Below are 57,671 nucleotides of genomic sequence, written 5' to 3'. Positions count from 1 at the left end.
ATGTGTATAAATTGTGTAGGGTATTGTTATATAAGGATTTTGGTTTGGCTTTATATAGGTCAATAATGAGCTTTATATGTGTTTTTTGTGAGATAAAAAAATGAGATAGGCAAAATTAAGGTCTTTTTGCATTCTAATTAGTGATTGAGGTGAAGAATAGATAGCTTGATCATAGGAGGATTATGTTGGACAGCAAAACTGAATAGTTCCCCAAAAAAGCCCATAACGTGAAAGTCACTGGGCTTTGAGTCATAACCAGAAAGCTTCAGTATTAAGCTTTTTTATCGAATGCTTTGACTAATACAGATGTATCTTGGCGACCTCGGCCTTCCTGTATTAAATCTTGGTAATCCTGATCAACCGCTTCTGTTAGAGGTAACGTGATACCCATTTTTTCGGCTTGAGTTAAGCAGAGGCTCAAATCCTTATGCATCCATTCTATCGCGAAGCCAAAATCAAACTCGTCTTTCGCCATGGTTTCACCACGGTTTTCCAGTTGCCAAGAACCTGCCGCGCCATACTTTAATGTGTCGACCAAGGTTGCAATGTCTAAATTAGCTTTCTGTGCAAAACGAATACCTTCTGATAAACCGGATAAAACACCGCCGATCAGAATTTGGTTCACCATTTTTGTTAGTTGGCCATTACCGACTGGCCCCATCAGAGTGGTGGCTTTTGCATAGCAGTCCAATACAGGTTGCGCTTTGTCTAAGTCGCTTTGCTCTCCGCCGATCATGACGGTTAATACGCCATTTTCAGCGCCTGCTTGGCCGCCAGAAACCGGCGCATCCATAAATAAGAAGCCTCGCTCGTGTGCTGCTTGCGCTAGCTCTTTGGCGACTTCTGCAGAAGCGGTTGTGTGATCGATAAACATGGTGCCTTTTTGGGCATTTTGAAACGCACCGTCATCGCCTAAATATACCGCGCGCAAATCATCGTCATTACCAACACAAGTTAAAACAATGTCTGCTGCTTGAGCTGCTAATGCAGGTGTTGGTGCAGACGTTCCTGAATACTGTTCACACCAAGTTTGGGCTTTTTGGCTTGAGCGATTATATACAGTGACATCATGGCCTGCTTTGCTGACATGGCCTGCCATTGGGTAGCCCATTGTTCCTAATCCGATGAAGCTGACTTTCATTGCATTCTCCTCGTTGTTTTGCTCAATATGTTGCTTTTTGATCACTCAATAATACGTACTTGTTAATGAATTACGAGGCACAAAAAGCACAGAAATTGAGCATACAGAAGGAAAAACGCAGAATATTCTTAGAAATTAGTCGGTTACCTTATAAGGAATTGCGGCACCCACATCCTGTGGATAACTTTGTGTAAGAAAATTCTTACGCAAGATTATTTCGAAAAAATAGAGATGTTTTTAAATAATCGTGCATATTTCATACAATTTCAGCTTTTTTACTTTTGCGCTGCAATTTCTTCTTTACAAAGTCAAGAGTGAAACAGACTTTTATTTTATAAAAATGACTTCTTAGATTTTCATGATTAATATTAATTCTTAATCGACGGTTACCTCTTTTATTAAGAGATCCCAATAAACCTCTTATAAAACAATATCCTAAGAACTAATATGTGGCTTTATTAAATCAAACAAAGCACGAGCCAGTTGCTCGTTCGCAGATGAATCCAAGTGTACGCCATCGACTTCGCTTGGTTGCAAAATACCAGCAGAATTCAGGAAAAGACAATTGTTGTGAATGGCCATATCTTGGTAGTGTTGGTGAAAATGTTGAGACTTTTCAATGGCTCCGTCGAAATTGGCGGCCAAAGTCCCCATTGGGGATAAAATATTTGGTGGTGCGACGACGACAAGTGTTGGATTTGGAAATCCGTGAGAATTTGGCATTCTTGACCTTTCTATCAACTTTTCGATGCCTTTTGCGGCTTCGTAGGCTCCAACATTGAAATGACGCTTCAAATCGTTCGTGCCTAACATCAAGATTAAAATATCAACAGGTCCAAAGGTTTCTAACGCTGCTTGCAGGTAAGCCAAGCCATTTCTGCCCTCTAAAAAAGGGTCATTCCATAAGGTAGTTCGGCCAGGTAACCCAAAATTAATGACGTCATGGTGGTGGCCTAATAGATCATTCAACATGGATGGCCAGCGCAGGTGTTTGGGATAGCGTCCACCGTTTGGAATACTGCCCCATGTGAGAGAGTCGCCGTAACATAAAATAGTCGCCATAACTTACTCCTTGTAATTTCGTCTAAGTCACTTAATAGTGTAGTCAATAAAACAACAACAAATTCAAAGAAAGAGGCCATGATGAGTAATGCACCTTTTTACACCGAAGATGAAATTCATACTGCGTTTGGCCGATTAAAGTCACTGGCTCAACAAGCGCCTTTTCCTACAAAAGAAGAACGTCTGGAATGCTTAACGAGCCTACAAACCGCTTTATTACGTCATGAGAAAGCCTTGTTAAGAGCCTTGAATAAAGACTTTGGTTGTCGCGCTCATGAAGAGTCTCGCTTGATTGAGTTGATTCCATTATTGGGTGAAATCAAGCACGCTAAAAGCCACCTTGCTAAATGGATGCGGTCATCAAAACGTCGAGTGCATATCAGCAGCTTTCCTGCCGCTGCTAAAGTGATGTATCAGCCCAAAGGCGTTGTTGGTGTTGTCTCACCTTGGAATTATCCCGTTTTGCTCTGTTTAGGGCCTTTGGTTGGTGCTATTGCAGCTGGCAACCGAGTGATGATGAAAGTGTCGGAGTTTTGTCCGGAAACGAACAAAGTATTGCGAGATATATTGCACGAATCTTTAGGGGAAGATTGGGTTGAGCTGGTGGAAGGTGAAGCGGATGTTGCAGTTGCAGATGCATTCAGTCAAGTCGCGTTTGATCATCTACTGTTTACAGGTTCAACCTCTGTTGGTCGTATCGTGATGCACAATGCGGCTAAAAATCTAACGCCAGTGACTTTGGAGTTAGGAGGGAAATCACCATTACTTGTTGCGCCTTCTGCTGACTTAAAGGATACAGCGAAAAAGCTGATTTTTGGGAAAGCATTAAACGCAGGACAAACCTGTGTCGCACCAGATTACGTGCTGTGTCATCAGGATCAGAAGCAGGTTCTTATTGATTTCATGAGAAAGGAGCTGGTTCGTTATTATCCAAAAGGCATTCAGAGTTCAGATTACACAAGCTTAGCAAATGAACGTCAGTTGAATCGACTGAAAGGGTATTTAGACGAAGCGTTGGCCGCAGGCGTGCAATGTGACAATTTAATGGCTGAGACAAGCGCTGCAGAAGAGCAAGCAGGTCAAACCAATAAACTGGCGTTTCATGTTTTGCATCAGCCAGACGATACCTTAGCGGTTATGCAGGATGAAATTTTTGGGCCTTTGTTGCCTATCCTGACTTATTCAAATATAGATGAAGCCTTTGATTATATTCATCAACGTCCTCGACCATTGGCCATGTATATTTTTACTCAAAACAAAGCCGATGAAGCGCGTTGTGAGTTACAAATTGCCAGCGGCAGTTTGGTTGTTAATCAAACTATTATTCAAGTGGCGCAGCCAGATTTACCTTTTGGTGGTGTCGGCGCATCCGGTGTCGGGGCTTATCATGCAGAAGAAGGCTTCCGGACATTTTCACACGGGAAATCTGTGCTACGTCAGCGAGGGCCAAACACTGTAGGTTTATTCCGCCCTCCATATAAACGCTTAATACATCGAATGATTGAAAAATACTGGCCGTTTTTGTAAATACCGATTAAATCAGTATGACTAGTATAGAATTTCAACGCTCTGATAATTGAGGCTGCTTAATAGCGACTGGGTAGGTTCTCTGTCTGTAATAACACAATCATAGTCGCTTATTTTCCCCCATAAGCAACGTGATTCTGTTTCGAATTTTGTACTATCAATAACCAATATTCGATAGTGACAGTGATCCACTAAAGCTTCTCTTGCCATGACTTCTTCATCGGTAAAGTCGAATAGGTGGCCTTGCTTATTGATAGCGGCAACAGAGAAAATACCTATGTCAGCTCGATATCGTTGGAAAAACCGCATCGCATCTCCACCAATAACATCTTGATCTCGCATTCTTACTTTTCCGCCTGAAATAGTCAGTTCACAATCTGGGTGTTCACATAAATTTCGAGCCGCATGTAGGTTGGTTGTCATTACTTGTAGGCCTTGAAAGGTGTTTAGTTGACTGGCGACTTCTGCCACGCTTGAACCACTTCCAAGGAAAATAGACTGATAATCTGCAATTTTGCTAATACATAAATCTGCGATACGTTTCTTTCCTTCCGCATTGCGAATTCGCCTTTGGTCAAAGCTAATATTTTCTCTATGGGGAAAAGGGATGACTTCCCCATGACTGCGTAATAACAAGCCTTTTTCAGCCAACAGTCGGATATCTGAACGAATTGTTTGTACTGATACCGCAAATTCGTCAGCAACGGCTTGTAATGTTTGTCGCCCTTGCTCGTTAATCCATTGAACAATTTCGTGATGACGCTGATTCATTACTAAACCCTTTCTGATCATGTTTTTTAAATAGATTTTCGAAACGAAAGTAACGAGTCGTTAAACGAAAATATTTTGTCACTATAGTGTCAAATTATGTCGGTATTGTTGCAGCTCACTTATCAAAAAGAGAGTTTCCCAATGACCATGAAGAAGACTTTATTGATATGCGCAGCAGCCCTTGCTTTCCCATTATCCGTGCAAGCTCAAGATATATTGACTCTGTACACGAGCCAACCAAATAAAGACGCACAAATGACGGTAGATGCTTTTGAAGCAGCTAACCCTGATATTAAAGTTGAGTGGGTTCGTGACGGCACGACTAAATTGATGACCAAACTACGAGCAGAATTGTCTTCTGGTGTTGTGAAGCCTGATGTTCTGCTAATTGCGGACAGCGTTACTATGGAATCTATGGTGTCAGATGGTTATCTGGAATCATACTTAAGCCCCAATCGCACAAAATATGAAGATAGCTTGTACAGTGACAAAGGCTATTATTATGGAACTAAACTGATTACGACTGGCATTGTTCATCATAAAAATGCACCGCAATCGCCAACGGATTGGTCTGACTTCATAAAACCGGCCTATAAAAATCAAGTAGCAATGCCAAGCCCTCTATATTCTGGTGCCGCTCTCATTCATCTTGCGACGTTAACAGATGAAAAAACGCTAGGTTGGAATTACTACGAGCAATTACATACAAACCAAGTGAAAGCTCAAGGTGGTAACGGCGGTGTACTAAAAGCGGTAGCTTCAGGTACTAAGCCTTATGGCGTCATTGTTGATTTCTTAGCCATTCGAGAAGCGGCTAAAGGCTCACCAATCGAGTTTGTTTTCCCTAAAACCGGTGTAAGTATGGTGACTGAGCCCGTTGCCATTATGAAGGGCGCGAAAAATAAAGCTGCCGCAAAACGTTTTGTTGATTTCCTCTTGTCGCAAGAAGGTCAGCAGTTGGTGTTGGAGCAAGGTTACTTGCCTGCTCGTGGTGATATTGGTGTTCCAGCCGGTTTTCCTAAACGTGAGGCAATTCGTTTAATGCCTTTTGATGCTGCGAAAACACTAGAGAACAATGAAGCAAACAAGGCACGCTTTAGTAAGATCTTTGAAGGTTAAGCGATATGACCTCTTCTTTGATTAAAGCGCGTTTTATAGATGGACCTTCTATGGATAGTCAGCTTCGCTGGTTATCCATAGGATTGTTCGTCTTAATTGCAGCCTTAAGTGTTGTGCCGAGTTTACGTTTGCTTGTAGAGGCGCTAAGTCAGGTTACCTTGTCTGCGTCGCCACCTTTGGCAGAAGTTTTACGTAGTGGACGAACTTGGATTGCGCTAAAAAATAGTTTTTACACTTCAGGTTTAGGTACCTTAATTGCTGTTGTTTTAGGCTGTGGTTTCGGTTTTGTTACCACGTTAACGAATATTCGAGGCCGTGCAGTTTGGGTATTCTGCTTTATGTTACCTATGATGATTCCGCCTCAAGTAACGGCATTGAGTTGGTTACAGTTGTTTGGGCCAGCAAGCCCTATTTTAAATACATTTGGTATTGCGCCTGCATTAGGTAGCCCTCAGCCAATGTACTCTGCAGAAGGCATTGCCTTGTTGTTAGGGATTCAAAGTGCACCATTAGTTTATCTTGCTCTTCGAACTCAGCTTATTGCTTTACCACAAGATTTATTGGAAGCAGCACAATTATCAAAAGCCTCTCCGTTTCGTGTTTGGATTGATATCATCGTACCCCTTTGTCGTAGTGCGATTGTTGCTGGTGCAGCGTTGGCGTTTGTGTCTTCGTTGGGGAATTTTGGTATTCCCGCAATGCTCGGAATCCCTGCTGGTTACATTGTTTTGCCAACCTTGATTTATCAGCAAATGGCAGGTTTTGGTAACGACATGCTGAGCCAAGTGGCTGGTCTGTCAATGATCATTGCCTTATTAGTGTTGGCGGGTATGTGGTTACAACAGTGGTTACAACAGCGCAGTCGTTATGCTCTGCTAGGACACACCGCTAAGTCTATTTCTTTCCGCCTACAGCGCTGGCGTTTACCCCTTGAGTTATTGCTTGCTGTGATTCTGTGCTTCATTCTAGTTGCGCCATTATTCGCTTTGATCGTGAGCTCTTTGGTGCCTGCCTTAGGTATGCCGCTAACGCTAGATACACTGACATTTTCAGCTTTTCACGAAATGATCAGTCGTCAAGGAGTAACCAAACGAGCTTTTGAAAACAGTGTTTTTCTTGCCTTCGTGAGCGCTTTTGTCTTGATGGTCGTTTCTCTGCCATTAGGTTATCTCTTAATGCGTTTGCCAATGCGTACAAGAGCAGTGATTGCTAGCTTGATCGAAGTGCCTTATGCCATTCCTGGGATTGTTTTAGCGATCGCCTTTATTTTGTTATTTGCCAAACCTCTGCCATTTATCGAAGTCAGCCTGTACGGCACTTTAGGCATTATTTTCTTAGCCTACCTTTCTTGTTTTTTGAGCGTGTGTTTGAAACCAGTGTTAAGTGCGATGTCGCAACTTGATCCTGCTTTAGAAGAAGCGGCTCAATTAGCGGGCGCACGACCACTTAAGCGACTGGTCGATATTATTTTACCGCTCACAGCACCTGCTTTTTTTGCAGGAGGGTTATTGGTTTTCCTTATCTCGATAAATGAGTTGACGGTTTCAGCTTTATTGTGGAGTGCAGGAAATGAAACGCTAGGGGTACTGATTTTCAATTTAGATGAAAGTGGTGACAGTGTACTTGCTTCTGCCATTGCTGTGCTGGTTGTCATGCTGGTGGCTGGGTTAATGAGTTTACTGAGCCTATGTGCCCCTCGACTGCCAAAAGGAGTTATCCCATGGCACGATTAATATTAGAAAATCTTCATAAGTCATTTAACGGCGAAGCTGTTGTCAAAAATCTAAACCTTACCATTGAACCGGGTGAGTTTGTTGCATTACTTGGTCCAAGTGGTTGCGGTAAGTCCACTATTCTAAGAATGTTGGCTGGGTTTGAACCTGTTTCTGATGGACAAATTACTCATGGAGAAATTTGTCTTTCGAGTAACAAGCATCATGTGGCAACGGAAGACAGAAACTTTGGCATGGTCTTTCAATCCTATGCTCTTTGGCCACATATGAGCGTGAAAGACAATGTGGGCTATCCGCTTAAGGTTCAAAAAATCAAATTGGATGAGCGTGATAGACGTATTCAAGAGGCGTTAGAAATTGTCCAGCTTGCAGAATATGCCGATCGATTACCTGCGCAGCTTAGTGGTGGACAACGACAACGTGTAGCACTAGCCCGTAGTTTGGTTACAGAACCTGATGTGGTGTTGTTTGATGAGCCACTTGCTAATCTAGACCGGCATTTACGTGCAAAAATGGAAGAAACTTTTCGTGCTTTCCATAAACGTACTGGCGCGACTATCGTGTATGTGACCCATGACCAGTCCGAGGCCATGTCACTTGCCGATCGCATTGCCGTATTGAACAAGGGTGAATTAGTGCAATGGGGTACGCCTCAGGCGCTTTATGCCACGCCGAAAAATACTTGGTTAGCAAATTTTATCGGCCGCGGCTCTGTATTGAAGGTGAGTGAAATTGCCCCACAACAATATGTTAATAGCACTGACCTACATGATCTGATTAAAAGATATTCTTCTGAACAGGTTTTTAGTTCAGTGCTTGTTCGTCCTCAAGATATTCGCTTTGTACCTGCGGATGCTTTCTCCATTGTTGTGACAGTAGATAACTGCATCTTTCGTGGAGAGAGATATGATATTGAGTTAACACTGGAAGATGGACAGAAACTGCTTACTTACAGTGATGTGCCTATGACAATCAATAGTCCACATCATATTCGTCTTGAGCAAGCTTGGTCGCTTGAGAGTGAATCATGAAGGTTAGCATTGATATTCTCAGCGGAGCAGGTCGCAAAACAGCGGCTGCAATTTTAGTCACTTACCAAGCTTCCCATGAGTCACGCGAAATACGTCTTTTATTAGATGCGGGTGGCTCATTAGAAGTGGGTGAAGACAAAGGCTGGAATCAGCCGAAAAACCTAGACGCAATTTTAATATCTCATGATCATCAAGATCACATGGGAGGCTTGCTTGATGTTGATGGCAACGTACCCGTTTATGCCACTCAAGAGGTACGAAAATTATTACCAACACATCTTAACCTTCAAACGTTACCCGTTGGTGGCATGACCTTAATTGAAGGTATTGAAGTGACCACAGGATCTGCAGGGCATTCTTTTGGTGGTGTGTGGTTACATTTAAATATTGGGGAAGGTGTTTACTACAGTGGAGATTTTTGCTTGGAGTCAACCTTATACCCTTTCACAATGCCACCCAAAGCAAGAATTGCTCTACTTGATGCGTCTTATGGCTTATATGACAACAGCTTAGAGGAAGGTAAGCAGTCACTACTGAGTTTTTTAAAGGAAGAAAAGTCCTTGGTCATGCCAGTTCCTCAAACTGGGCGGGCGTTAGAGATAGCTTGTTGGTTAACGTCTTTAGACTTTCATGATTGGACTTTGGGTGAAGATTGTTTGTCAGCAGAAACGGCCCTGGCGTCACCAATAGAAGGAATATGTGCTGACGCTAGACCCGTATTAGAGTGTATTAAAGGCAGACAGTTTGACTTCAATACGAAAGTTATTTTATGTGGTGACCCTGATGGTGTTAGTGGTTTAGCTGCAGATTTATTACTTCAACCAGAAACCTACTTGCCTATTTATACAGGCCATCTTCCTGAGCATGCTCGACAAGCTATTAGTGAAGATAAGGCGCACTTTGTACGTTGGAATGTACATCCACGTAAACAAGACTTAAAACGCCTTATTAATCATCTAGGCTGTGATACGTGCGTTCCTCTTTTTCATGGCATGAAAGACCTACAAGAGTGGCAAACAGCGCTTGGTCCAAGTGTCACGTCACAAACTTATATTGAGAAAACGTATGACATTAATTCGTAAACCATTCGTGTTTGCCCGCCATGCCCAAAGCACATTCAATGCAGCTCATCTTATTGGTGGTTTTACAGACAGTCCATTGAGTGAGCAGGGCATTGAACAGGCAAAAAATGCAGAGTCGGTTTTAAGTGACGTTTTAAATAACGACTTACATAGGGATAAATGGAGTGTTGTAGCGACGAGCACTTTGCAACGAACTCAGAGAACCGCTTTCTATGCGGTGCCTAATCAGGCGATAACCCCTTATGAACAGCTTAAAGAACGGAATTGGGGGGATTTAGAAGGTTGCCCGATAGAGCAACAGTTACCTTATGAAGTGACACCACCGAATGGTGAATCTTGGGATGATTTTGAGGCTCGAATCATCAGTGCACTAAACGATATTTTAGAACAATATCCGCAACCGCTCATTATTGCTCATTCAGGCGTTTACCGAGTGTTGAATAATGTGATTAACGGTACCCCTTATTGCCCAAGAATTGGCAATGTCTCACCTATATCTTTCATACCCAACCAAGATGATGGTGGTTGGAAAATAACTCCTCTTAAAGGAAATTCAATATGACCAAACACGCCGTTATTGTTGACTTAGATGGCACACTTGCAGAATTCGACCACACTCAAGTTGCCCATTGGGTACTGGGTGCAGAGAAGCATTGGGACCCATTTTTTGAACACATGAAAAATGCCCCAGTGATCGAAAACATACTGCGTTTAGTGACTATTTTAAAGCAACAAGGGCAATCTATTTTGATTTGTAGCGGTCGTCCAGAGTCCCATAGACAGCACTCTATCGATTGGATGCAACAGTATAATGTGCCTTTTGATGGCGTTTACTTACGTCCTGAAAATGCAGATGAAATGCCAGATGAAGAAGTAAAAAAAGAGCTCCTACAGAAGATTCACGACGATGGCTTTTTGCCTTGGCTTGTTTTGGATGATAGAGATGCCGTTGTTGCTGGGTGGCGCAATTTAGGTCTAACATGTTTGCAGTGCGCACCGGGGGACTTTTAGGTCGATATCGTCATTTCTTTTGTCTAAGTCAACATGGGGTCACTTTATATCCGAAGAAGCTCCATGTTTCACTATGCTTAGGCGCAAATAGCAAAAGTAGCCTGCTTATATCTAAGCAGGCACAGCTTGCCCGTAATGAGGCATTTCTTCCTGTTTGTAAGTGTTGTTGGCTGGCTTGGGTTCGTTATCTTCTCGGGTGAAGCGCTCCCAGTCGCCTGCTTCCATGTAAGGTGCGCTGCTTAATGGTTGGTTGTAAATGTATATCCAGCCTTGCCCATAAGGAGAAAAGACGCGCTTGCGAAGATAGAGTGAGGTTTGTAATGCATCTGGGTCAAATTCTTCAAGACGATCAAGTTCTACTAAAACATCATCTGGTACGTCGTACCATTCCACTCGAATGCGGCCGCTTTCATCGTGAGTCGGAATAACGCCAGGGTATTCGCCTAAATTGTACATACGAAAACCTGTTAACCAACCTAGCCCGATACGTTTGCATCCAGCAATTAATTTATGGTTCGTTAAACCCTCACGAAGAGTTCCGTAAACAGCGACAATGTTAGTAGGCATGGCGTAATTCCATATTTAGACATTTAGTGAAGTGCACAAGATGGCCTTGCTTGAGATTCATTTCAAGTACATTTTGGGCAATTCATCAGTAAATTACAGAGCCCTGACACATCCTTTATAGATTCAATAGATTACTTGCGTCTAGGTGCATCTAAGCTAATTAACTGAGAAATGAAACACGAAATAATTAGGAGGAAGAAGTTTTGTCGTTGAGATAAGCAAAGCCTTCTCGTAACTGAAACATGAGAAGGCTTTGTTGAGATAAATCGCTTTATTTGCTTTCTAGAGAAAATGCGTCAAAGCGTCCTTTTCCACCATTATAAGCACCAAAGATGGTGACAGAGGAGCTTGAACCTGAATTAAAGGTAACCGTTGCCTGTTGCCAACCGGAAGAGTCTACGTTCGCTGTTTTGGTATTGGCACCAGCTGTGACGCCAATCGTTCCCTTGCCTTTAACCCAGGCTGTTAAGACGTAGTCTGTGTCTTCTTGGACGGAAACAACTTGTGCAGCTTTTGCGCCTGCACCTTCTAGTTTTGCAGATTTTGAGCCTTCGTACGCTTCACCTGAAATAGCGGAAGGGTCTGTGTCTTCCCAGCTACTCCACTTTTGTTCAAAGCTAGCGTTTTCAATAGGCACTGACGCCGCCTGTGCTGCAGAAATGGCAATCGTGCACACAGCAGTTGTCATCAAAGTTTTTAATAATGTCATTTTTATCCCCTTATTTATCTTTATTTTAGGGTGTTATAAACAGCCGAATTACCTTGAGTAATAGGCCAACTCACTTAATGAAAAGCGAGTATTAATATAGTTTTGTATTATTTTAATATCAATAGTGAGAAATCGATTTGAGGACGGGTCAGGAACAACAAAAAAGCCACTTCAGATTGAAGTGGCTTTTTATTTTGATAAATAGTGTTGTTAGAAATCTAAGTGCTTGATTTAAAACGCGCTACCATATCTTGCAATTCATTCGACAATTCATTTAATGCAGTAGCCGTTTGTGACACTTTTTTAGATAAATCGTCTGATTTAATTGTGCCATCATGAATGACGACCACATTGCTGTTAATTTCCTCAGCCACAATATGTTGCTCTTCTGCAGAGGCGCTGATTTGGATCATCATATCTTTGATATCGAGAACAGATTTCAGAATGTTTTCAAAGACTTCCGCTGTTTGAGCAGCAAGGCCAACAGAATCTTTTACGACATTTACGCTGTTGTTCATTTTGCTTGCAGCGTGACTTGTTTGCTGCTGCAAGTTATTGAGCATTTTGTCGATTTCATCTGTAGATTCAGAGGTGCGTCCAGCAAGTGTTCGTACTTCATCTGCAACAACCGCAAAGCCTCGACCTTGTTCGCCTGCTCGCGCAGCTTCAATAGCAGCGTTGAGTGCCAATAAGTTTGTTTGCTCTGCAATCGCTTTAATCGTATCGAGAATACCGAGAATACTCTCAGATTCTTTCGCTAGGTCCAGAATCGTTTCGTTTGAGCTATTTACTTCACTTTCTAAATTTTTCAGAGATGACATGGTTCTCTGAATAAGCTGATTACCTTCCTGAACTTGGCTTTCACTGTTTTCAGCGGCTTGTGCTGCTGTTGTGCAGTTGGATGCCACTTCATTTGAGGTCGCCACCATTTCATTGAAGGCTGTGGAAACATGGTCAACAGAATTAACTTGATGAGAAACTACACCGCTTAGTTCTGATGAAAGATCTTCTGAACGATGTGCGACACCACTTATTTGATTACAAGAGGATTTTGTGTGGCCGATGATTTTATCAATGGAAGAGACAAATTCATTGAATGCGATGGCCATTTGTCCCGCTTCGTCTTTTGATTTTACCTCAAGGCGCTGCGTTAAGTCGCCCTCACCTTGACTAATATCAGTCAAGCTGTCCGCCATTTCTTTGATTGGACGAATGACAAGGCTTGATAGAATAGAGCCAATGACCATAAAGATCACAATCATGACAATGGCAATAACAACTGTCGTGACAATCAGGTTGTTAGCATTGGCAAATACCACGCTTGTTGGTACCAAGCCAATAAACTTCCAACCGAGTTCTGGAGATATATAAACCTTAGCGAACCAAGTTTCTCCATCAATGGTTATCTCTTGAACATCGGATCCTTCATTAAGCGTTCCATAAGGACGGGATGCTTCGTCTATTTTTTTAAAGTTATTCTCAGGTGTTGAAGGGTCGGCAAGGATGTTTCCAGTATCTTCGACCATGACAACATAGCCTTCACCGCCAAACTTCACCTTGGCTAACATTTCTGTCAATTTACGTAGAGTGACATCAACACCAACCACGCCGTAATAACCATCTTTACCTTCAAAGCGTTGAATGTAATCCACCAAAGGTGCACCAGTACCACTATCAACATAGGCAGGAATACGAACCGGTTCAGTGCTGTTGATTGAGCCGGTATACCAGCCGCGAACGGTTGGGTCGTAATTTTCATTATTGTTGCCTATTGGCCATTGTAGATAGCTGGAGTCACTAGCACCCAACCAAATATAAGTTAAGTCAGGGTGCGTCTTACCAAAATCATCCATTAAGGCGAATGCTCTTTGCTCCGCTGGAGAGTTTTGATCGGGAGTCATCATAGCTTTAGGTTTATTCTTATAGATTTCAATATCGCCAGCCGTTAATTCCGTTAAGGCATTTGCACGAGCAAAGAAAGCTGCATTCTCAGCTAAGTTATTAAGAAACATTGAAAAAATGGTGTCGACGTGCGTTATTTCTGTTTGACTCTGCTGGTCGAAGTTTACGATCGCATTTGAGCGGATATTGTTGATAACAACAATGGATATGATTAATACGGGGAGTATGACTCCTGCCGCTACTAGTGCAATGATCTTGGATTTAATCGTCATAGTTCCTCTCTTAAAGCTATGTCAATAAGCAACAGTGTCAGTAGTGGTTTAGCACCAACTACTTTTACGTCCGTGAATAGCCAATGAATACAGGCCAATGAAATCGATCATAATTGAGTTTAATTTGAATTGGTAACATAAATTTACATCTAATTGACGATAACTCCATTTTATGGATTTTTGATTATAACGCAGCATTATGATTCTTTTGTCAGGTAGCGGCTTTGCCTATATTATGCGTCCATTTTTACGAGCCAGAATCAGGATATATTAGATGGACTACAGCTTATTTACTGTGACTTTGTTGATTGGTACAGGATTTGTTGCCGGTATTATTAATACGCTAGCTGGCGGAGGCTCTAATTTGACCTTGCCTGCTTTAATGGTGATGGGAATGCCTGCGGACATTGCCAATGCCACCAACCGCGTTGGTGTTTTTCTACAAAATGTCTCTGCCACATTTGGTTTTCGAAAAGCTCAAAAGCTAGACACTGTCGATATTTTACCTGTGATGATTCCTTCGTTGCTCGGTGGTGTGGTTGGCGCTTTTGCTGCCAGCTATGCGCCAGAGGCATGGCTGAAACCTTTGTTACTCAGTGCGATGATAAGCATGACACTCATTATGATTGTTCGTCCTGCCATGATTGCACCGCCAGAAGGTACAATTCCATTTAAAGTAAGAGAAAAGCCGAGTGCGTGGGTCGCTTTGTTTATCGCCGGTATTTACGGCGGTTTTGTGCAAGCGGGTGTTGGCTTTATTCTGATTGCCGCTTTGGCTGGAACTTTGCGTTATGACTTGGTGCGAACTAATGCACTGAAAATGGTTTGTACGCTGGGTTTCACTGCTTTGGCATTGGGTGTGTTTATTTGGAATGATCAAATTCTGTGGGTTCCAGGTTTGATCCTCGCTTCTGGCACCATGTTAGGTTCATTTCTTGCAGTAAAAATGGCTATTAAGGCTAACCCGAATCATCTGAAATGGTTTCTTTTCATTATGACGGTTTGTGGTAGTGCCGCCGCTTTGTTGAGTGATTAAGCTTATAAAGGAGTCATCGTATGCAAGAAAAAGAATATTTTGGACGTTGTCATTGTGGTAGCGTGCAATTCAAAATCATTACAGATGCTCCTGAACTCACTACTTGCGACTGTTCTATCTGTATCAGAAAAAATGCCTTAATGGTAAAGGTGCACGAAACCAAATTTGAGCTCATTAAGGGCGAAGATTGCCTCACTGAATATAAATTTCACACCCATACTGCGCGACACTTCTTTTGCAAAACTTGTGGTATTTACCCTTTCCATAGAAAACGCGTCTCACCCGATTTCTTTGGCATTAACGTCTATTGCCTAGAAGGCTTTGAAATCGAAGGCATACCTGTTCGCGCAACGATTGGCGCGGGAATGGAGTGATGGCTTTAGGAAGGCCTTAATTACTTTGATTAAGGCTTTTGAGCTTCTTATACGGTGTTTTTCATTGGCTGATTGTAGTTAAGAATGAAAATCTTTTAATGTATGTGCAAATTTCTTGCACAAAATCGGTGCGTATGAAGTATGATAAAGGCTGTGTTGTGATTTAAAAGTGATCACGCAAAGGAAAAAGCGTAGAAAAACAGGTAGTTATTACTGATTTTTGCTAAATCACATCTAAAAAAAGAGCCGTTTTAGAAGGTCATTTTTATTGAATTAGCCAATTTAATAGAAAAGACAGAGGCTACTTAATATAAAAGTGTCATGTGGCATGATTCTTTCATGGGGGTATTAATAAGTGCTCTGTAAATATTTATTCATGAGATGCACACTGGGACTTTTCAAAATTTCATACAAGGAAAAAAATATGCAAAAAATAAAAGCAGTTTTTATGGGCCTGTTTATGGCTCTAAGTACAAGTGCTTTTGCTGAAGAGGCAGGCTCCTTTAAGCAAACAATTAGTAGCTTTAGTGAGAGTGTCGATGGCTTTTTTAACGATTATACCGGTTGGTTTGTTGGGTTAATCTTTAAAAGCGTTCCAGTTGGTGAAGCAAGCTTCCCAATCATCGTTGGCTGGTTACTATTAGCTGCTCTTATCTTCACTGTTTACTTTGGCTTTGTTCAGTTTAAACGTGCAGGTATGGCGATTGATATCGTTAAAGGCAAATACACTGATCCAAACTCGAAAGAAGATGGTGAAGTATCTCACTTCCAAGCACTAACAACGGCTCTTTCTGGCACAGTTGGTCTTGGTAACATTGCTGGTGTTGGTGCTGCCCTTGCGATTGGTGGTCCTGGCGCGACTTTCTGGATGATTCTTTGTGGTCTTCTAGGTATGGCGTCTAAGTTCTGCGAATGTACTCTAGGTGTTAAATACCGTACGGTTTTGCCATCAGGCGCTATCTCTGGTGGTCCAATGTATTACTTGAGCCAAGGTCTTGCTGAGAAAGGTCTAGGCGGTTTAGGTAAAATTTTGGCTGTTGGTTTCGCTCTAATGTGTATCCTAGGTTCTCTAGGTGGCGGTAACATGTTCCAAGCCAACCAAGCTCACGCTATGTTGACTTACGCATTTGAAGTACCAAGCGAATACGGCATCATCACAGGTGTTGTTCTAGCAGCTCTAGTATTCTCTGTAATCGTTGGTGGTATGCCTTCTATTGCTTCTGTTACTGAGAAGATCGTTCCTTGGATGGCTGCTTTATACATTGGTATGGCAATCATTGTTATCGTAGCGAACATTGGTCAAGTTGGTGCTGCTTTTGCTGCTATCTTCGAAGGTGCCTTCACGGGTGCTGGTGTTGCTGGTGGTTTTGTTGGTGCATTGATTCAAGGTTTGAAACGCGCAACATTCTCTAACGAAGCTGGTGTTGGTTCTGCTGCGATTGCTCACTCTGCAGTAAAAACAAAAGAACCTGTTACTGAAGGTCTAGTATCTTTGCTAGAACCATTCGTTGATACGGTTGTTATTTGTACTATGACGGCATTGGTTATCACAATTGCTGGCCTAAACGTTGGCCCATTTGATGGTAGTGGTTTAACGGGTGTTACTCTAACAGCGGCTTCATTCACTGAAACAGCTGGTGTATTCAAATACTTGTTGGCATTAGCCGTTGTTATGTTCGCATTCTCTACTATGATCTCTTGGTCATACTACGGATTGAAAGCTTGGACTTACCTATTCGGTGAAAGCAAAAAAGTTGAGCTAGCGTTTAAATTGATGTTCTGCTTCTTCGTAATCGTTGGTGCAACTATTCAGTTTGGTGCGGTAATCGACTTCTCTGATGCGGCTATCTTTGCAATGTCTATCTTCAACATCATCGGTTTGTATTTCCTAATGCCGATCGTTAAGAAAGAATTGGCATCATTTGTTGCTCGTGTGAAATCTGGTGAAATTAAGAGTTACGACAAGTAATTTTTAACTAACGATTTCTGCGTAATTACATGATATAAAACAAACCCACTTCGGTGGGTTTTTTTATGTGAGATGCATTTGAGCATTCCTTAATGATTGAGGTAGCGGAATGATAGAGAACAACACAAACGGAAGTGACTCCTACGTTGTGGATTTGACACGTACTTTGCTTAAAGATGGCCCCAAGTTTCTTTCGCATACACTGGTTATAACGAAAAATAACGCCTATTTAAGACCGACAGTTGGCGCCATGATGTTTTGTGTTGTCTATATTGTTGTCGGCGGCTTTTTAGCGAGTCTGGCTGCGTATTTGTTAGTTGTTTCTGCTCACTATGATCTTTCAATATTTGTTGGTGGGTTTGGTATTGCCATTGGTGCTTTTGGCATTATGTTAATCCAACCGTTTTTGCGTCGCGCTCGTTTTGATAAAAAATTAGGTGTGTTTGAAAACCACAAAGATCGAAATGTAAAACTACAGCACATTGTATCTTTGCAAATAAATAACAAAATAATTAAGCGTAAAAATGCCTTGAGTTATGCCTGCTTTGAATTGAATTTACTGACTGAAGACGGTCGGAGAATCAATATTCTTAATCATAATAATGAAGACCAGCTTGAAAACGACGGAGTACTATTAAGTATGTTTTTAGGTGTTGAGCTGAAAGATTACCGTCGAGAAATCGTACTGTAGTAGGCATTTCTCTTGGGCACTATGATTGTCATAGTGTTAGGGCCTTTTAAACGCTTTTCTGGCTTGGTCTATTTTTGCTCGCATAAAACAATGTTCAGCGTGGTCGTTTATTAATCCCATAGACTGCATAAAAGCGTAAAGCGTTGTTGGGCCAACGAAAGTCCAGCCAAGCTTCTTGAGCGCTTTAGATAAGGCAATAGATTCTTTGCAGGTGGTTTGAGTCTCTGGTTGCGGTAACGAGCCTTCATCAGGCTCATAACGCCAGAAAAAAGCAGCAAGCGATCCTTCTGTTCTCACCATTTCTTGTGCGCACTTCGCGTTGTTAATAACCGCGAGGATTTTACGTTTGTTGCGTATTATGTCTTTGTTAGCTAAGAGCTCTGCTACTTTTTGCTCATCAAAGGTGGCCACTTTGTGGAAATCAAAGTGCTGAAACGCCTCACGGAAGCTTTCGCGTTTATTCAAAATAGTGCGCCAGCTTAAACCTGACTGAAAGGTTTCTAAGCATAGCTTCTCAAACAAACGTCGATCATCTGCAATAGGAAAGCCCCATTCTTCATCGTGATAACGAGGAAAATTCGGTGCGGAGTTTGTCCATGCGCAACGAGTTTTCTGGTCAATCAATGCGTTGTTTTCCTGCTTCATATCTTTTACGCCGTTGGCTTACGAGATTCATTGTGTGCGCTCTGTGTACTTTGTATGATATTTTATTAAGAATAATTCACAACATGACACCCTAAAAAGGCGGTACTAATATACTTTGTGTCAGGTGTGCATTTAGGCGCTTTTGGTCTAAGTGATAAATAATAAAAAGGAAGGCGGCTTGAATATCTATAAACACAGTACTTTGTTTGTCATTTTTTTCTTTTCCATGACGAACGCTATGGCTAAAACCTCTATCAATGAAATTCACTCCTGCTTGGCGTTGGTGGACTTCGTTAATAGCAAGCTCGAAAGTTCAGAGTCTGTGTACTCGCCAGAAGACAAGGAAATCATACATAAAGGCCTGTTTGGTTATGCCCGCTACCTTGAGAATGATGTGATTGATCCGAAACTGCTTAAGTTGTATGGCGGGAACCTTGCTCAAGCTAAATTGATGAAAAAGCTGTTTAACCGTCAACAGTCGCGATTTATAGAATATCTAGATGACCGCCACTCAGAGAAAAAGTTTGCCACAGACTACTTGATAGCCATCAAAGAGTGCTCTATCAAAACTCGCTCACAGGGTGATGTTGCCTTGTATTTGAGGCAAGCGCTCACCGCTATGGAAAAGTAGCTTCTCTAACCTTCTTGCCTAAAACCCGCTTGGCTGATCAATCAAACCTGCAGTAGATAATACATGCTGCTCATTTAGATAATTGAGAAGCTCATTATTCACATCGTGCTGAATGCTACTGATTCCTTGGTTCCCAAAAATACGATTGATCTCAATTACATAAGGAACAGAGCCGACCATCGCAACATCGAATCCAGCATGGTTAATGTCCAATGATTCCGCTAAAAAGGTCACTAAGTCTTGAGCTTCTTTTGGAATCAAAGCCACTTCCACTTGGCCGCCTTGGCTAATGTTATTGTGGAAACCATTGTCCGACTGTAAGCGCCAGTAACCATTGACGATTTTATTCCCGACCCAAATGATGCGCATATCGCGGTCAATGGGTAAGTACTCCTGCACATAAAGCACATCTGTCTGAGCGATGTAATCACGCCATTGCCCTAATGTTTCAATCAAGAAGACACCATTTCCCATGCTGCTGCGGGGAATTTTCGCCACGAAAGGCGATGGCATTTCGTCCCAGATTTTGTCTGCTTCATAAGGTGTGTTTGCTGCAATCACAGTATAAGGGTGATGTGCTGGCGCCACTGTACGAAATGTACGAGTCATTTCGATCTTGTCATGACCAATCATGTAAGAGGCTAAGCTAGGAAATATGCGCTTTTTAAGGCCAAATATTAAGGCGTTTAATTGCCAATACTGAGGAAAAAGCAGCCAATCCGCCTGTTTGATTTCATCTAAATGTTCATACATAGATTCAGGTTTTATGTATCGAACATTCGGTAAATGAAGTGTTCGTAATGCATCAAAAGAGATGATTTTCATTTAAGTCGTATCAGTGGCCAAAGAGGCGCCGATTGTGTGCTTAAGCGAGGAAAAAGGGAATAAAAATCTCACCTAAAATCGTAAAAAATCGACTTATCTGTATAAGCCGATTTTAGAGCGTTTCTTGGCTTTTTTGTAATGCGTTTCTTGCGCGAGTATTACGCATTCGACGAATAGAGTCGAACACCAGCATAGCCAAAGCTGCCCAAATCAAAATAAAGGTAATCAGCTTATCGATACTTAAGGGTTCGTTATATAAAAATACCGCCAAAATAAACATGCCGGTTGGACCAATATATTGAAAAAAGCCGAGCGTAACCATGCTGACGCGATTCGCCGCCGCCGCAAAACACATGAGTGGAATCATGGTGACAGGGCCCGCCGCGAAAAGTAATGAATTGGTTGTTGTGCTGTTGTCGAAAATATTCCCAGAGGAAGAATCCGTCAACATCAAATAAGTGAGCGCGAAAGGCAAAAGGATTCCTGTTTCAATCGCCATACCAGTAAAACTATCCACTGCGACTTTTTTACGTACTAAGCCATAAAAGCCAAAGCTGATGGCGAGAGATAAAGCAACCCAAGGCAAAGAGCCAAATTTGATTACCTCAAACGCCACTGCTCCAAAACATAAAAGAACCGCGGCCTTACGAACTCTATCTAGTTTGTCTTTGAAAAAGATCACACCCAATAAAATACTAATGAGCGGATTAATGTAATAACCCAAGCTGGCGCTAAGCATTTGGTCGTTTTGTACGGCCCAAATAAATGTTCCCCAGTTGATTGCAATCAGCACAGTAGAAATTGCCATAGCCATTAAGGTTTTTGGCGATTGAATCACGGCTTTAAGTGCTTTGCCGTAACCTAGTATTAGAATTAAGACTAAGACAATGAGACAAGACCAGATAATACGATGTGAAAGGATCTCTGTTGCAGGAAGAAACGACATTTCCTTAAAGTAAATGGGAGTAATCGCCCACAGAATAAAGGCGCTTAACGCGTAAAAAACGCCACTTCTTGAAGATGTTTGCACGTAAATTCCTTTTCATTCAGAGAATCTTAATGAGAGGACGGAAGTGTATAGCAATTTTTAGCTAAGATGCAGCATAAAATGGCTTTCTCGTGGCTGAGTATATTGCCTAAAAACGAGGATGGGTTTAGAGTTAGTCCATTACTTTTTACATTAATCGAACTTCGGGGCGGGGCGAAATTCCCCACCGGCGGTAATTTAATAAAATGCTTCTTTGGTATTGCATTAAAAAGCCCGCGAGCGCTTAGATTGAATAGCAATTGAAAATCTAAGGTCAGCAGATCTGGTGAGACTCCAGAGCCGACGGTTACAGTCCGGATGATAGAAGATCGACCAAGCAACAAAGGATCATTTCTCTTAGCGAGCAATGGTCATTTTTGTTGGCGCTTTCTACGCGTTTTTTCTTACATGCTTTGGTTATGTAAGTGTCTTGGTATATTCCTCATCACCCCTGTGCATCTTACTTATTGGAGAAACCAAGATGGCAGGAACATTCTTTATCATGATCGCGTGCTTTACGTGGGCGCTTGATACTTTAATTCGTTATCCACTTTTGGGTGCGGGTTATTCCACTCTGCAAATTGTTCTTATTGAACACCTTACTTTGGTGCTATTTGTTAGTCCTATGCTTTGGCGTGCACGCCATGTTTATCGCCACATGTCGATGAATAGCTTTCTGTGTTTGTTTTTCATTGGTGGCGTTGGCTCCGCTGTGGGAACCTTGGCATTCACCGAAGCGTTTCAATATTTGAATCCAACCGTGGTGATTTTGCTGCAGAAGCTACAACCCGTGATTGCGATCTTGTTGGCTTATTGGTTCTTGAAAGAGCGCATTGAAGGTCAATTTTTACGTTGGGCTGTGGTGATTCTTTTTGGTAGTTTTGTGATGATGTGGCCAGATTTACGCACCTTAGGAGAGGCTCAATGGCATTACTCTAGTGATAACATGAGCATTTTTAAAGGCTATGGATATACCTTAATTGCTGTTTTTGCATGGGGCGCGGCAACGGTATGTGGGAAGTACTTATCGCATCAAAACATACCTGCTAATGCGATTATGTCTGGCCGCTTTGTCGCAGGCCTGTTGGTATTATTGCCTTTAGCGCTGGCGCAGACGAGCAGCTTAACGGCAATGAAATCTGTCGATCTGAGCCTAGTGGTTGCCATGGCTTTGCTAAGCGGCTTCATTGGCATGTGGTTCTATTATCAAGGACTGAAAACAGTGCCTGCGCAATTGGCAACGTTAGCTGAGTTGTCTTTCCCTGTTTTCGCTGCGGCGATTAACTGGTACTTTTTAGATTTGGATTTAACCTTCTACCAAATTATCGGTGGATTTCTGCTTATCTTTGGCAACATTGGATTGCGCTTTAAAGAGCTTCGAAAGTCCGATCTTACGATTGTGACTCATCAGTCCTAATCAACTCAGTTGAATAGCTTAATGTGATTTACGTTAAGCTATTCTTTATATTTTCTCCTTTCCTATCCCCTAAAGCGGCGACTTTGATTTAGAATAGCGCGCCTATTTCTGCCCAAAAGATCAAGATTAGAAAGATTGCTTCTTTTGTTTTTCAATATGGACGCTTTCGATAAGGAAAATAAATGCCATCTGAGTCCCTTAAAACACACATTCCTGAAATAAAAACACAGTTTATCCCCGTCATATTTCTTTGGATTGCGGGTGTTTCTGCCGCCATGCAATTTGCCAAGTTCTCTATTTCCTATGACGCTTTGCTACAGCATTATCAAACAGGAGCAACATTAACAGGCGCTGCTTTGTCTGTTGTGGGTGTGGCTGGTTTAGTCTTTGGCGTATTTGGCGGTCTGATTGCGAGCCGAGTGGGTTATCTGAAAGTATTAATGGGCGCATTGTTTTTAGGCGGTATTTTGTCTTTTATCCAAGCGACATTACCGCCTTTTGAATTGATCTTTATTACACGAATTTTAGAAGGTTTTTCTCAACTGGGCGTGGTGGTTTCTGCACCGACGTTAATTGCCAAGTTAAGTTCGGACAAGCATCGATCTTTAACCATGGGATTATGGGGAACCTTTTTTGGAGTGGCTTTCGCAGTAAGTGGTGGCGTGGGTAAATGGACGCTGGATAATTATGGCATGCGTGAGTTGTTTTTTAGCCACGGTGTGTTGATCTCTTTGATGGGCGTTGTGTTATTTGTATTGCTACGTAAGAACCCGGTATTGGATATTGCGCCTGTGAGTGCCAATCAAGGCAGTTTTTTACGTCAAATGCTGAATGTTTACCGTAACCCAAGAGCGCTTTTGCCCAGTACAGTGTTTCTTTTTTATACCTGTACGCTAGTGTCCTTACTGACGTACATTCCTCGTTTAGTGAGTGACTCAACTATCCAAGCTTTGATGCTGGTGGTTTTACCATTAGTCAGTACCAGTGGAACCTTTATTGCTGGTGCGCTGGCGCAGTATGTTATGAAACCTCAACGTGTTGCCATGATGGCTTACTCCACCGTGGCGATGTGCGGTCTTATTTTGTTGTTTGTATATCAAGAGCCGCTTTGGTTTGCTTTTGTTGTTGGTGTGCTGATTTTGTTCTTAGGTATGATTCCTGGTGCATCGTTAGCCTTGATTCCTGTATTGGCAAGAAATCCGGCAGAACAAGCTCAGGGTTATGGGCTTATTGCTCAATTTGGTAATCTTGGTGCGACAATCGGGCCGCCAGTTTTTGCGACGCTTGTGACTCTGTTTGGCGTGAACGGATTAGTTTCTATGGTTTTAGTGATTTGCGCCTTAGGCTTATCTGCTTGCTTTTTAGTATTCCGCTTAATTGCTTCTTCTAAAATATCTAATAGATAAAGTTGGTCTTATTAGCCACATAAAATGGACGAATTGTGGCTTTTGAGAGTTTATCTCAGAAATAATTTTTGAATTTGTAACATTATTCTCCTTTTGACGTCTAATATTTATAACATCAGCTGCATAACGTGTTGATTTGCACTGGAATGATTGTATTGGAGTCTTACATGAAGAAAATTGGGTTACTGGTCATCATCGCGGTACTTGCTGCCGTATTTTTTTATTTTGATTTGCATAAGCTACTCACTCTCGAGGGTTTGAAGTCAGGTTTAGATACATTTGAAGCATGGCGTGCTGAAAGCCCTCTGTTGATTGGCGGTGCGTTTTTGGTCTTGTACGTGATTGTGACTGCCTTGTCTTTGCCAGGCGCTGCGATTATGACATTAGCCGCTGGCGCTTTGTTCGGTTTAGGTTGGGGTTTATTAATCGTTTCCTTTGCCAGCAGTATCGGTGCGACGTTAGCCTTTCTTGTTTCCCGCTATTTGCTTCAAGACACAGTGCAAAAGCGCTTCGGTGACCGTTTAAAAGCCTTTAATGAAGGCATTGAAAAAGAAGGTGCCTTCTATTTATTCACGCTTCGTCTTGTTCCTATTTTCCCTTTCTTCTTGATTAACCTGTTGATGGGTTTAACAACCATTCGTGCTTTCACCTTCTACTGGGCGAGCCAGTTAGGCATGTTGGCAGGTACGTTTGTATTCGTGAACGCAGGTACGCAGCTTGGTCAGCTAGAGAGCTTGTCGGGCATCTTGTCTCCTCCACTACTACTTTCTTTCGTTCTATTAGGTGTGTTCCCTTTGATTGCTAAAAAATTGATCAACATTATTAAAGCGCGTCGTGTTTATGCAGGTTATACAAAACCAAAAACATTTGATCGTAACCTGATTGTTATTGGTGGCGGTGCTGGTGGCTTAGTAAGTGCTTACATTGCAGCTGCGGTTAAAGCCAAAGTGACCTTGATTGAAGCCAATAAAATGGGTGGTGATTGTCTTAACTATGGTTGTGTACCAAGTAAAGCCATCATTAAAAGTGCCAAAATCGCCCAGCAAATGCGACATGCCGAAAACTACGGTTTGAACAGCAGTGAGCCCACTTTCTCCTTCAAAAAAGTCATGGCACGCGTTCATGATGTCATCAGCCAGATAGAGCCTCATGACAGTGTTGAGCGTTACACGGCCCTTGGTGTGGATGTTGTACAAGGTTACGGGAAACTGATCGACCCTTGGACAGTTGAAATTCAACTGAATGACGGCGGCACAAAACGTATGACTGCGCGCAGTATTGTGTTGGCAACAGGCGCTCGTCCATTCGTACCACCATTACCAGGTTTAGACGATGTGGGTTATTACACGAGCGATACGCTTTGGGAAGAGTTCGCTAAATTTGATGAGCCACCAAAACGTCTTGTTGTGTTGGGCGGTGGCCCGATCGGATCTGAGTTGGCGCAAAGTTTCGCTCGCCTTGGCTCAAATGTGACACAGGTGGAACGTGGCGAACGCATCATGATTCGTGAAGACGAAGAAGTGTCTGAATTGGTTCAGAAAAGCATGAGAGCGGATGGCGTGAATATCTTAACCTCTCATAATGCGGTTCGTTGTGAGAAAGAAGGTGATGTAAAGCGCTTAATTGTCGAAAAAGACGGCGTAGAAAGCGTGATCGAATTTGATGCCTTGTTGTGTGCTGTTGGTCGTCAAGCCCGCCTTGAAGGCTATGGGTTAGAGAACCTAGGCATCGAAACAGATCGCAATATCGTGACGAACGATTACTTAGAAACACTTTACCCAAATATTTATGCAGCAGGCGATGTGGCTGGCCCTTATCAGTTTACTCATGTTGCGGCACACCAAGCTTGGTACACAGCAGTAAATGCTTTGTTTGGCACCTTTAAGAAGTTCCGTGCCGATTACCGTGTGATTCCTTGGGCGACATTCGTTGACCCAGAAGTGGCGCGCGTTGGTTTAAGTGAGCAAGAAGCCAAAGAGCAAGGCATTGCGTATGAAATGGTGCGTTATGAATTTGACGAACTGGATCGTGCCATTGCAGAAAGTGCGACAAAAGGATTTGTGAAAGTCTTAACGGTTCCGGGTAAAGATAAGATCTTAGGCGTTACCATTGTGGGTGAACATTCAGGTGACTTACTGGCTGAATTTGTCTTGGCCATGAAACACGGTTTAGGTTTGAACAAGATTCTAGGCACGATTCACACTTACCCAACGTGGGCGGAATCGAACAAATATGCCGCTGGTGAATGGAAACGTGCTCACACACCAGAGCGTCTTCTGAACTGGATTGAAAAATACCATACATGGCGTCGAGGTTAAGCAAATGAAAAACTGGTTGATTGTTTTATGTGCTCTATTAGGTTTACAAAGTGTTAGCGCCAATGCTGCTAACGCTTTTGACCACTCCGCATGGAATGCGTTATTACAACAAAATGTTCATTTGCTTGAAGGCGGTAAGGCCAGCCAAGTAGATTACCAAGGCTTTGCTGATAATGAAGCTGCTTTAAATGCATATTTAAAAGCGTTAGAAGGTGTTAGTCAGTCTGAATTTGATGCTTGGCCAAAAGAAGATCAGCTGGCATTTTTGATTAACGCATACAATGCCTGGACAGTCAGTTTCATTCTGACGAAATGGCCTGACTTGAAGTCGATTAAGGATTTGGGAAGCTTTTTTAGTTCTCCTTGGAGCAAAGAGTTTGTGCCCTTGTTAGGAGAAACACGTTCTCTTGATAACATCGAGCATACGCTGATTCGTGGCTCAGATCGTTATAACGATCCTCGTATCCACTTTGCGGTTAACTGCGCAAGTATTGGTTGCCCTGCTTTGGCTAATATTGCCTTCCAAGGTGATAACTTAGACAGCTTGCTAGAAACACAAACTGAATTATTTTTAGCCGATAGCAGTCGTAACCGTTTGAATGGTAAGAAATTAGAGCTTTCTTCTATCTTCAAATGGTACCGAGAAGACTTTGAAAAAGGTTGGAAAGGCTACAACTCATTGGAAGCTTTTATTCACAACTATGCGTCTGCCATGTCACTACCTGAGAGTGTAAAAGCCGATCTTAGTAATGAAAAAGTAGACATCAAATTCCTGAGCTATGATTGGGCTCTGAACAAGAAACCATAAGACCTATTCATTAGGAGCTTATTTCACAAGGTTATCTGATGTATCAGAAAAGCGCTTCATTCTTTCCCAAAAGAGAGAGGATTGAGCGCTTTGAGTCTGATGGCGAAGGCGAATCATGAAGATAGGAACTTGGTTCTGAGACGTGAAGTTTTCGACCTCGATTGGAATTAACTGACCATTTTCAAGTTCTGAGCCAATGATGTGTTTCGGCATTCTCGCCCAACCAAGACCATGCAGCAGCATGGTTTTTTTTGTCTGAAAATCGTTCACGTACCAGCGTTTACCTGTTGGTAGCACGTATCTGTGGCCATTTTCTGCGGAGTTAGCTGCAGTATTGGAAACTAGAATCTGCGGTAAAGCATAAAGTTGTTGTTGCTTTATCTTCGCCCCATTTATCGGCATTTTTGATGGGTTGGTTTGATTCTGAGTAAGGGAAGCCAATACTTCAGGGTTCACAACAGTAATCATATCGATTCTATACAGCTCTACGAAGGCGTGACGATCATCTAATCCATATCTTGGTCCAATGGCAATCTCACATTTATTCTTCGTGAGCGCTTCCTGAACGCCGTACAAATGGTCTGTCATTATGTCTAAAGAAGTTTCAGGGTATTGTGATTGAAACGCCTTTATTCTCATCATGCAGGCATCGTTTACGCTCATTTGGCTCAGACAAAGGTGCAAGGGCGCTTCTATGCCTTTCGCTAAATCATGACCTAGGTTTTCAAGTTGCTGCGCTTGGGAGATCAGCTTTTTGCTTTGCTGGAAAAAAGCATGTCCTTCTGTCGTGAGTGTTGGGCGGTAACTGTCACGATCAAATAACGAAATTCCATATTGAGCTTCTAGTGCTTTAACTGCAGCACTGATGCCTGGCTGAGTTTTATGAATGGCATCTGCGGCGGAGCGAAAGCTGCCTGTTTCAACGACTGCAATAAAGGCTCTTAATTGATCTAGTTTCATAGTATGCCTTCCAATAATGATCACAAATTATTATCGTATTAATAATAAAACGAAATTATTTATTTTTCATTATTTGCCTTATTATTTCACTCATTGGACGAGCACTTGAAAGACATTATTTTTCATCTAGCCGTTATGTGATTGTTATTAGAAGAAGTAAGGAGGACTAAGTGGATTTACCGTTAGTCGTATTGTTTTTAGCGGGTTTGATTACCGGCTTTTCAAAGTTTTCAGTAGGCGGTATGGGCTTACTGGTGTTGCCGATCGTTATGATCGCTTTTCCTGGACCAGAAGCGTTAGGGATATTATTGCCGTTGTACCTTGTGACAGATTTAATGGCCGTCGCCAGTTACAGAAACAAAATAGCTTGGGGCGTTTTAGGTCGATTCTTACCGTTAGCCTTTCTAGGTGTTTTCATTGGTAGTCAGTTTTTAGCAAACCTAGATGCAGACCAGTTTTTAAGCTTTCTTGGTGCAACCATTGTCGCCATGATTGTATTGGGCTTGTACCTTGATTTTCGACCTGCTGCTTTCATGCGTAAACCAGTTACGGCTTACTTAATGGGCTTCTTTGGAGGAGTAATCAGCATGGTCGCTAATGCAGCAGGGCCTTTGTTTAGCTTATTTTTACTAGAGCAAAAGTTAGAGAAAAAGACTTACGTTAGCACCCGAGCATGGGCATTTTTCATCATTAATATATTGAAGCTTCCTTTGTACATGAGCATTGGCTTGTTGTCTGTCGAAAGTGCGGAAACCAGCTTGTACGCTTTACCTGGGTTAGCGCTTGGCTCTTATATTGGCTACCACTTTTTAAAGAAAGTGAACCCAATACAGTTCAAATGGATGATTCGGATTATGTCGACATTAGCAGCTTGTAAGTTGTTCTTGTTCACTTAAGAGTAAGCGTTAAGTGCCAAAGTAGAAGGTTAATGGCTTGCTATGAAGGTCGTTATCACCATTAAATAATGGATCTAGGCAATCCTATAAATTCAGTGGAAGTTATGAGCGAAAACAATCCTACTCAAAGCGTAAAAAATTATTTAAATGGCTACAGCGACCATGTTCAAGAGCAAGTTAAAAGTCTGTTAGACACTGAAAAGTCTGCAGAATGGTTATTGAAGAAGTATCCAACGGCTCATAATTTGAATGGTGTTCGTGGCTTATATGAATACGCTATGGATCTCAAAAATGAGTTTATGCGAAGCTCGCCACCAATCAGTAAAGTCATTTATGACGACAAAATCCACATCATCAATAATGCGCTGGGTTTGCATACTTATGTGTCTAGAAAGCAGGGAAATAAGCTAAAAGCTAAGAATGAGATTCGTATTGCAGCTTTGTTTCGGCAGTTGCCAGAACCCTTGCTAAAGATGATTGTCGTGCACGAGTTAGCACATTTAAAAGAGAAGGATCACAGCAAAGCCTTTTATAAGCTTTGCTGCTATATGGAGCCAGATTACCATCAGCTTGAATTCGATCTACGAGTCTACCTCAGTCATCGAGATCGATTTGGCGACCTTTGGTGTTAGCTTTCCAGTTTTGCTTCTGAAGCAGTGAACGATGGGTTAATTGTGGTGATTTTCTTGGTTAAGTAATTCAACAAAACACCATAAATTGGAATGAATAGGCCAAGACTAATAATCAGCTTAAATGCATAATCCGCAAGGGCGATTTCTTGCCAATGTTGCGCCATGAAAGGGTCTGGGCTCTGATAAAAAGCAATACCAAAGAAGGCTAATGTATCCAAGCCATTTCCAAGCAATGTTGATGCTGCTGGTGCAATCCACCATGCTTTCAATGCTCTCAGCTTATTGAATACTCTTATGTCCAGAATCTGACCTAACAAGTAAGCCAATAAACTAGCAAGCGCGATACGGCCAACAAAAGTGTTGAACGAACCCAGTGTTTCAAACCCTTGGAATACGCCATTTGCAAAAATCACTGACAACACATAAGACACAATAAGCGATGGAATCATGACTAGGAAGATGATTTTGCGTGCTAACGCAGCGCCAAATATGCGGACTGTTAAGTCTGTTGCTAAGAAGATAAAGGGAAAAGAAAATGCTCCCCAAGTGGTATGAAATCCTGCAATCGTGAAGGGGATTTGAACCAGATAGTTACTAGAAGCAATGATGATTAGGTGGAACATTGCTAGGTAGCGCAGCGCTTTCGCCTGTTGCGCAGGTGTGAAATTACTCATATTTTGACCTTTTTCGTTTGATTGGGGTGAGGGAACCCAAATAGAAAAAGCTCATCGTTTTATAATGAACTTTCTGCCGTTAAGTTTTAGTTTTGACTCAGTGGTCAAACACGAGGCGGGATTATACATAATTATTCAAGCAATTCAATTTATGTATAAATAATGATCAAAAAAGATTGGATATGCTTTAAATCGCGATCAATCAGGCTCATCTTCAGCGTGAATACGAGCAAGGCGCTCTTGCTCTTCTTGGTATGCTTCTTGGATTTCAGTCAGTACTGAGTCCACGTCTGCGGCTTCTTCAGGTTCATCAAAATGGCCAGTTAGCTCAGTAGTAGGTGTTAACTTACCTGCTTCAAATAGCGCCCAAATTTCTTTAGCGTATTTGGTTTCTAAAATCTCTGGTGCAAACATGCCGTAATAGTTACGCATGTTATTCACATCACGTTCTAGCATCCATTTCGCATTATTATTGGCGACGGCGTCGACCGCTTGGGGTAAATCGATAATAACAGGGCCGTGAGAATCAACCAGCACATTGAATTCAGATAAATCTCCGTGGATTAACCCTTCGCATAACATACGAACTATGTCTCGGATGATGGTTTCATGATCTCGCTTAGCTTGTTCTTCGCTTAATACGACATCGTTCAGGCGAGGCGCTACTTCACCACTATCATCCGTGACCAAATCCATTAAAAGTACACCATCAAAACAACCATAAGGCTTGGGAACTCGAACACCGGCCCCAGCGAGACGATATAACGCATCTACTTCGGCATTTTGCCAAAGGCTTTCTTGCTCATCGCGACCAAATTTTGAGCCTTTTTCCATGGCTCTTGAGCGGCGGCTATTACGGACTTTACGGCCTTCTCTGTATTGAACAGCTTGTTTAAAACTGCGTTTGCCCGCTTCTTTGTAGACTTTAGCGCAGCGGATTTCTGAACCACAGCGTACAATGTAAACCGTGGCTTCTTTGCCACTCATTAATTGTCGAAGTACTTCATCTATTAAGCCGTCTTCGATCAGTGGTTGTATTCTTTTTGGGATTTTCATACGGCTCGTTATTCGGTGGTTAAGTGATAATGGAAAGCGTCAATATTAGGCGGATTTGAACAAGAGAGAGAATGGTAAAATCCTTTTATATTGCGGAACGATTAAATCATTCGTTGATAGCGCGATTTTTAAACTCATTTTGTACCAAATACTCAATCATTTCATTGATTTTCATACCTTTTTCCTCGGCCATAGCGTTCAATTTTTGCTTAGTGTTGAGCGTCATACTGATGCTGTAGGGCTTTTTGCCACTGGATTTTTCTCTGAATTTCTTTTGGCTCCAAGCTTTCTTCATTTTATCTATGACTAAGGCTTTGCGGTCTACGTTATCAGATAAATCGAGAGTAGCAATAACTGCGGCTCTTTTTTCCACATCATTACTTGGTAGCCAAGCTTGTTCTAAAGGTCTTTGCGTGTTGTTTTGTAGGTAGGACCAAGCCCAAGACCAATGTGTTGGATTGTTGTCTTCTAGCCAATTGGTTACCGAGACATCTTGTCGAATCTCATGCCACTTTGCTTTCAATAGCTCCAGTATTTCTTGCTGCTGAGAGGCTGTGGCTTCTCCATGGTAAAAGGCATCCAGAATATCAACCTGTCTTTCTGCTGCAGTGTCTCTTTCTATTTGGAAAGCCTTAGCGGATAGAAGCAATAAGCTTTCATTTCTGACGGTTTCTTCTGGTTCTGTCTGGGAAGTTGCTTTCTTTAAATAGCACCACAACCAATTGCATAGTCTTTCATCCTTCTTATCAAGCCAGCGAAAATGTTGAATAGATAACTGAGTTGCTTTGAAAGCACTGCGCATTTGAGAGGCGAAGTTTTTAGGTGCTCGACTTTTCTTGATCAAACCCTCTAATTCTTCATTTAGCTTGATGACTCGTTCTTCGTGAGTATTTCCCCGTAAATTCTTAATTGATGCGCTTCTAATATTTTTGAGCAAATAATCAGAGTAGAAGGCGCATTCTCTTTCTGAGTTGGCTTCCAAAATTTCATCATTATCTCTCATTATCAAACAGCCCTTTCTGATAGTTAAAAGCGAAAAAATAATAAAAAACTACGGTGTAGTATTTGTTGTAAATGTTATGTGTATTTCTGTGGTTTTACAATAATTTTACAGTAAATTTGTTCTATATTGATGTGGTTTTCAATAAATATAGACACATTAATCCGTTTTATTTGATGGCTTTTCGGGTGATATTTAGTGCGAAAAAATAGCTAGGAAGTGGTGATTCTGTTTTTAAGTTTTTGAAAAATGGGCGTTTTTTATTTGGAAGTGATGTTTGTGATGGCGGGCTTTGTAGAGACAATCTTGACTGTGAATCATCGAAATAGAGGTATGACGCGGCATCAGCTAGATCTTTTAGATAAGCTGAGCTGCGTCAGTAGAGGCTGTATAAGTTGCAGAGGATGTGGATAAATAGCTTGTCGTATCTCGTTACGAGCTTCTGGGGCGCTTTTTTCTAGGCTTATTTTTAGTTTTATGAAGCCCAAGTGCTTTTGCTCGAAGCTCTTTTTTGGATGGCTCACGTTTTTTCTGTGAATTGTTCGTATTGTTTATGTCTGGCTCGAATCCTGGTAGCCATTGAAGAATAAATTGCTCATCAACGAGCTTTTCTATGTCTTTGAGTAAATACTTTTCTTTTTCAGACACAAGACTAATTGCCAACCCTGTTGCGCCCGCGCGGCCCGTTCTACCGATACGATGAATATAATCTTCTGCGTTATAGGGAAGTTCATGATTAATGACATATTGAAGTTGTTCTATGTCTATTCCTCGTGCGGCCACATCGGTCGCAACTAATGCCCGCACTTTGCCTGCTTTAAAATCAGCAAGCACTCGATCTCGAGCACCTTGGGATTTGTCTCCATGGATAGATTGGGTTGGAATGCCGTCTTTCTGCATTTCTTTGGCTAATTCATCTGCTCCTTGCTTGGTGCGAGTGAAAATAAGAACTTGTTGCCAATTTTTAGAGCCAATGAGGAAGGATAAAAGGCTGCTTTTACGATTATTATCGACAGCATAAAAAGTCTGCTCTACTTGGGGTGTTGTCGTATTACGGTTATCCACTTCTATGAGCACAGGGCTTTTTAATAATGATTTACTTAATTTGAAAATGTCATCATTAAAGGTTGCTGAAAAGAACAATGTCTGTCGGCTTTCAGGGAGTTTTTTTAAAATTCTTTGTATATCAATAATAAATCCCATATCTAACATTCGGTCGGCTTCATCAAGTACTAGTGTTTTTAATGAACTCAGATCAATAAGCTCTTTCATCAGTAATTCTAATAAGCGGCCAGGTGTTGCAACTAGAACATCACAGCCACATTTCAGTGCAGTAATCTGTACATTAATGCTGGCTCCGCCATAAGCCACAACAAATTTTACTGGTAAGTCATGGCTGTATTTAACAAAGCTTGAATGCACTTGTTGTGCAAGTTCTCGAGTTGGAGTAAGTACTAATACTTTAATTTTATCCGCATTAACTGAGTTTGTTTCTGAGATAATGTTATGAATTAGAGGTAAAGAAAATGCGGCAGTTTTCCCTGTTCCTGTTTGAGCACCAGCCATAACATCTTTATTTTTAAGAATCAGTGGAATAGTTGATTCTTGTATTGGCGTAGGGGTTGCATAACCAATTGAATTAACGACGGATACAATGTCTTGAAGCAAGCCAAGGTCAGAGAAGTTCATTTTATACTCTTTCTATTTGAAATTATTAACACTAAACCAAAAGATTATAACGCATTGTTTTAAGTCAAGGTAACGATTTAAATACAAAATTCCTCCACATTTAACTGGTATTTTCTATTAATTGTGAGCAATATTCATGTGCTTTAAATTTATGCTTCTAGGAAAGGGTAAAATGACACTTCAATCTAGGTTTTTAATCTCTATAACCATCATATTTTGCCTTACAGGTTTCTTTTCCTGGGTGTCGATGAAAGTTCTAGCCGAAGATATTATTTCGAATTGGGTTGAGATTTACGCAGAAAAACAACTTCGATATGACAAAGTGCGTACACTTTTACCTCTGATTCAAGAAGTAGAGCTTTCTAAAGAGTTTGCTGAAATTGACTCAATTAAAAATTGGGCAAATGATCCTAATAATCAAGAATTAAAAGAAACCGCATTAGGTGATGCAGAAGAATTTCGAACGAGATTCTCTGACAATTCATTTTTTATTGCCCTGAAAAAGAACAATAACTACTACTATCGTGACGATGAAGCCGAGAGGTTAGGCATGGATTCATACCGCTATACTCTTGATCCTAGCAAGCTTGAGGATGCCTGGTTTTATAGCATTATGAAAATTAACCTAAGCGTCCACTTGAATGTAAACCCAGATGTTGAGTTAGGCGTTGTTAAATTATGGAGTGATGTCTTAATACGAAAAGGGAACGAAATACTGGGTGTTGTTGGTACAGGTTTAGATCTTTCTGATTTTCTAGATCAAATGGTCGAAAAGCAAGATATTTACTCAGCAATATTTTTTACTAATTATGAAGGCTCTATACAACTCCATCAGGAAGAAGCCTTGATTGATTATGCTTCTATTACAAAGCAATCAGAAGATAAAAAATTAATATTTCAGATATTAGATGATGAAGGTTCAAAGACGCAGTTAAGAAATAGTTTCCAATTGGCAAAGGAGAATCCTAACTCTGTTAAAACGGCTGTTGTTTATAAAAATGGTATTAGAGAACTGGCTAGCGTTATTTATATACCTGAAATAGATTGGTTTCAGGTGAACTTTATTGATGTGGATTACTTCTTACCTTGGACAGAGTTTTCTAGTTTGTTTTTTGTATTTATTATTAGTTTAGTTATTGCTCTGATTGTAATTTATCTACTGATAAAGTTAATCGTGACTAACCCCATAAAAGAGCTTGATAACTCTGTTTGTGCTCTTAAAATAAATGAAATATTAGTACCGGAGATAAACAAAAGAGCAGGCTTAGAAATAAAAAACTTAGTATCTCACTATAAAGAAATGTCGGATTCAATTCTAGAATATCAAAATGAACTTGAGGAGAAAGTAGAAGAGCGTACTAAAGCATTGAGTTTATTGTCCCAATTAGATCCACTTACAAGTTTGTATAATCGAAGAGGTATTGAATTATATCTTAACGAATACATGCGTCAATGGAACGAGTCGAGACAAGCGTTTAGCATTATTAATATTGATATAAATGATTTCAAAATCGTTAATGATAAATATGGTCATGCAATAGGCGATGAAGTGCTTAAGAAAATAGCAAACTATTTAAAAACCACTCTTTTAGGAAAAGGTGAAGTATCACGTTGGGGCGGCGATGAGTTTATTATCACAATTAAACACCTTGAAAGTCATACGTTTTCTAATTTATTAGATCAGTTAATTAATGACAGTCGATCATTAAGTGTGAAATTAAAAAATCAGGAATTAATTATTAAATTTAGTGTGGGTTGTACATCAGTAAAAGAGAATGACACCATCGAAACTATGTTAAATAGAGCTGACAAAGATATGTATTCAATGAAGTTTTCTGATAATTAGAATGCATTAAACAAGACGGAGAAGTTAGTAAAGAAAGTGCAAGCGATTGATTTTCAACAATAAGTCCATATTGAGTACGTATTCTTCTTACTAGAATCAGATACTTTTTGGAGCAATTGAAAATGAATGCAACAGATAACTTATTATTTAACCCTGTGAAGCTGGGTGATTTAGATCTGCCAAATCGCTTTGTCATGGCGCCACTTACGCGAACTCGCGCGCCTAATCATCTACCAAATGCTTTAATGGCAGAGTATTACTCTCAACGTGCTAGTACAGGTTTATTGATCGCCGAATGCACAATGGTGACAGAAAACACGTCCTCTTTTGGTGCTGATCCTGGCATTTACTCTCCAGAGCAAATAGAAGGTTGGAAGTTAACTACAGAAGCTGTACATAAAGCCGATGGTCGTATTTTCCTCCAGATTTGGCACGCAGGCCGAGCTGCTCACCCATTATTAAATGGTGGTAAAGAGCCTGTTGCACCAAGTGCGATTGCCATCGAAGACGAAACTCACACACCAGAAGGTAAAAAGCCTTACACAGTGCCTCGTGCATTAACTGTTTCTGAGATCAAAGCCATCGTAGGTGATTTCCGCCAAGCGGCAGTAAATGCTAAAGAAGCAGGCTTTGATGGTGTAGAAATTCACGGTGCGAATGGCTATTTAATTGATCAGTTTTTACGAGACAGCGCCAATCAGCGTACAGATGAATACGGCGGCTCATTCGAGAACCGTGCTCGTTTCTTAAGAGAAGTCATTGAAGCGGTTACTGAGGTGATGGGTAACGGCCGAGTAGGCCTTCGTCTTTCACCATTAAATAGCTTCAACAGCATGAAAGACAGCGATCCAGTTGGCTTGATCCGTTATTTAGCGGATATGTTGAACAACTACGATTTGGCGTATTTGCACTTAATGCGTGCTGATTTCTTCGGCTTACAGCAAGCGGATGTCGTTCCTGCCGCTCGTGAAGTATATAAAGGTCACCTGATGGTGAACATGGGTTACAGCCCAGAAGAAGCACATCAAGTCTTGGAAAATAAGCAAGCAGACAGCGTGGCGTTCGGTACCAGCATTTTGGCGAATCCAGATTTTGTTGAGCGCGTGAAACAAGGAGCCGAGCTAAACCAGCCAGATCAAACCACTTTTTACACTCCAGGGGAAAAGGGTTACACAGACTACCCGTTTTTGAACGCGTAAATTAACTCTACTCATTACGACAAAGGCCAAGGCTCCATTAAAAGAGCCTTGGCCTTTTTGGTTGTGTGATCAATTCATTTCAATCTAGCCTGGCATTTTTTCATAGCAAGGAACGTCATTTATAACCTTGTCCCAGTTACCTTTGCTGTCTGTGAAAATATGCGCTTGCGGTAAAATCTCAACGTCAGAATCTAAGCATCCCGCTGGCACAGTGACGATGTCTCGTGCTTCCACATAAATAGGCACTAATGAGCTACAGATTGAACAAAACTGGCGAGCGAAGTTGGTGTCTGGATGTTTATAGAAACTTAGTTTGTCTTGGCTAGATAACCATGTCAGTGTTGCGCCAGGTGCGAATAAGTTTGAGCAATGGGCAGAACCTGAAGATTTTCGGCAGCGGCTACAATGACAAAGGAAGAACTTCTTAAATTCCCCTTTTACCTCAAATTTAACCGCGTTGCATAAGCAAGATCCAATGTGTGTTTGCTCCATGTCATTTCCTCTTCTGTGTCTTTTCTATAGATTCTACGGCTTAGCGCCATCATGGTTGTGGCAACAATATCTATGTACTTTATACATTTATTATCGATTGCAACACCAGCTTGATTTTTTATGCTAACTTGAATTACATAAAGAATAGTTATGCATTTGGGTATGCTATATTTAAGCACTATAAATACAGCCTTTGGATTCTTCAAATTGAGTAGAAAGGAAGAAGGATTTCGAAGGGAACATTCTTAGTATCTATTAGGTTATAGATACGGATAATTAGGCCAAGACCTTTAATGTTTAATACACTTGTTGGGCGACTGTACTTTCTTTCTGGGCTGGTTGTCGCCTCCTTTTATTTATTCATTTATCTGAGCTTTGACTACAGCCGAGTCATTGTAAAAGATGAACTTCTTAAAGCAGCCCAACTGGTTTCCCATCAAGCGGTGGAGAATCAGGAGCATCTTGTCGAATCGACGGAAGCTTTTCTAACCTCTTTGGCTTCTTTGCCTCAAATCCAAAACCCAGATTCCGAATTATGCCGAGAGTTCGTCAGTAACATTACGCCCTTATTTGAGCGATATGTGAACATTGGTGTGCCGAATAAACAAGGCATATTAACCTGTAACGGCACAGAGCTTAGCTCTCCAGTAAACGTGAACGACCGAGAGTACATTTCTAAAGCCATCACAGAACATCGATTTACAACCAGTGGCTTGCACTATGATCGAGCCATTGGTGCGCCAGCGATCAATTTCGCTTATCCCGTCAAAATAGAGTTATCCACAGAGGAAATCGCGGGCGCTGCTGTTGCTGTGGTGTCATTGGATTGGTGGAGCGCATTATTGAGCAGCAGTAAGCTGCCCGACCAAAGTGTGGCTTATGTATTAGACAGTGAGGGAAATGCGCTTGCGAGTTTTCCCGATGGTGTTGAGTTTGAGCAACCAAGCTCTTTCGATTCCATTTGGAAGGGAAGTGATGACGTCAACAGAGTATTTACCAAGCATCAAGTATTAGGTTCGGACGGTCTTGTCTTATTGTCCTTCATCACTGGTGTGGCGGTAGATGAGCCCCTTTCTCGCGTAAATAATCGCTATACCTTTATTGTTGTTGTCTTCTCGGCTTTGGTGGTGGTGATCTTATTGTTGATGAGAGTGTTTTTTGTGGGCGCCATTGCAAAGCCTCTTCATAAACTCTCAGACTTAGCATTACGCCTAGGTAGAAATGAGATTATTGGCACAGTGCAGCCGATTGGCATTAAAGAAATGGATGACTTGCAAGACAGTTTTGTGGAAATGGAAAAACGCAAATCGGAAGCAGAACGCAGGATTATATTGCAGGCGCAAATAGATAGCTTAACAGGTATCACAAACCGAGATGCCTTTAATCGCGCTCTAACAGAGGTCTTTAAAGTAAACGATGGTCGTGAAGAAATTGCCATTGTTCTGATCGATTTAGATAACTTTAAAGAGATCAATGACACTCGTGGTCATGAAATTGGTGACGAGATCTTGAAGGTGACAGCCTCTCGTCTGATTAATCAGCTTCTGACGGCAAAACTGCTTAGCCGCTTAGGTGGAGATGAATTTATCTTTATCTTAGAAGGTGATGAAGCGAAAGAGCATGATGCTTTGGCTTTGTGTGACAGAGTGCAAAACATCATCAAACAGCCGATTTTGTTGGAGCACGGTGAAGTCATGTTGACGGCGAGCGTTGGCGTATCTATTTACCCACATGATGGCCAAGACGTAAGAAGTATATTAGGCGCTGCTGATCAAGCGATGTACCACGCAAAACAGAGTGGTCGTAGTACAACTCGTCGTTTTAATAAAGAGTTAAAAGACGACCTGATTGCCAAAATGGAACTGGCTCAAGATCTTAGAGAAGCGATTCTCAACGAAGAGTTTTATCTGCTTTATCAGCCTATTCTCAATAAGAATGGCGATGTCATTAAGTTTGAAGCGCTTATCCGTTGGCAACATCCAACGAAAGGTTTGGTTCCGCCTGATCAGTTTATTACTTTTGCTGAAGAATCCGGCCAAATCATCGAAGTTGGTCACTGGGTGATTCAAGAAGCAAAACGTGCTTTGAAAGCCATTCAAGAAGTACACGGCAAACATGTTCAAATCAGCGTGAATGTCTCGCCAGTGCAACTGTCTCAATACCAAGGTGAAAAAGGCCAGTTATTAGAAGAGCTATTGGCAGAAAACTCTGATGAGCAAGGTGCGCAAGCGCAAAATGGCTTAGTAGTTGAGATTACTGAAAACCTATTGATGAACTCCGACGAGAGTACCCGCAATGCGTTATTGGCTTTCAGGGAGCAAGGTGTTCAGGTCGCTTTGGACGACTTTGGAACTGGGTACTCTTCTCTTGCTTACATCATGAACTATGATATCGACTACCTCAAAATCGACCAGAGTTTTGTGCAAAAGCTAGAGGACGAAAAAGCCTCACAAACCTTATGTGAAGCCATTATTTCAATGGCTCACGCACTTGGTGTTGCCGTGATTGCTGAAGGGGTTGAAACCCAAAAACAAGCGGATCTGTTGCTTGGTTACCATTGTGATTATCTGCAAGGCTTCTACTTCTCTAGACCCATTCCGTTGGATCAAGCTCTACGCTATAAACGAGAAAAATAACTTGGAAAAGGCGTGCTATTAACGAACAGCGCGCTTGACCAAAGTGAGACAAGACACAATGTATAACAGCGCGATTAAAGCGGACATGAGTGCTGGTGATGCGCCCCAGTGTAGGCTGATCGGACGAATCATAATCAAGCTAAAAGCCACCGGAATAATCAATAAAAACATACGCCCGATACTTAATGTCACCGTGTAGCCTTCATCGCAAGATGAGCAAGGTTGTGGGCGGAAAAAGCTTTTTTTGAGTGAAGAAAAAGGCAACTTAGATTGGCAGTGTGGGCACTTCATAAAACAAACCTAATATTCATGACAGAGAGACGTTGTACTTCAAAGTGTGCATGACTCAGTTAATGCATACAAGCGTGTATCGTCCTTTTGTAAGCCGCTTAACTATGAGCGATCAAATCATTGATCGCTTTTGAGATCAGGTCTGGTTTGACCAAGGTGTTCTCTACTGGTTGCTCGAACCAGAACTCCATTGGCTGATCAAAACCAATGCCGTGCATGTAGTTATAGAGTGCTTTGCGCAACCCTTCGCCTAGCATTTCATGATCTGTGCCCGTTGGGTCAGTAAAGTCCACGTCGTTTTCAGCGAATAAAATATCAGGGCGTTCAGCGAGCGTGATGCCATATTCATCAGGGTTAATGCCAATCGGACTGTGCGCCGTCGCTGCGAAGCGATGCCAAAACGCAGACTGAAAACAACCTTGTGCCATCATCTGGCGCACCATTTCTAATGCATCAATGGTTTCTTGCTCTGTTTGAGTCGGGAAGCCGTACATCAAATAGGCATGAACCAAAATGTCTGCGTCACTGAAGGCTTTGGTCACGCGAGCCACTTGCTCGACGCTGACGCCTTTTTTCATCAATTTAAGTAATCTGTCTGATGCCACTTCCAAACCGCCACTGACGGCCACACAGCCAGAATCCGCCAACAATTGACAGCGTTCTGGAGTGAAGGTTTTTTCAAAACGAATGTTACCCCACCAACTGATCACGACACCTCGTTCGATAAGGCGCTTTGCTAGAGCGAATAAGGCTTTTGGTGGTGCAGCTTCATCGACAAAGTGAAAGCCAGTTTGGCCTGTTTCTTCGATTAATTCTTCGATTCGATCCACCAAAATGTCTGCCCCCGCAGCATCGTAACGGTCGATGTAATCTAGCGTCACATCACAAAAGCTGCATTTTCGCCAGTAACAACCGTGAGCAATCGTCAGCTTATTCCAGCGTCCATCGCTCCAAATTCTGTGCATAGGGTTGAGCATTTCACACAAAGAAAGGTATTCGCCCAATGGCAAGCCGTCGTAAATAGGCGTGCCCACATCGGTTTGTGGAATATCGTGGAGTTCAGCGTTTTCATTGTAATGTACATATTGCTCGCCGTTTTCGTCTTCCGCGAGGAAGTAGGTTCGCACCAAATCGTCAATTTCTCGCTGTCCGTCGAAGTATTCCAGCAGGGTCATAAACGGGCGTTCGCCATCGTCTAAACAGATGAAATCAACAAACTCAAAGACTCTTGGGTCTTTCAAGGCGCGGAGTTCGGTATTGACGAAACCACCGCCCATCACAACAGGAAGATCTGGGTTAATCGCCTTACAGGTTTGAGCAATTCGTAAAGCGCCTAACACATTGCCTGGAAAAGGAACGGTGAGCGCAACAACGCTGGGTTGAGTTTCTTCTAAATACAACTCAACCAGTTGTTCTAGAATTTCAGAGCTAAAACTCGGCTCATCCATTAAGGTGTTGTAAAGATCATCAAAACTTGGGTTGGCGGCGGCAAGGCGCTCACCATAACGGCTGACTTCAAAGTAAGGGTCAACACCTTGTGTAATCACGGCAGACAAATCATTGATAAACAAGGTCGCCAAATACTTGGCTTTGTCTTGCAGCCCCAAACTGCCAAACGAGGTTTTTAGAATATCGCCAGACACGGCTTCCATCTGAGCGATAGCATCGAATGCAGGGCCTTCAGGCAGGAAACGACGGGAAACAATACGTAACGCAAGGCTTGGGTCTTTGCCCTGTAGAAAACGAATGACAGGCTCAACGCACAAGCGATAGCGGTCAAATTCCACCATAAAAGTGTAGATAACGTCTGGCAGCTCATCGTCTTCAAACGCCTCGAAGTTATCTTCCACATGCTGACGAATAATATCCAGCGCTGGCATAGTCATCATCTCAAGGAAAAGCTCAATGGCAGGATCACGCTGCACCGCTTCATAACCACGAGAGCGCAAAAAGCCGGTTAAATACGCGGTCGCTGGATACGGCGTGTTTAGCTGCGTCATTGGTGGCGTCATTAGAAGAACGGTCATGGCTTACCTTGGTATTAAATAGAAATTAGAATGGCGAGGATTCTAGCACTTTACCTCAAAAAGAGGGCAGAACCTTTTACTCTAGAATGGCTTTTAGGTGGCCGCTGCCTAATTGTTGCATTTGCCGCTCAACCCAAATCACCCTTTGTCCAAGATAAAAGGTCAATGCATTGGCTTGTCTCGTACGAGGGCTTGGCAACATAACGGCTAATCGCGCGGCTTGGTTCTTGGTTAAGCGACTTGCTGAGCGTTTGAAATAATACTGACTGGCTGCCTCGACACCATAAATGCCTTTGCCAAACTCTGCCACGTTTAAATAAACTTCTAATATGCGCTTTTTGCCCCAAATGACTTCGAGGCCGAGAGCTAAAGAGGCTTCAATTCCTTTACGAACAAAGCTTCGCCCAGGCCACAGAAAGATATTTTTCGCTGTTTGTTGGGTAATGGTACTCGCCCCACGAAGACCTTCGCCATCGCCGTATTTATCAAGAGCTTTACGAATCGAAATGAAATCAAGACCGATATGAGATGGGAAACGTTGATCTTCAGACGCCACGACGGCCAACGGCATGTGAGCTGGAAGCTCGTCTATACTGATCCAATCCTGTGAAACCGGATAAGGGCTTTGCAACATAAACGCCGTTGTCGGCAAAGGAACAAACCGAAACAAGAATAAAACCAATATCAAAATCAGTGCTGCGCGCCAGATGACAAACCATATCCAACCGAAAATACTTCGTTTACGCTTTGCCATTTAGAGTCTCTTCATCGATTTAACGAGGCTTGTGCCAGTGATAAACATAAGTATAAACAAAAACCGACTTATGTTGACTCAGAAAGTGCAATACAACTACAGGTCCTGACGCTTTCCTTGTCGTTTACATCGCTCAGAGCAATATTTTACCTGCGGCCAATCACGCTCCCACTTCTTGCGCCACGTAAACGGACGCTGACAGACGAGGCAAATCTTTTCAGGTAGATAAGGTTTTTTATGAGACATAAAAGCATTACGTAAATCATGGTCAATTGAGATCAATTAATAATAAGTCAGTTTGAAAAGGGATCTGGCCACCTTTTAGGTCGAAAGTGAAATAATGTAGCTCATTTTGTGGAATGTTAAAGAAAGACGAGGTAAGTATTATGCCCACAACAAGTCTCAGAATAGACCAATATCTGGTAGATAAAGCCAGTATTATGGCAAAAGCACTAGGTAGAACAGCGCTTAAGCAAATTGAGCATTGGGCAAGAATTGGTGAAATGATGAAAGATAATCCAGACCTTCATTATGAGTTTGTTAAGCAGACTATTATTGCAAAAGTAGAAAAAGAAGTAGGCAAACTGGAGCCTTACGACTTTGGCTAAAAGATTACATAGATTCTATAAACAGAGTTCTTAGCTTCTTACGTGTTCATAAATTTAAAATGATGAAACAGTTTACGTTATTAGGCTATAGCTATGCAGATGGCACAGTTACATTAGAATTGGTTGCACTTGGCTCACATGATAACTTTGAAAGAGTGTTTAATTTAACACTGCCCGAATTATTTCTAATTATTTTAAATAGTGTTGGGCTCTACTCTGATACTAATTATTTTGTATCGCTAAGAAAGGAATTGAGGTTCTAACAAAATGACATATTTTACTGATAAAAATCGTGTGGAGCTGAAGTCATAAGGTTCACTTTTCATCTGTTTTTTTTGTAGTAGAGGATATATGGTATTCCCATCGAAGAGTGCTCATTACAATGGCGTATGTATTAAAAATAAAAGTCTTCAGAGAGAGAAGGAGGTGAAATAAACTACAAACGATAATTGTATATAATATACATAATATAATATTCTTACTTATATATGGGGTTATAATGAAAATTAATTTTGATACCAACCCTCCACTTTGACCAAATGCTATTACTGATAAGTACAGGAATGTAAAAAAAATAAAGTGTATAAATACTTTCATAAATACAAATAAATTATATTTTAAAGTTGGAATTTTATATTTTTCATTCTGATGATTCATCATACTTAACATCATTTCAGGTTTTGCTAAAGTGGTAAATATAGTAAAGCCAGCTATCAAAAAACCTAATGTTGTCATGCCAAAATTAAAGCCAATTTCTGAAAGATGTCTTATCTGATCAGGAGTTATTTTTAGAAAATATGATCCTAAAGATGAAATAATGAAAATAGATATAATTATTAATTTATGAAATTTACTCACTCTTATTTTTATCGTTTTTTTAAAAATATCAAAAATGCTTTTTTCTTTAGTTAAGTCATTTGGGTCAAAATTGTACATTTTAAATCCCTTGTGTCATCCATTTTTTTCTCTCGAGAAAATCGATTATTTTTTCTTTTGTTTTGTTATCTTCTTTAGGCAATGATATAACATTTTCTTTTTCGAGTTTTTCTAGCTGTTGATATTTTTGACTAGCAGCCTCATATGGGTCGGTTGCTATTTCATCAATTTCACGAGAAAGCTTAAAATCATCATTACTACCACTTATTTTGTCACCACTTTTATCCGTGCCTGAACACTTGAAGTCAGAATTTCCTAGTCTTACAGCTGATTTAGTTTGCCTTAAAACTTCATCATGATTTAGCCCATCCTTACCACTAGCATAATCTACTTTAGCCGATGAGCTTCCCATTGCTATTCTACTTTCATCAATGCTCCTCCAATAATCATCATTATCGATTTCTTCACTATTTGTTTTAAGTAGTTTAATAGATAATTTATCAATTATATCAAGATTTTTTACAAAACTTTCTAATGAAACCTTATCTGAAAGAGGTGTGATTCTAAGGTTTGGAAGAGGGTAATCAATAAGTAGACTTTTTTTGGTTTTAATTTTTTGATGACTAGAGTTTTTAGTAATTTTTTTGAGCGATATGTATTCATTTTCAAGAAAAGATTTATGAGAGTCCTTTAGGAATTTTTCACTAGATATTTTGAAGCTATCTAAATCTGGTGCGCCTGGCATTTCTTTACAAAGAATTATTCTGTGGTTGTTTAAGCAAAGGAAAAAGCTAGAGCTTGGTGCAGAGTCAAGGGACTTTATATTACTTATTAACTCGCCTTCTTTATATATTTGCTCTCTTTTTAATTTTGTGTTTTTTACTATTTTTCCATGAATCCCAACTATAGGTAAACGATTATCTCTATTGATTTTTATTATTCTGGTATTGATGAAAAAATACTCTGTATCAGCATAAACTCTTTTATATTTTCTTTCCTTAAATGAAGGGAGGACAATTTCTTCAAGTAGATCCAGTAGCACTAGTTTACTTCCAAAATTCAATGTGTAATTTCCAAACTCTAATTTCTTTTGATACACAGCCTTAATCCTTTTAAGTTATGAATATATTATTATATTGAAATTTCAATAGATTTTTATTTGCGTTAAAATCAAGTATTTTTTATATGCAATGATTCGATTTCAATAAAATCAGATCTGGATTTTCCAAAAAAATTTAATATATCACCTTGTTATTATCTCGTCACCTAAAAGTCAAAGGAGGCTAGGGTGGGATATTTAGGCTCAGGTTAAAGATATTTTACTATTGATTGGCGCTTTATAGATCAGGTCGGTTTTCCTAATCAAATTGTTATGAAAGCCAATCAAAAAGGGCTTTGATTGCTCAAAACCCTGTCTATGTTTCTAAACTAGTGCAGCGTGAACCTTAATCCTAACTTAAACCAATAACGACAGTCAGTTCTGCTGCTGCTTTCCATGATGTCGACGATTTTCGCTTGCGCTTCTGCAAGATCACTTTCGGCGATTTCGAAGATGAGTTCATCGTGTACTTGCATGATCATTTTCACGTCTAGGTTTGTGCTTTGTAGTCAGTCGTGCATTTTGATTATGTCGATAATTGAGCTTTAGCTCAACCTATTTAGGGCAATATTGTTTTGTCTTGAGGGTTTCAGCTGAGTGATATTTTGTCTGGTATTTAGGGTACAAGGTTTTGTTTAACAAGCACAAAAAAAGCCCACATTTTTCAATGTAGGCTTCTTTATCATATGTCCTCGGGGGAAAGCTTTCGCTAAACAAATCCCGTGGCTCGCTCAGTAAATATATATATCGCAAACGAAAACGTCAACTGTATTTTCCATTTCGGGTATACTGAGTTGATCATAATACCAACAGGTTTTGCATACATGGATAGTATCAAAAGCACGCTGTCATTATCTAGAATGAGTACCTTTGAGCGAGAAGTCGCTGGTTCTAATGTCAACGCATTAGATCTTTATCGTTGGAATGCTCAGCTGTCGTCAGCTTTAATTTACCCCTTTCACATATTTGAAGTGTCGTTGCGTAATGCTGTGAGTGATGCACTATCAAATGTCCATTCACCTCATTGGCATACGGCTCAAAGTTTTCGACGATCTCTGAAAAGGGCAAAAAAGGGATACTGTTCACTTGATGACCTTGAAAAAGTCGTGAGAAAACACTCAAAGTTAAGCAAGGTGATACCTGAGCTTAAATTCGTTTTCTGGGAAAAGTGTTTTACTTCGAGGTTTCAACGGCAGATTTGGGAAAAGCATATTTTCAATACCTTTCCAAATCATACCTCTTTAAATCTATCTTCAACCGATCTGCGTGAGTATATTCGGATTCAAATTGGCCTTGTTAGAGAAGTACGAAATCGAGTTGCTCATCATGAACCCATTCTAAAATTTGATATACCGATTTTGATGCAGTCTCTGGAACAAATTATCCGACTAAGATGTGAAGATACTTCTGAGTGGATGATGGCTAATCAACAAGTGCTGACCGTTTACGAAGCAAGACCAATTTAATACGCCGTGTTATGGGTTCCTTTATTGGCCCAAAAAATTGTTCAGGATCATTGATTACATCGAATAAAAAGGCTTTTGATTCCTCAAAAGCCTTCCTGTGTCTCTCAATAATCTGACCCCTTTTAGTCCGAGTGCTCAATGCGCCTCGTCCCAGTTGTCTCCAACACCTGCTTCTACCAATAAAGGTACGTCAATTTTGCTGCTGTTTTGCATGATGTCGACGATTTTGGCTTGTGCGGCGTCTAGGTCTTTTTCGGCGATTTCGAAGATGAGTTCATCGTGTACTTGCATGATCATTTTCACGTCTAGGTCTGTGCTTTGTAGCCAGTCGTGCATTTTGATCATGGCGCGTTTGATGATGTCAGCGGCGGAGCCTTGCATTGGTGCGTTGATCGCGGTGCGTTCCGCGGCTTGGCGCATCATGGCGTTGCTGGCTTTGATGTCTGGCAAGTACAAGCGACGACCATAAATGGTTTCCACGTAGCCTTTTTCTTTCGCGCCTTCGCGGGTGTTTTCCATGTATTGCTGTACGCCTGGGTAACGTTCGAAGTAGCGTTTGATGTATTTCGCGGCTTCTGGTCGGCTGATATCAAGCTGTTTCGCGAGGCCAAAAGCAGACATGCCGTAGATCAAGCCAAAGTTGATGGCTTTGGCGCGGCGGCGCTGTTCGGTTGTCACTTCGTCTAAGGCCACTTCAAAAACTTCCGCGGCGGTGGCTTTATGCACGTCAGCATCTTTGGTGAAGGCATCGAGTAAGCCTTTGTCTTGGGACAAATGCGCCATGATACGAAGTTCCACTTGGGAGTAATCGGCCGCGAGCATTTTGTAGCCTGTTGGCGCGATGAAGGCTTGGCGAATACGACGACCTTCTGCCGTACGAATCGGGATGTTTTGCAAGTTTGGATCTGTCGATGACAAGCGGCCTGTGGCAGTAATCGCTTGATGGTAGGACGTATGAATACGACCTGTTTTCTGGATCATTTCTGGTAACTTGTCTGTGTAAGTCGATTTCAACTTAGACAAACTACGGTGCTCCATGATCAAACGTGGCAATTCATAACCTTGCGCCAGTTCTTGCAAAATAGGCTCGGCAGTTGATGGCTGGCCTTTTGGTGTTTTCTTGATAACAGGCAGTTCGAGTTTTTCAAACAAGATGACTTGCAGTTGTTTTGGCGAGCTTAGGTTGAAACTTTCCCCGGCCACTTCGTGAGCTTTTATCTCCAGTTCTTGCAATTTCGCGGCAATTTCACTGCTTTGTGCGTGCAAAAGTTCTGGGTCAATCAAGGCGCCAGTTTGTTCCATGCTCGCTAAAACAGGAATAAGAGGGCATTCAATGTCTTTAAAAATGCTAACCAATTCTGGTGTTTTCTCTACTTTCGGCCAAATAGCTTGGTGAAGGCGCAAGGTAATGTCCGCGTCTTCGGCGGCATAAAAAGCCGCTTGTTCTAGGTCGATTTCATTAAAGGTTTTCTGCTTTTTGCCTTTGCCGGCTAATTCTTCAAAGCTGACGCAAGTGTGACCGAGGAATTTCTTCGCCAGCGTGTCCATGTCATGACGAGAGCTCACAGAGTTGTACACGTAAGATTCCAACATGGTGTCGTATTGGATGCCGCGCAGTATGATGTCGTAGTTATTCAGTACGTTAGCGTCGTATTTAAGGTGTTGGCCGACTTTCGCTTTACTGTCGTCTTCCAACCAAGGTTTGAGCTGTTCTAACACCCAATCACGGTCAAGCTGCTCTGGTGCGCCTTCGTAGTCGTGGGCAAAAGGCACATAAGCCGCAACGCCCGCTTCCACCGAGAAAGACACGCCAACCAGTTCTGCCGCCATGTAATTTAGGCTGGTGGTTTCTGTGTCAAATGCAGTGAGTTCAGCGCTTTGGATTTTGCCTAACCAAATATTGAACGCATCTTTGTCCAAGATAGTTTCGTAGTTCACTTCGATATTCGAAGCCACTGGTGCGTCTACTTGTCCTTCTGCACTGTCTTCGGTGTCACTTGAAACAAGGCTATCAGAAGGCGCTTTGTCTAAATCTTTGAGCCAAGTTTTGAATTCCAGCTTTTCGAACCACTCACGCAGAACGTCTTTGTTCATGTCGCCGTTTTTCAGTTCTAATGAATTAAACGGTAATTCCACATCGCATTTAATTGTCGCTAGTAAATAGGACAGCTCTGCCATGTCTTTGTTGTCTTCCATTTTTTGCTTCATGGTTTTGGAACCACGGAAGCCCAAATCGGCGATTTCATCTAAGCGTGTGTAGATTTCTTTGATACTGCCCAAACCTTGTAACAAGGCTAAAGCGGTTTTTTCGCCAACGCCCGGAACGCCCGGAATGTTGTCCACTTTGTCGCCCATGAGCGCGAGGTAGTCGATAATCAATTCTGGCGGAATACCGAATTTGTCTTTTACACCTTGAATGTCCATCACAGTGTTGTTCATGGTATTCACAAGGGTGACTTTCTCTGTCACCAATTGCGCCATGTCTTTATCACCTGTGGAAACAATGACTTCACGTCCAGATTCACCCACTTGTTTGGCAATGGTGCCGATCACGTCGTCCGCTTCTACGCCATCAATAATGACCAGCGGCAAGCCCATGGCTTCCACCATGCGATGAATTGGCTCGATTTGTGGACGTAAGTCGTCAGGCATTGGCGGACGTTGTGCTTTGTATTCGCTGTAAATGTCATCACGGAAGGTTTTGCCCTTGGCATCAAAGATGATCACCATTGGCGAATCTGGATAGGTTTTGATCAAGCTGCGGATCATGCTGATCACACCGCGAGTGGCGTTGGTTGGATGTCCATCACTGGTGTGCATTGGTGGAATAGCGTGGAAAGCTCGGTATAAATAAGACGAGCCGTCTACCAAGATCATAGGTGTGTTCTGTGTTGAAGAATCCGTAGCCAAAATAAAACCTCTGTGTGAATCGGCGATTATTGGCTTCTATTCTATGTGTTTGAGATTATTTTTATAGTCTAAAAGACAACTAATACGAATTGACCTTTTGCCGCTTATTGTGGAGCATAGGCGTTTTCGTCATCGCTTTATCTTTTGACTGTCTATCGAGTCTCTTGATCATAATTATAGGTAATACAACTTGGCTGTTTACACATCCCTTTCTGATTCTGACATGCGTGCCTTAGTGGCCGATTATTATTTAGGCGAACTGGTTTCGTTCCAAGGTATTTCAGGCGGTGTTGAAAACACCAATTATTTTCTGAATACCACCACAGGAAAGTATGTGGTGACCTTGTTTGAAGAATTTGATTTAGAGGAAGTGCCTTACTTTTTGGATGTTGTCGCGCATTTGAAACACAAAGGTTTTAATGTGCCAGCGGCCTTGATTGATATTCATGGCGAACGATTGCGCGAAGTAAATGGTCGCCCTGCGATTATTGTCGATTGCTTTCCTGGAAGTGAATTAGAGAGTACGGATGTCACCTCTTGTCGAGCAATGGGCGAAGCTTTGGCGAAGTTACACATCGCAGGTGAAGATTTCCCAGAACATCGTGATAGCCACCGTGGTGTGGCTTGGTGGCATAGAACCAGCAAAGCCATCGCCTCTGAATTAGAGCCAGAACAAGCGCAATTGCTACTGTCTCAAATCGCTGAGTTTGATGCCTTTATTGCCGAGCATGAGAACTTACCGAAAACCACGATTCATGGGGATTTGTTCTACAACAATACCTTGTTTGAAGGTAAGGCTTTGTCGGCGATTATCGACTTCTATAATGCTTGCCACTCTTGGGTGATGTATGATTTAGCCATCGTCGTGAACGATTGGTGTACGGACATGGAAACAGGCGAATTGGACATGCCGAAATATCGTGCTTTGCTAAAAGCTTATTTGCACGAAAGGGAAGTCACTGACGAAGAAGTCATGGCTTGGCCTTATATGCTGCGGATTGCGGCGTTGCGTTTCTGGTTGTCTCGCTTAGAAGCTTGGCACGGTGCAAAACACGACCCAGAACGCCTCGCACAACAACATGATCCGCTCGAATTTCAACGTATTTTAGAAGCGCGTGTTCGATATACGCCAAGCTTGGTGGAATAAAATGATTCGTCTCTGGTTGTGTCTGTGTGTTTTGTTTGCTGGTAATGCGGTTGCTCATCCTCACGTTTGGGTCGATTCGCAATATCGAGTCACGGTTGATCAACCAAATATAGAGATTTTAGAAGGCACGTGGAGTCTCGATCTTTTTACCTCGACAAGCCTGATTGCTGAATACGATGTGAATGCCGATGGCGAACTGACTGGCCAAGAAAAGCTCGACATGATCGAGGTGATGCAAAGCTTTGATACTTATGGCTATTTCATCAAGATGAAACAAGACGGTCAGGATATAAAACCAAAGGATGTGCGCATTTTAGATGTTCGCATTCGCGATCAAATGCTTTGGATTCGCTTTGGTATTTTGCTACCGACGCCAGTTGATCTATCCACTTCTGTACTGAGCTTGGCTTATGGCGATGATGAATTGTATTTCGCTATGGAACCATTAGAAGAAGGTTTGGTGCGCTTGTCTGGTATGTCTGCCGAAATGTGTACACCGATTCAGCGTGATGCAGAAGAAACGTCCGTTGCTTTCTGGGTCGATTTAAGTTGCCACTCATAAGCCAAGATTCTATTTCTTAAGGAAGATTTCAATGATAGAGCATTTTCAATGGTTACCCTTTTTGTTGGCAATTTCTGTTCTCACTATGAGTCCAGGCGTAGACACCATTTTGGTGATGCGTAATGCAGCACAGGGCGGCTGGCGTTTAGGTTTTCTAACCAGTTTAGGTATTTGTATGGGATTGTTTGCCCATGCCACCTTGTCAGCTTTAGGCTTGTCGGTGATTTTATTAGGCTCCGCGGGCTTATTCACAGCGTTTAAACTCTTGGGTGCGGCGTATCTTGTCTATTTGGGTGTGCAGGCGTTACGCAGTGTGATGAAGCCTGTAGGAATGACTTTTACGGATAAAAGCGCGTCGAAGCCATTAACCGCGTGGGGTGGATTTCGTCAGGGAATTTTGTCTAACGTATTGAATCCAAAACCGATTATTTTTTACATGGCATTTTTGCCGCAGTTTATCGACCCAAGCTATTCTGCTTTGGGGCAATCTCTGTTTATGGCGTCTCTTCACTTTATTATTGCGATGGCGTGGCAAACGTTTCTTGCGCTTATGGTGCATAAAGCACGAGTTTGGTTGGCAAGACCAAGAGTGGCGCAGGTTTTAGACGGCTTAACTGGTCTGTTGTTGGTGGGCTTTGGTGTAAAACTCGCATTAAGTCAGCGCTGATTTTGTAACAGGGCTTCTATTGGCTTCTCCTTGTGTTTTAGTTGTTATATCATAACAAAACATACTTTAACCAAGTGAGAGCCTGTTATGGCGAAAAACGCCGTTTTTATCTTTCTTTCTTTTTTGCTTTTCCAATCTCCTCTTTATGCCGCGGTAGACTTATCATTTTATCAGGATTTTATTCAATGGATTATTGGTCAGCAGGCAAACTTTCATCGTGAATTAGTAACCTTGGTGCGCGCGATCAGCAAAGAAGGCAGCGTGGCTTTGTTATGGGGACTGATTACCACAAGCTTCTTTTATGGTGTATTTCATGCGGCGGGCCCTGGCCACGGTAAAGCGGTGATTTCCGCTTACATGCTTGCCAGTAAAGCGCCGCTACGTCGTGGTATCAGCTTGTCGTTTTTATGCGCTGGCGCTCAAGGTATCATGGCTGTTCTGGTCATTGTTGTATTAAGTCAGGTGTTTTCTTTAGCTGGAAAGGCCATGCAAATTAGCCGTTTTTTTGAAGTGGCTAGTTTCGCTGCAGTAGGCTTGATTGGCGTTTGGATGCTGACACGTTTATTGCGTGGCAAATCCAGCTGTGGTCACGATCATTCTAAAGATCATTTGCATGACCATTCACACGGTCACTCACACGAACACTCACATAGCCACTCTCATGATCATTCGCATGGTTACTCTTGTTGTTCTCACCATGAACAGCAAGCATCAGAGGAAGCAAAAACCGCTCGTCGCAGTATCTGGGCGATGACTTTAGCGGTTGGCATTCGTCCTTGTACTGGGGCGATTCTGGTTTTGTTGTTTTCTTTGAGCACAGGAATTTTTCAATGGGGTTTGGCCGCGACATTTGCTATGTCATTGGGGACAGCCATTACTGTCGCCACGTTAGCAGGCATCAGTGTCTTTGTTCGTGATACTGGCTTTGTATTGAGCCGAGAACACCAAGTTTGGCGCCAAAGAGTTTCTCGCGTATTTGGTTTTATTGCGGCATTCGCTTTGATCGTTATTAGTTGTTCCATGATTTGGAGCTATATCAGCAATGCAGGGAGGGCGTTTTAATGAGTAAAAACACGTCACAAGATCACACGCATCACCATAATCATAATGTTTGCATCGATAGTGCTTTGGCGACGGCTGAAACACTTTGTGTAGAACAGGGTCAACGTCTTACTAAAGTGCGTCGTCGTGCTTTAGAGCTGATCTGGGAAAGCCACCGACCGCTAGGTGCTTATCAATTATTGGCTAAGCTGGCGGAAGAAGGGTTTAACTCGGCTCCGCCAACGGTTTATCGCGCTTTGGACTTTTTAATCAACGCCGGATTGATTCATAAAGTGGAATCAATGAATGCCTACTTAGGCTGTGCGCATGCGGATAAAGAGCATAAAGGCTACTTCTTGATTTGCGATGATTGCCACAATGTTATGGAGTTTGATTACCAAGATATTCACGCTGCGCTTATTGCTAAAGCCTCCAAGCAAGGTTTTGAATTACGTGCTGAAACGATTGAATTAACGGGCTTGTGCTCTTCTTGTAAAGACGGTTCTGCGGGAGCAAGTGCGTGAATAACCAGCTAGTCGCTTTTGAAAAAATTGGTATTTCATTCGATGGAAGAGCGCTGTTAGACAGTATTGATATGAGTATCAGCGAAGGAGAAATTGTTACTCTGATTGGTCCAAACGGCAGTGGCAAAAGTACCTTAATCCGGACTCTCTTGGGCTTGCAGGCGGCAACTTCAGGAAAAGTGATACGACATAAGGCATTGCGAATTGGTTATATGCCGCAAAAGCTACACGTTGATCCAACTTTGCCATTAACCGTTAAGCATTTTTTGGCTTTGGTGCGCGGCGTTGATAAGCGTGACATTCTTCCTACGCTGGAAAAACTGGGTATCGCTTATCTGCTTCATTCACAAGTTCATGTGTTATCCGGTGGCGAAACTCAACGTGTTTTATTAGCGCGCGCCCTGTTAAACAAACCTAATCTGCTTGTGTTAGATGAACCTGTACAAGGCGTGGATGTGAATGGTCAGGTTGAGCTTTATAACTTGATTGAAGGCATTCGTGACGAGCTAGGTTGCGGTGTGTTGATGGTGTCTCATGATTTGCATCTAGTAATGGCGAAAACCGATACGGTTGTGTGTATTAACCAACACGTTTGTTGTTCTGGTAGCCCGCAGCATGTTACGGGTCATCCGGCCTATCAAGCTTTGTTTGGTGTGCCCGGTGCAGACGAATCCATCGCGATTTATGCCCATCAGCACGATCATGTTCATAGCGAGCATGGCGATATTCTTTCTGGCGATGAAAACGCTCACGCCCATTGTAACCATTAAGCCCTACCGAGTTTGGAGTTCGTAATACCATGTTAGATCTTTTGTTCAGAGCCTTAATCGGTGGATTGGGTGTGGCGGCCGTTGCTGGGCCTTTGGGTGCGTTTGTTGTTTGGCGTCGCATGGCTTATTTCGGGGATACTTTGGCTCACTCTGCCTTGTTGGGTGTGGCGCTTGGCTTTTTGTTTGATATTAACTTAAACCTTGCGATTATCGTTTTATGTGTCGGTTTGGCGTTGGTTTTGGTGACGCTGCAAAAGAAACACATTATTGCGACGGACACATTATTGGGTATTTTGGCGCATTCTGCCTTGTCTTTAGGGTTAGTCGCTGTGAGCTTTCTCGATAATATCCGAATCGATTTAATGGCGTATTTATTCGGTGACTTATTGGCTATTAGCCAAGTTGACGTTTATTGGATTTACGGTGGTGGTGTGGCTGTGATCAGTTTGCTGATTGCCTTTTGGAAGCCTTTATTAGCCATGACAGTTAATGAAGAGTTGGCGAAAGTGGAAGGTTATCCAGTGGAATCCATCCGTTTGTTGCTGATGTTGCTGGTGGCTTTGGTGATTGCCGTTGCCATGAAAATTGTCGGTGTACTCTTGATTACTTCTTTGATGATTATTCCGGCTGCAACCGCTCGTAAGCTGTCTAAAACGCCGGTTCAAATGGCATCCATCGCCAGTATTATCGGTTGTTTCTCTGTCTGCGGCGGCTTGTGGGCGTCTTATCAATGGGATACACCAACTGGACCAAGTGTTGTTGTTTGCGCTGCACTTCTGTTTTTAATTGCCTATACCTCTCCAATACAGCGAAAAATGTAGCGGAATATATTGTTATTTTTCGTTAATGTAACAAAAGCTGCGTGCTTTACGTCTAATGTTAAGTAAAAATAGAGCATTGAGCAGAGTATTTTTAACGAGTGTAGAAGGGCAAATATATGTTGAGTTTTGCAACAATTCGAGGTCGATTAACGGCCAGCTATTTAGTGCTGTTGATACTGCTTTTGGTTGTTGTGGGTCTTTCTGCAACGCGTTTTCAGTCATTATCTGGCAACATCCGTGGCATCGTTGACGAAAACGCGGCCTTGGTTGAATTAACCGGCGACCTGAATGTAAATGCCGAAAGCTTGGCGAGCCGCCTTCTTCTACTGTTCGTATTGGAAGATCGAGATGAGCGCGTCGCGATTTACAAAGAAATCGACGAACGTAATCGCAACATGGACGCCAGTTTAGAAACCATGACAAACCTTGTGACTTCGGATAAAAACAAGGCAGTTGTCGAGGCACTGAAGAAGCAAAGAGAAATTTATCAAGCGGCTTTGCAATCTACTGTAGAAGCCTTGGAGTTTGGGGAGTTAAGTGATGCGAAAGCACAAATGGCTGGGCCAACACGAGATGAGTTGCAAACCTTCCTAAATCAAACCGAAGCGCTTGCGGAAAGCGAGCGAACTATCATGCAGCAGCGTCAGCAGTCCATTTTATCTGAGTCTGAAATCGCGATTTTAATGATCATTGGCGTTGGCATTATTGCGGTTCTAGTTGGCGCGATTATGTCTGTATTGATCACGCGTAGCATTGTAAATCCTTTAGAAAAAGTGGCTTCTTTGCTTGATTGTGTGGCGAAAGGCGATTTGTCTCATAGCATTGATATTCAGTCAAAAGGCGAAATCGGAAAATTGGTTAATAGCCTGAAAAGCATGCAATCCAGTTTGGGCGATGTGGTGAGTAAAATCGATATGAGCGCACAAACTGTTGTGAACTCGGTTAGCAACATCCGCATGAGCGTGACAGATGTGCAGCAAGGATCAGACAAACAAGAAGCGATGGCGAGTGACATTCAAGCGTCTGTTGAAGAGTTGTCTGGTGGTGTAAAAGTCATGGCAGAACATGTGAGTGTGTCTCGTAATCAAGCAGAAGCCGCACATGACCTTGCGAAACAAGGTAAAGAAATCATCAGTACGGCAGCGCAAGACATTACCTCCGTGGCCGCTTACATAGAGGAAACGGCTCATTCTGTTGCCAAGCTAAAAGAAAGCGCAACGACTGTGTCTGACTTTGTAAATGACATTCGTAATGTGGCTGACCAAACGAACTTGTTGGCGCTTAACGCATCGATTGAAGCAGCGCGTGCAGGTGAAGCTGGCCGAGGCTTTGCGGTTGTTGCAGATGAAGTGAGAAACCTAGCGAGCAACACGGCGAAAGTAACCGAATCGATTGATCAGGTCATTACATCGATTGCGAACTTGTCTGTGCAAATCTCGGATGAGATGGAACAGGGCCAAGAGCGTATGCGCAATGGTGTAACGCAAATAGAAAACGTTGTTGTCCCTTTGAGTCAGCTAGAAAAAGACTCTGAGGTCTCTCTAAGAAGCTTAGACGAGCTGTCTGCATTGGCTCAAAGCCAAGCGGAAGAAGCCAATGAAATCGCCTTACACATTGTTCAGATTGTGGATGTGACAGGAAATAACAGCCAAACTTCATTGCGCTTAACCTCATTAACCGATGCCTTGTCTGGGTCGGCAGAGCAAACGAAGCAGGCAACCTCTACTTTTACCTTACCGGCAAAAGCCTAGAGTCTAAAAAGCTTGATAAGAAATTAAGCAAACTTGAATGTAAAAAAAGCCTTTCGTCTGAAAGGCTTTTTTATTGGAGTTGACCCGTCCTAAATAAGGTTGTCACTTTTCAATACTTCAATTGGAGAGTGCAATGACTACAACACCTAAGCGTACACAGAGAGACTATTCCTTCGCCTTTAAATTGGCAGTTGTTGATCAAG

General features: G+C 42.0%; 54 protein-coding genes, 1 pseudogene and 1 riboswitch. Of the genes and pseudogenes, 32 read left to right on the top strand and 23 right to left on the bottom strand.

The features are described from left to right. Positions 1–271: 271 nt before the first annotated feature. Entirely contained in the window at positions 272–1,141 is an 870-nt protein-coding gene (locus tag ACMUMQ_RS08205) for an NAD(P)-dependent oxidoreductase (RefSeq protein ID WP_414681503.1), read from the bottom strand. A 435-nt stretch (positions 1,142–1,576) separates the two neighbouring features. After that, on the bottom strand, positions 1,577–2,203 hold the full coding sequence (locus ACMUMQ_RS08200; RefSeq protein ID WP_414681502.1) for an SGNH/GDSL hydrolase family protein: 627 nt from the start codon (positions 2,201–2,203) through the stop codon (positions 1,577–1,579). Between the two features lie 15 nt (positions 2,204–2,218). On the opposite strand from ACMUMQ_RS08200, the gene ACMUMQ_RS08195 reads away from it, so the two are divergent. Beyond that, entirely contained in the window at positions 2,219–3,730 is a 1,512-nt protein-coding gene (locus tag ACMUMQ_RS08195) for a coniferyl aldehyde dehydrogenase (protein WP_414681621.1), read from the top strand. A gap of 21 nt (positions 3,731–3,751) precedes the next feature. On the opposite strand, the gene ACMUMQ_RS08190 is transcribed toward ACMUMQ_RS08195, so the two are convergent. Beyond that, positions 3,752–4,501, bottom strand: a complete 750-nt coding sequence (locus tag ACMUMQ_RS08190) for a DeoR/GlpR family DNA-binding transcription regulator (protein WP_414681501.1) — start codon at positions 4,499–4,501, stop codon at positions 3,752–3,754. Between the two features lie 141 nt (positions 4,502–4,642). On the opposite strand from ACMUMQ_RS08190, the gene ACMUMQ_RS08185 reads away from it, so the two are divergent. From ACMUMQ_RS08185 to ACMUMQ_RS08160, 6 genes are read left to right on the top strand one after another with little or no spacing between them, the layout of a single operon-like run. Next, positions 4,643–5,620 carry an ABC transporter substrate-binding protein gene (locus tag ACMUMQ_RS08185; protein ID WP_527195809.1) on the top strand — a complete coding sequence of 326 codons (978 nt, stop codon included), beginning with the start codon at positions 4,643–4,645 and terminating at the stop codon, positions 5,618–5,620. 50 nt (positions 5,621–5,670) lie between these two features. Next, complete coding sequence (locus ACMUMQ_RS08180) at positions 5,671–7,353, top strand: ABC transporter permease (RefSeq protein ID WP_414681620.1); 1,683 nt, start codon at positions 5,671–5,673, stop codon at positions 7,351–7,353. After that, positions 7,341–8,384 (top strand): ABC transporter ATP-binding protein, encoded by a 1,044-nt coding sequence (locus ACMUMQ_RS08175; RefSeq protein ID WP_414681499.1) that lies wholly within the window; start codon positions 7,341–7,343, stop codon positions 8,382–8,384. Before ACMUMQ_RS08180 ends, ACMUMQ_RS08175 begins: the two co-directional genes overlap by 13 nt. Then, positions 8,381–9,466, top strand: a complete 1,086-nt coding sequence (locus tag ACMUMQ_RS08170) for an MBL fold metallo-hydrolase (protein ID WP_414681498.1) — start codon at positions 8,381–8,383, stop codon at positions 9,464–9,466. The genes ACMUMQ_RS08175 and ACMUMQ_RS08170 overlap by 4 nt, the downstream gene beginning before the upstream one ends. Beyond that, complete coding sequence (locus tag ACMUMQ_RS08165; protein WP_414681497.1) at positions 9,450–10,028, top strand: histidine phosphatase family protein; 579 nt, start codon at positions 9,450–9,452, stop codon at positions 10,026–10,028. The genes ACMUMQ_RS08170 and ACMUMQ_RS08165 overlap by 17 nt, the downstream gene beginning before the upstream one ends. Next, positions 10,025–10,477 (top strand): phosphatase domain-containing protein, encoded by a 453-nt coding sequence (locus tag ACMUMQ_RS08160; RefSeq protein WP_414681496.1) that lies wholly within the window; start codon positions 10,025–10,027, stop codon positions 10,475–10,477. Before ACMUMQ_RS08165 ends, ACMUMQ_RS08160 begins: the two co-directional genes overlap by 4 nt. A gap of 111 nt (positions 10,478–10,588) precedes the next feature. On the opposite strand, the gene ACMUMQ_RS08155 is transcribed toward ACMUMQ_RS08160, so the two are convergent. The 3 genes from ACMUMQ_RS08155 to ACMUMQ_RS08145 all read right to left on the bottom strand — a co-directional run bounded on the left by ACMUMQ_RS08155 (position 10,589) and on the right by ACMUMQ_RS08145 (position 13,927). Then, positions 10,589–11,044 carry a gamma-glutamylcyclotransferase family protein gene (locus ACMUMQ_RS08155; protein WP_414681495.1) on the bottom strand — a complete coding sequence of 152 codons (456 nt, stop codon included), beginning with the start codon at positions 11,042–11,044 and terminating at the stop codon, positions 10,589–10,591. A gap of 271 nt (positions 11,045–11,315) precedes the next feature. Further along, entirely contained in the window at positions 11,316–11,753 is a 438-nt protein-coding gene (locus ACMUMQ_RS08150; protein WP_414681494.1) for a carbohydrate binding domain-containing protein, read from the bottom strand. A 218-nt stretch (positions 11,754–11,971) separates the two neighbouring features. Further along, positions 11,972–13,927 (bottom strand): methyl-accepting chemotaxis protein, encoded by a 1,956-nt coding sequence (locus ACMUMQ_RS08145; protein ID WP_414681493.1) that lies wholly within the window; start codon positions 13,925–13,927, stop codon positions 11,972–11,974. A gap of 274 nt (positions 13,928–14,201) precedes the next feature. On the opposite strand from ACMUMQ_RS08145, the gene ACMUMQ_RS08140 reads away from it, so the two are divergent. The 4 genes from ACMUMQ_RS08140 (at position 14,202) to ACMUMQ_RS08125 (ending at position 17,997) form a co-directional block, all read left to right on the top strand. After that, positions 14,202–14,963, top strand: coding sequence for a sulfite exporter TauE/SafE family protein (locus tag ACMUMQ_RS08140; RefSeq protein WP_414681492.1), 762 nt, complete (start codon positions 14,202–14,204; stop codon positions 14,961–14,963). Positions 14,964–14,983: 20 nt separating this feature from the next. Next, positions 14,984–15,337 (top strand): GFA family protein, encoded by a 354-nt coding sequence (locus ACMUMQ_RS08135; protein ID WP_414681491.1) that lies wholly within the window; start codon positions 14,984–14,986, stop codon positions 15,335–15,337. Positions 15,338–15,761: 424 nt separating this feature from the next. Further along, positions 15,762–17,306, top strand: a complete 1,545-nt coding sequence (locus ACMUMQ_RS08130; RefSeq protein WP_414681490.1) for an alanine/glycine:cation symporter family protein — start codon at positions 15,762–15,764, stop codon at positions 17,304–17,306. Between the two features lie 109 nt (positions 17,307–17,415). Further along, positions 17,416–17,997, top strand: coding sequence for a hypothetical protein (locus ACMUMQ_RS08125; protein WP_414681489.1), 582 nt, complete (start codon positions 17,416–17,418; stop codon positions 17,995–17,997). A gap of 36 nt (positions 17,998–18,033) precedes the next feature. Here ACMUMQ_RS08125 and ACMUMQ_RS08120 read toward each other — a convergent pair whose 3' ends face one another. Next, positions 18,034–18,642 (bottom strand): DNA-3-methyladenine glycosylase I, encoded by a 609-nt coding sequence (locus ACMUMQ_RS08120; protein ID WP_414681488.1) that lies wholly within the window; start codon positions 18,640–18,642, stop codon positions 18,034–18,036. A gap of 178 nt (positions 18,643–18,820) precedes the next feature. On the opposite strand from ACMUMQ_RS08120, the gene ACMUMQ_RS08115 reads away from it, so the two are divergent. Next, positions 18,821–19,273 carry a hypothetical protein gene (locus ACMUMQ_RS08115; protein ID WP_414681487.1) on the top strand — a complete coding sequence of 151 codons (453 nt, stop codon included), beginning with the start codon at positions 18,821–18,823 and terminating at the stop codon, positions 19,271–19,273. An 18-nt stretch (positions 19,274–19,291) separates the two neighbouring features. On the opposite strand, the gene ACMUMQ_RS08110 is transcribed toward ACMUMQ_RS08115, so the two are convergent. Both ACMUMQ_RS08110 and rarD read right to left on the bottom strand, forming a co-directional pair. Further along, entirely contained in the window at positions 19,292–20,098 is an 807-nt protein-coding gene (locus ACMUMQ_RS08110; protein ID WP_414681486.1) for an ATP-grasp domain-containing protein, read from the bottom strand. A 112-nt stretch (positions 20,099–20,210) separates the two neighbouring features. After that, positions 20,211–21,128 carry an EamA family transporter RarD gene (gene rarD / locus ACMUMQ_RS08105; protein ID WP_414681485.1) on the bottom strand — a complete coding sequence of 306 codons (918 nt, stop codon included), beginning with the start codon at positions 21,126–21,128 and terminating at the stop codon, positions 20,211–20,213. A 153-nt stretch (positions 21,129–21,281) separates the two neighbouring features. Then, positions 21,282–21,459: riboswitch (FMN riboswitch) on the top strand. Positions 21,460–21,606: 147 nt separating this feature from the next. Here rarD and ACMUMQ_RS08100 point away from each other — a divergent pair. The 4 genes from ACMUMQ_RS08100 (at position 21,607) to ACMUMQ_RS08085 (ending at position 27,074) form a co-directional block, all read left to right on the top strand. Continuing rightward, a complete protein-coding gene (locus ACMUMQ_RS08100) occupies positions 21,607–22,542 on the top strand; it encodes a DMT family transporter (RefSeq protein ID WP_317005668.1) in 936 nt (311 codons plus the stop codon). Between the two features lie 182 nt (positions 22,543–22,724). Next, positions 22,725–23,948: an MFS transporter gene (locus tag ACMUMQ_RS08095; protein ID WP_414681484.1), complete on the top strand. Its 1,224-nt coding sequence runs from the start codon at positions 22,725–22,727 to the stop codon at positions 23,946–23,948. A 167-nt stretch (positions 23,949–24,115) separates the two neighbouring features. Next, complete coding sequence (locus ACMUMQ_RS08090; protein WP_414681483.1) at positions 24,116–26,266, top strand: dihydrolipoyl dehydrogenase family protein; 2,151 nt, start codon at positions 24,116–24,118, stop codon at positions 26,264–26,266. A gap of 4 nt (positions 26,267–26,270) precedes the next feature. Beyond that, positions 26,271–27,074: a DUF547 domain-containing protein gene (locus ACMUMQ_RS08085; protein WP_414681482.1), complete on the top strand. Its 804-nt coding sequence runs from the start codon at positions 26,271–26,273 to the stop codon at positions 27,072–27,074. 18 nt (positions 27,075–27,092) lie between these two features. On the opposite strand, the gene ACMUMQ_RS08080 is transcribed toward ACMUMQ_RS08085, so the two are convergent. Next, on the bottom strand, positions 27,093–28,034 hold the full coding sequence (locus ACMUMQ_RS08080; protein WP_414681481.1) for a LysR family transcriptional regulator: 942 nt from the start codon (positions 28,032–28,034) through the stop codon (positions 27,093–27,095). Positions 28,035–28,204: 170 nt separating this feature from the next. Here ACMUMQ_RS08080 and ACMUMQ_RS08075 point away from each other — a divergent pair, with 170 nt between their 5' ends. Together ACMUMQ_RS08075 and ACMUMQ_RS08070 are read left to right on the top strand one after the other, a co-directional pair. Continuing rightward, the gene (locus tag ACMUMQ_RS08075) at positions 28,205–28,930 is read left to right on the top strand and encodes a sulfite exporter TauE/SafE family protein (protein WP_414681480.1); all 726 of its coding nucleotides are present in this window, start codon (positions 28,205–28,207) and stop codon (positions 28,928–28,930) included. A 104-nt stretch (positions 28,931–29,034) separates the two neighbouring features. Beyond that, a complete protein-coding gene (locus ACMUMQ_RS08070; RefSeq protein WP_414681479.1) occupies positions 29,035–29,562 on the top strand; it encodes a M48 metallopeptidase family protein in 528 nt (175 codons plus the stop codon). On the opposite strand, the gene ACMUMQ_RS08065 is transcribed toward ACMUMQ_RS08070, so the two are convergent. The 4 genes from ACMUMQ_RS08065 to ACMUMQ_RS08050 all read right to left on the bottom strand — a co-directional run bounded on the left by ACMUMQ_RS08065 (position 29,559) and on the right by ACMUMQ_RS08050 (position 33,981). Beyond that, on the bottom strand, positions 29,559–30,236 hold the full coding sequence (locus tag ACMUMQ_RS08065) for a 7-cyano-7-deazaguanine/7-aminomethyl-7-deazaguanine transporter (protein ID WP_414681478.1): 678 nt from the start codon (positions 30,234–30,236) through the stop codon (positions 29,559–29,561). The genes ACMUMQ_RS08070 and ACMUMQ_RS08065 overlap by 4 nt on opposite strands. Positions 30,237–30,434: 198 nt before the next feature. After that, entirely contained in the window at positions 30,435–31,292 is an 858-nt protein-coding gene (locus tag ACMUMQ_RS08060) for a PA4780 family RIO1-like protein kinase (RefSeq protein WP_414681477.1), read from the bottom strand. Between the two features lie 106 nt (positions 31,293–31,398). Further along, positions 31,399–32,295, bottom strand: a complete 897-nt coding sequence (locus ACMUMQ_RS08055; RefSeq protein WP_414681476.1) for a hypothetical protein — start codon at positions 32,293–32,295, stop codon at positions 31,399–31,401. A gap of 429 nt (positions 32,296–32,724) precedes the next feature. Further along, on the bottom strand, positions 32,725–33,981 hold the full coding sequence (locus ACMUMQ_RS08050) for a DEAD/DEAH box helicase (RefSeq protein ID WP_414681475.1): 1,257 nt from the start codon (positions 33,979–33,981) through the stop codon (positions 32,725–32,727). Positions 33,982–34,153: 172 nt separating this feature from the next. On the opposite strand from ACMUMQ_RS08050, the gene ACMUMQ_RS08045 reads away from it, so the two are divergent. Next, positions 34,154–35,827, top strand: coding sequence for a GGDEF domain-containing protein (locus ACMUMQ_RS08045; protein ID WP_414681474.1), 1,674 nt, complete (start codon positions 34,154–34,156; stop codon positions 35,825–35,827). 122 nt (positions 35,828–35,949) lie between these two features. Further along, entirely contained in the window at positions 35,950–37,026 is a 1,077-nt protein-coding gene (locus ACMUMQ_RS08040; protein ID WP_414681473.1) for an alkene reductase, read from the top strand. A gap of 84 nt (positions 37,027–37,110) precedes the next feature. Here ACMUMQ_RS08040 and ACMUMQ_RS08035 read toward each other — a convergent pair whose 3' ends face one another. After that, entirely contained in the window at positions 37,111–37,518 is a 408-nt protein-coding gene (locus tag ACMUMQ_RS08035) for a GFA family protein (RefSeq protein ID WP_414681472.1), read from the bottom strand. Between the two features lie 293 nt (positions 37,519–37,811). Between ACMUMQ_RS08035 and ACMUMQ_RS08030 the strand changes: the two genes are divergently transcribed. Continuing rightward, entirely contained in the window at positions 37,812–40,154 is a 2,343-nt protein-coding gene (locus tag ACMUMQ_RS08030) for a bifunctional diguanylate cyclase/phosphodiesterase (RefSeq protein WP_414681471.1), read from the top strand. Between the two features lie 18 nt (positions 40,155–40,172). Here ACMUMQ_RS08030 and ACMUMQ_RS08025 read toward each other — a convergent pair whose 3' ends face one another. The 4 genes from ACMUMQ_RS08025 to ACMUMQ_RS08010 form a co-directional block, all read right to left on the bottom strand. Then, entirely contained in the window at positions 40,173–40,445 is a 273-nt protein-coding gene (locus tag ACMUMQ_RS08025; protein ID WP_414681470.1) for a hypothetical protein, read from the bottom strand. A 98-nt stretch (positions 40,446–40,543) separates the two neighbouring features. Further along, the gene (locus ACMUMQ_RS08020) at positions 40,544–42,472 is read right to left on the bottom strand and encodes a B12-binding domain-containing radical SAM protein (protein WP_414681469.1); all 1,929 of its coding nucleotides are present in this window, start codon (positions 42,470–42,472) and stop codon (positions 40,544–40,546) included. A 76-nt stretch (positions 42,473–42,548) separates the two neighbouring features. Continuing rightward, the gene (mtgA, locus tag ACMUMQ_RS08015) at positions 42,549–43,226 is read right to left on the bottom strand and encodes a monofunctional biosynthetic peptidoglycan transglycosylase (RefSeq protein WP_414681468.1); all 678 of its coding nucleotides are present in this window, start codon (positions 43,224–43,226) and stop codon (positions 42,549–42,551) included. 96 nt (positions 43,227–43,322) lie between these two features. Then, positions 43,323–43,472: a DUF2256 domain-containing protein gene (locus tag ACMUMQ_RS08010; protein ID WP_414681467.1), complete on the bottom strand. Its 150-nt coding sequence runs from the start codon at positions 43,470–43,472 to the stop codon at positions 43,323–43,325. A 140-nt stretch (positions 43,473–43,612) separates the two neighbouring features. Here ACMUMQ_RS08010 and ACMUMQ_RS08005 point away from each other — a divergent pair, with 140 nt between their 5' ends. Next, positions 43,613–43,834, top strand: a complete 222-nt coding sequence (locus ACMUMQ_RS08005; protein ID WP_414681466.1) for a TA system antitoxin ParD family protein — start codon at positions 43,613–43,615, stop codon at positions 43,832–43,834. 8 nt (positions 43,835–43,842) lie between these two features. Beyond that, positions 43,843–44,097 (top strand): type II toxin-antitoxin system RelE/ParE family toxin, encoded by a 255-nt coding sequence (locus ACMUMQ_RS08000; RefSeq protein WP_414681619.1) that lies wholly within the window; start codon positions 43,843–43,845, stop codon positions 44,095–44,097. 52 nt (positions 44,098–44,149) lie between these two features. On the opposite strand, the gene ACMUMQ_RS07995 is transcribed toward ACMUMQ_RS08000, so the two are convergent. The 3 genes and pseudogenes from ACMUMQ_RS07995 to ACMUMQ_RS07985 all read right to left on the bottom strand — a co-directional run. Next, positions 44,150–44,770 carry a hypothetical protein gene (locus tag ACMUMQ_RS07995; protein WP_414681465.1) on the bottom strand — a complete coding sequence of 207 codons (621 nt, stop codon included), beginning with the start codon at positions 44,768–44,770 and terminating at the stop codon, positions 44,150–44,152. 1 nt (position 44,771) lies between these two features. Continuing rightward, on the bottom strand, positions 44,772–45,809 hold the full coding sequence (locus ACMUMQ_RS07990) for a hypothetical protein (protein WP_414681464.1): 1,038 nt from the start codon (positions 45,807–45,809) through the stop codon (positions 44,772–44,774). Positions 45,810–46,138: 329 nt separating this feature from the next. Next, positions 46,139–46,303: pseudogene (locus ACMUMQ_RS07985) on the bottom strand (DNA polymerase); the annotation flags it as partial. Between the two features lie 330 nt (positions 46,304–46,633). Here ACMUMQ_RS07985 and ACMUMQ_RS07980 point away from each other — a divergent pair. After that, positions 46,634–47,275, top strand: coding sequence for an Abi family protein (locus ACMUMQ_RS07980; protein ID WP_414681463.1), 642 nt, complete (start codon positions 46,634–46,636; stop codon positions 47,273–47,275). A gap of 135 nt (positions 47,276–47,410) precedes the next feature. On the opposite strand, the gene polA is transcribed toward ACMUMQ_RS07980, so the two are convergent. Then, positions 47,411–50,152, bottom strand: coding sequence for a DNA polymerase I (gene polA / locus ACMUMQ_RS07975; protein WP_414681618.1), 2,742 nt, complete (start codon positions 50,150–50,152; stop codon positions 47,411–47,413). 223 nt (positions 50,153–50,375) lie between these two features. Between polA and ACMUMQ_RS07970 the strand changes: the two genes are divergently transcribed. From ACMUMQ_RS07970 to ACMUMQ_RS07935, 8 genes are all read left to right on the top strand, one after another. Next, positions 50,376–51,332, top strand: coding sequence for a homoserine kinase (locus ACMUMQ_RS07970; protein ID WP_414681462.1), 957 nt, complete (start codon positions 50,376–50,378; stop codon positions 51,330–51,332). A gap of 1 nt (position 51,333) precedes the next feature. Then, positions 51,334–51,894: a DUF1007 family protein gene (locus ACMUMQ_RS07965; RefSeq protein ID WP_414681461.1), complete on the top strand. Its 561-nt coding sequence runs from the start codon at positions 51,334–51,336 to the stop codon at positions 51,892–51,894. Positions 51,895–51,925: 31 nt separating this feature from the next. Next, positions 51,926–52,561, top strand: a complete 636-nt coding sequence (locus ACMUMQ_RS07960) for a LysE family translocator (RefSeq protein ID WP_317005695.1) — start codon at positions 51,926–51,928, stop codon at positions 52,559–52,561. A gap of 87 nt (positions 52,562–52,648) precedes the next feature. Further along, the gene (locus ACMUMQ_RS07955) at positions 52,649–53,623 is read left to right on the top strand and encodes a nickel/cobalt transporter (protein WP_414681460.1); all 975 of its coding nucleotides are present in this window, start codon (positions 52,649–52,651) and stop codon (positions 53,621–53,623) included. Next, entirely contained in the window at positions 53,623–54,126 is a 504-nt protein-coding gene (locus ACMUMQ_RS07950; RefSeq protein WP_317005698.1) for a Fur family transcriptional regulator, read from the top strand. Before ACMUMQ_RS07955 ends, ACMUMQ_RS07950 begins: the two co-directional genes overlap by 1 nt. Beyond that, entirely contained in the window at positions 54,123–54,896 is a 774-nt protein-coding gene (gene znuC, locus ACMUMQ_RS07945) for a zinc ABC transporter ATP-binding protein ZnuC (protein ID WP_317005699.1), read from the top strand. The genes ACMUMQ_RS07950 and znuC overlap by 4 nt, the downstream gene beginning before the upstream one ends. Before the next feature lie 29 nt (positions 54,897–54,925). After that, positions 54,926–55,717, top strand: a complete 792-nt coding sequence (znuB, locus tag ACMUMQ_RS07940) for a zinc ABC transporter permease subunit ZnuB (protein ID WP_414681459.1) — start codon at positions 54,926–54,928, stop codon at positions 55,715–55,717. A gap of 116 nt (positions 55,718–55,833) precedes the next feature. Next, on the top strand, positions 55,834–57,468 hold the full coding sequence (locus ACMUMQ_RS07935) for a methyl-accepting chemotaxis protein (RefSeq protein ID WP_414681458.1): 1,635 nt from the start codon (positions 55,834–55,836) through the stop codon (positions 57,466–57,468). Positions 57,469–57,671: the final 203 nt, after the last annotated feature.

It is taken from the genome of Marinomonas algae (genome assembly GCF_047525555.1).
In the GTDB taxonomy this organism is placed as follows: domain Bacteria; phylum Pseudomonadota; class Gammaproteobacteria; order Pseudomonadales; family Marinomonadaceae; genus Marinomonas.
Note: the sequence above shows the minus strand (reverse complement) of the source record. Positions and strands in the feature narration are given on the sequence as shown.

Coding starts and splice junctions, on each gene's coding strand:
- ACMUMQ_RS08205 (WP_414681503.1), bottom strand. CDS start 1,141: ATGAAAGTCAGCTTCATCGGATTAGGAACAATGGGCTACCCAATGGCA.
- ACMUMQ_RS08200 (WP_414681502.1), bottom strand. CDS start 2,203: ATGGCGACTATTTTATGTTACGGCGACTCTCTCACATGGGGCAGTATT.
- ACMUMQ_RS08190 (WP_414681501.1), bottom strand. CDS start 4,501: ATGAATCAGCGTCATCACGAAATTGTTCAATGGATTAACGAGCAAGGG.
- ACMUMQ_RS08185 (WP_527195809.1), top strand. CDS start 4,643: ATGACCATGAAGAAGACTTTATTGATATGCGCAGCAGCCCTTGCTTTC.
- ACMUMQ_RS08180 (WP_414681620.1), top strand. CDS start 5,671: ATGGATAGTCAGCTTCGCTGGTTATCCATAGGATTGTTCGTCTTAATT.
- ACMUMQ_RS08175 (WP_414681499.1), top strand. CDS start 7,341: ATGGCACGATTAATATTAGAAAATCTTCATAAGTCATTTAACGGCGAA.
- ACMUMQ_RS08170 (WP_414681498.1), top strand. CDS start 8,381: ATGAAGGTTAGCATTGATATTCTCAGCGGAGCAGGTCGCAAAACAGCG.
- ACMUMQ_RS08165 (WP_414681497.1), top strand. CDS start 9,450: ATGACATTAATTCGTAAACCATTCGTGTTTGCCCGCCATGCCCAAAGC.
- ACMUMQ_RS08160 (WP_414681496.1), top strand. CDS start 10,025: ATGACCAAACACGCCGTTATTGTTGACTTAGATGGCACACTTGCAGAA.
- ACMUMQ_RS08155 (WP_414681495.1), bottom strand. CDS start 11,044: ATGCCTACTAACATTGTCGCTGTTTACGGAACTCTTCGTGAGGGTTTA.
- ACMUMQ_RS08150 (WP_414681494.1), bottom strand. CDS start 11,753: ATGACATTATTAAAAACTTTGATGACAACTGCTGTGTGCACGATTGCC.
- ACMUMQ_RS08145 (WP_414681493.1), bottom strand. CDS start 13,927: ATGACGATTAAATCCAAGATCATTGCACTAGTAGCGGCAGGAGTCATA.
- ACMUMQ_RS08140 (WP_414681492.1), top strand. CDS start 14,202: ATGGACTACAGCTTATTTACTGTGACTTTGTTGATTGGTACAGGATTT.
- ACMUMQ_RS08135 (WP_414681491.1), top strand. CDS start 14,984: ATGCAAGAAAAAGAATATTTTGGACGTTGTCATTGTGGTAGCGTGCAA.
- ACMUMQ_RS08130 (WP_414681490.1), top strand. CDS start 15,762: ATGCAAAAAATAAAAGCAGTTTTTATGGGCCTGTTTATGGCTCTAAGT.
- ACMUMQ_RS08125 (WP_414681489.1), top strand. CDS start 17,416: ATGATAGAGAACAACACAAACGGAAGTGACTCCTACGTTGTGGATTTG.
- ACMUMQ_RS08120 (WP_414681488.1), bottom strand. CDS start 18,642: ATGAAGCAGGAAAACAACGCATTGATTGACCAGAAAACTCGTTGCGCA.
- ACMUMQ_RS08110 (WP_414681486.1), bottom strand. CDS start 20,098: ATGAAAATCATCTCTTTTGATGCATTACGAACACTTCATTTACCGAAT.
- ACMUMQ_RS08100 (WP_317005668.1), top strand. CDS start 21,607: ATGGCAGGAACATTCTTTATCATGATCGCGTGCTTTACGTGGGCGCTT.
- ACMUMQ_RS08095 (WP_414681484.1), top strand. CDS start 22,725: ATGCCATCTGAGTCCCTTAAAACACACATTCCTGAAATAAAAACACAG.
- ACMUMQ_RS08090 (WP_414681483.1), top strand. CDS start 24,116: ATGAAGAAAATTGGGTTACTGGTCATCATCGCGGTACTTGCTGCCGTA.
- ACMUMQ_RS08085 (WP_414681482.1), top strand. CDS start 26,271: ATGAAAAACTGGTTGATTGTTTTATGTGCTCTATTAGGTTTACAAAGT.
- ACMUMQ_RS08080 (WP_414681481.1), bottom strand. CDS start 28,034: ATGAAACTAGATCAATTAAGAGCCTTTATTGCAGTCGTTGAAACAGGC.
- ACMUMQ_RS08070 (WP_414681479.1), top strand. CDS start 29,035: ATGAGCGAAAACAATCCTACTCAAAGCGTAAAAAATTATTTAAATGGC.
- ACMUMQ_RS08065 (WP_414681478.1), bottom strand. CDS start 30,236: ATGAGTAATTTCACACCTGCGCAACAGGCGAAAGCGCTGCGCTACCTA.
- ACMUMQ_RS08060 (WP_414681477.1), bottom strand. CDS start 31,292: ATGAAAATCCCAAAAAGAATACAACCACTGATCGAAGACGGCTTAATA.
- ACMUMQ_RS08055 (WP_414681476.1), bottom strand. CDS start 32,295: ATGAGAGATAATGATGAAATTTTGGAAGCCAACTCAGAAAGAGAATGC.
- ACMUMQ_RS08050 (WP_414681475.1), bottom strand. CDS start 33,981: ATGAACTTCTCTGACCTTGGCTTGCTTCAAGACATTGTATCCGTCGTT.
- ACMUMQ_RS08045 (WP_414681474.1), top strand. CDS start 34,154: ATGACACTTCAATCTAGGTTTTTAATCTCTATAACCATCATATTTTGC.
- ACMUMQ_RS08040 (WP_414681473.1), top strand. CDS start 35,950: ATGAATGCAACAGATAACTTATTATTTAACCCTGTGAAGCTGGGTGAT.
- ACMUMQ_RS08035 (WP_414681472.1), bottom strand. CDS start 37,518: ATGGAGCAAACACACATTGGATCTTGCTTATGCAACGCGGTTAAATTT.
- ACMUMQ_RS08030 (WP_414681471.1), top strand. CDS start 37,812: ATGTTTAATACACTTGTTGGGCGACTGTACTTTCTTTCTGGGCTGGTT.
- ACMUMQ_RS08025 (WP_414681470.1), bottom strand. CDS start 40,445: ATGAAGTGCCCACACTGCCAATCTAAGTTGCCTTTTTCTTCACTCAAA.
- ACMUMQ_RS08020 (WP_414681469.1), bottom strand. CDS start 42,472: ATGACCGTTCTTCTAATGACGCCACCAATGACGCAGCTAAACACGCCG.
- mtgA (WP_414681468.1), bottom strand. CDS start 43,226: ATGGCAAAGCGTAAACGAAGTATTTTCGGTTGGATATGGTTTGTCATC.
- ACMUMQ_RS08010 (WP_414681467.1), bottom strand. CDS start 43,472: ATGTCTCATAAAAAACCTTATCTACCTGAAAAGATTTGCCTCGTCTGT.
- ACMUMQ_RS08005 (WP_414681466.1), top strand. CDS start 43,613: ATGCCCACAACAAGTCTCAGAATAGACCAATATCTGGTAGATAAAGCC.
- ACMUMQ_RS07995 (WP_414681465.1), bottom strand. CDS start 44,770: ATGTACAATTTTGACCCAAATGACTTAACTAAAGAAAAAAGCATTTTT.
- ACMUMQ_RS07980 (WP_414681463.1), top strand. CDS start 46,634: ATGGATAGTATCAAAAGCACGCTGTCATTATCTAGAATGAGTACCTTT.
- polA (WP_414681618.1), bottom strand. CDS start 50,152: ATGATCTTGGTAGACGGCTCGTCTTATTTATACCGAGCTTTCCACGCT.
- ACMUMQ_RS07965 (WP_414681461.1), top strand. CDS start 51,334: ATGATTCGTCTCTGGTTGTGTCTGTGTGTTTTGTTTGCTGGTAATGCG.
- ACMUMQ_RS07960 (WP_317005695.1), top strand. CDS start 51,926: ATGATAGAGCATTTTCAATGGTTACCCTTTTTGTTGGCAATTTCTGTT.
- ACMUMQ_RS07955 (WP_414681460.1), top strand. CDS start 52,649: ATGGCGAAAAACGCCGTTTTTATCTTTCTTTCTTTTTTGCTTTTCCAA.
- ACMUMQ_RS07950 (WP_317005698.1), top strand. CDS start 53,623: ATGAGTAAAAACACGTCACAAGATCACACGCATCACCATAATCATAAT.
- znuB (WP_414681459.1), top strand. CDS start 54,926: ATGTTAGATCTTTTGTTCAGAGCCTTAATCGGTGGATTGGGTGTGGCG.
- ACMUMQ_RS07935 (WP_414681458.1), top strand. CDS start 55,834: ATGTTGAGTTTTGCAACAATTCGAGGTCGATTAACGGCCAGCTATTTA.